Source organism: Lysobacter sp. P5_B9, assembly GCF_054049835.1.
Genome location: NZ_JBFULP010000002.1, coordinates 282,886 through 336,011, shown reverse-complemented (window position 1 = coordinate 336,011; position 53,126 = coordinate 282,886). Strand labels below are relative to the sequence as shown.

The window sequence follows — 53,126 nt, the reverse complement described above, 5'->3', positions numbered from 1 at the left end:
CGCTGGTCGACGCCGTACGCTGGATGCAGGCGAAGCGGATGATCGCGACGAATCCGGTCGTGGGCGCGGTCGCCGCGGTCTCGGTCGGTGTGTATCGGGGCGTGCCGGTCCTGGACCTCGACTATGCCGAGGACAGCGCCTGCGACACCGACATGAACGTGGTGATGAACGACGGCGGCGGCTTCATCGAGCTGCAGGGCACTGCCGAGGGCCACGCGTTCCGCCGCGACGAACTCGATGCCCTGCTCGGCCTGGCCGAGGCCGGGATCGCCGCCCTGATCGCGAAACAGCGCGAGGCGCTGGCCGCCTGACCCAAGCCACGGCGTTGACCCGGAAGGCACGAATCGCCGGGCCCGCGCCTCGAAGACTGCGATGTAACCCGCAGCGGAGGACGCCATGTCCTGCCGCCGTAGAAGGACTCCCCCAATGAAGCAACATCTCGCCAACATCGCGCTGCTCGTCGGCGACTACGACGAAGCCGTGGCCTGGTACACCCAGGTGCTCGGCTTCACCCTGCTGCAGGACAACGATCTGGGCGACGGCAAGCGCTGGGTCCGCATTGCGCCCCCGGGGGCCACCGACGGCACCGCCCTGCTGCTCGCGCAGGCCGTCACCGAGGCGCAGCGCACCCGCGTCGGCGACCAGGTCGGCGGACGCGTCGGCTTCTTCCTGCATACCGACGACTTCGCCCGCGACCATGCGGCCATGTGCGAACGCGGCGTGCGTTTCGCCGAGGAGCCGCGCCAAGAGCCCTACGGCACGGTCGCCGTGTTCGTCGACCTGTACGGCAACCGCTGGGACCTGGTCGAACTGCACGCATGAGCCCGGTGAAATTCGTCGTCGCCAGCAGCAACGCCGGCAAGCTCGCGGAATTCCGCGACCTGCTCGGCGCCGCCGGCTACGCATTCGTTACCCAGGGCGAACTCGGCGTGGAAGACGCCGAGGAAACCGGCCTGACGTTCGTCGAAAACGCATTGCTGAAGGCGCGCCACGCAGCGCGGGCCACCGGACTGCCGGCGCTGGCCGATGATTCCGGCCTGTGCGTGGATGCGCTCGGCGGCGCCCCCGGTTTGTATTCGGCGCGCTATGCCGGCGTGCACGGCAATGCGCAAGCCAACATCGCCAAGCTGCTGGCGGCGATGAAGGACGTGCCAGCGGCGCAGCGCACCGCGCATTTCCATGCCGTGATCGTGCTGCTGCGCCACGCCGACGATCCGCAACCGGTCATCGCGGAAGGCCGGTGGTCGGGACTGATCCTGGAAGCCCCGCGCGGCGACGGCGGCTTCGGTTACGACCCGGTGTTCCTCGACCCCGAGAACAACCTGTCCGCGGCCGAATTCGAGCCCGCGATCAAGAACCGCCTCAGCCACCGTGGCCGCGCGCTGGCGGCGTTGCGGCAGAAGCTGGCGGATACCTGGCTGTAACCATGTTYGCGGTGATCTGGGAATTCGAGGTGCGTGCCGGATGCGAAGCCGCGTTCGCCGCGTTGTACGGCAACGAAGGCGAATGGGTCGCGCTGTTCCGCGAATACTCGGGCTTTGTCGACACCGAACTGCTGCGCGACGTGCGTCCCGCCGATGCGGATTCCACGCGCTGGGTGACCATCGACCGATGGTCGTCGCAGGACGCCTACGACGCCTTCCTCACCGCCGCGCAATCCCGCTACGCGCACATTGATGCCCGCGGCGACGCACTCACCCTCGCCGAGCGCCGCATCGGCGCATACACCACACCATGAACGGACATTCCCCCGCTCCGATCTCCGGCGCACTGCCCTCGGGCGCTGACCAGCGGTCCTCGAGCGCGCCGCTTCACCCGCCGCCGCTCTCGCTCTACGTGCATTTGCCCTGGTGCGTGCGCAAATGCCCCTACTGCGACTTCAACTCGCACGAGGGGCGTGGCGCGCTGCCGTTCGCCGCCTACATCGATGCGTTGCTGGCCGACCTCGACCATGACCTGCCGCTGGTGTGGGGCCGCACCGTGCAGACGGTGTTCTTCGGTGGCGGCACGCCCAGCCTGTTTCCGCCGGAACACATCGAGCGCTTCCTGCAGGGCGCCAGCAGCCGCCTGCGTTTCGCGCCCGGCTGCGAGATCACCCTGGAGACCAATCCCGGCACCGCCGAGCACGGCCGCTTCGAGCTCTACCGCGCTGCCGGCGTCAACCGATTGAGCTTCGGCATCCAGAGCTTCGACGATGGCTGCCTGCAGCGCCTTGGCCGCATCCACGACAGCCACGAGGCGGATGCGGCGGTGAAGTTGGCGCAGGACGCCGGCTTCGACAACGTCAACCTCGACCTCATGTACGCGCTGCCGCAGCAGACGCTGGCGATGGCCGAATACGACCTGGAGCGCGCCTTCGCCCTGCAGCCGGCCCACATCAGCCACTACCAGCTGACGCTGGAGCCCAACACGATGTTCGCGGCGAAGCCGCCGCAAGGCATCCCCGACGACGATGCCAGCTGGGACATGCAGGAGCATTGCCAGGCCCTGCTCGCAGCGCGCGGCTACGCGCAGTACGAGGTCAGTGCATATGCCCGGCCGGGGCGCCAGAGCGCGCACAACCTGAACTACTGGCGCTACGGCGACTACCTCGGCATCGGCGCGGGGGCACACGGCAAGATCACCCAGGGGCACGATGCCAGCATCCTGCGCCGCTGGAAGGTCAAGCATCCGGCAACGTACCTGGCGGGCGCCGGCAAAGCCGACGCCATCGGCGGCGACGACCGTATCGACCCCGAGCGCCGGCCGTTCGAATTCATGCTCAATGCGCTGCGCCTGGTCGACGGCTTCGAGCTGGACCTGTTCAGCCTGCGCACCGGGCTGGCGCAGGACGCCATCGCCGCGCCGCTGCAGCGGGCCCTCGACTACGGCTGGCTGGAAATCGAAGGCGACCACGTCCGCCCCACCGAAGCCGGTCGCCGCTTCAACAACGACCTGGTCTCGTTGTTCCTCTGAGCGCCCGACAGGGGCCTCCGGACCCGGCGGCCCGGATTTTGCATCACTGCCTGCGATAGCCGCTGGCAGCGAGGCCTCCCACGTGATTAAGATCGGCGTCAGATCGCCTCACCCAATCGGGCGACTCGGGAAGGATGCATGTCGGTGACATTCGAACACTCAGCCCTGCACCCCACCCTGGCCTCCGCGCAGCTGCCGCGCCGGGTGCGCCGCGCCCTCGAACAGGTCTACGCGATCGCCGCCGACGAGATGGCACGCGCCCTGGAGCGGATGCTGGCCGAATTCGAGCAGCAGCAGTTCCGCCTGGCCGACCAGGCCGCCAATCCCGGCCTGCAGCAGGCTTACTTCGACACCCTGCGACTGGTGCGGCAGAACCGCGCCGACCTGATTCCCGAATTCCTCAGCGGCCTCGAAGCCGCGCTGGCCGGCATCCGCAACCCGGCACCCGCGCCGAGCAAGACCATCAGCCACGTGCACTTTGGTGACCTGCGCCTGGTCGAGGACCACGAGCTCGACGAAGTGAGCGTGTTGCGCGCCATCGCCTCGCGGCACGAATCGCGCACCAGCCTGCCATTGCACCTGCTGGGTCAGCGCTTTGGCGTGCTCGCCGGCGCCCCCGCCTTCGACGCCGATCGCCTGCCGGTCGGTCCCCGGCAACTGGGCAGCATTCTCGCCCAGGCCAGCCGCGTCCTCCAGATCGAGCTGCAGCCGCGCCTGGATCTGTTCCGCTGCTTCGAGCATTACGGGCTCCATGGTTACGTCCAGCTGGTGGAGACCATGAACGCCACGCTGGCGCGCGAAGGCATCCTGTCCAATCTCGCCTACGTGCCGCTCCGTGCGCGACCGGCAGTGCAGTCCGAACTCACCGGCGATGCCGTGCGGGAACGCCGCGAACAGGCCGCCCGGCAGCGCAACGCATCCGGTGGCGATCGTCCCTACACCGGCTGGTTCGGCGGCGACAACGACGAACAGGACGACCCCGAGAGCTTCACGCTGCTGCAGGAAATGCTGTCCTCGCGCCGCGACCTGCTCAACAAGCTCGTTCCCGGCAGCGCTTCCGCGCCGCCGTCGCGGACCCAGCTCAGCACCGAGGACGTCATGCAAGCGCTCGCGCGCATGCAGGGCAGCGTGCGCGAGCCGCCGTCCGGCGACGCCGCGCCGCGCCCTCCCCGCAGCGTCCAGGAAGTGCGCCAGGCGTTGCTCGCGCAGAGCCGGCAGACACGAGGGCAGGCGGCCGCGCTGTCGCGCGAGGACAACGACGCCTTCGAATTGCTCGCGATCCTCATGACGGAGATCCAGCGCGAGCTGCGCCAGGACGCGCCCGGCAACCGCCTGGTGCACAAGCTGGTGGTGCCGCTGCTGCGACTGGTGCTCAAGGACCGCGGCTTCTTCGTCCAGCAGAGCCATCCGGCGCGGCAACTGCTCAACGCCGTTGCCGAATCCGGCGCCAGCTGGGCCGCCGAGGACGAAGTCGACCCGCAACTGGGTGAACAGCTCAGCCACGCGGTCGACGACGTCGTCGCCCATTACGAAGGCGATGCCACCGTCTTCGACGCCGCCAACCAACGCATACAACAGCACCTGCAGACGATGGCGCGCCGCGCCGAAGTCGCCGAGCGCCGCCACGTCGACGCGGCGCGCGGCAAGGAGAAGCTGGAACTCGCCAAGCGCCGCGCCGCCGAGGTCATCGCCGACGCGTCGCGGGACCACACGCTGCCACGCTTCGTGCAGACCCTGCTCGCCAATTCCTGGACGGATGTGTTGACGCTGGTGCAACTGCGCAGCGGCGACGAGTCGGAGGAATGGCAGCAGCAGGTCGACGCCACGACGGCGATTGTCCGGGCCACCTCCCTCAACCATCCGGAGTCGCCGCCACCGGCCCTGGCCGCGCAGATCGAACATGCGCTCATGCTCGTCGGCTACCACAGCAGCGAGGCCGGCGACATCGCCCGCCGCCTCACCGCCCACGTCGTCGACGACGAAAACGATCCGGCCTCGCGCACCGAACTCGCGTTGCGGCTCAAGGCCCGCGGTCGCCTGGGCCAGGAAGCCGCGCCCGAAAAGCCCGTGGTGGTGCCGCGCAACCAACGCGAACAGGCCGCCTATGACGTGCTGCGTTCGCTTCCGTTCGGCACCTGGTTCGAATTCGTCACCAACCAGCAGGGCGACGTCATCCGCCGGCGCCTGTCCTGGTTCAGCCCCATGACCGACCACGCGCTGTTCGTAAACCAGCGCGGCCAGCGCGTCGGCGAACAGTCGCTCGACAGCCTCGCACGCGCGGTTGCCAGCGGGCAGGCGCGCATAGTCACGGTCGAGCACAGCAGCCTGGTCGATCGCGCCTGGCACAGCGCGCTGAGCGTGCTGCGTGGCTTTATGGGCGGCAAGGGTGTCGTGGCACAGCCAGGAGAACCGCAGGCATGAAGGAATTCCGCCGCAGCCGTCGACGCCAGGTGGGCGAAGCCACCCAGGTGACCGACAGCATGACCGAGTTGGTGATCGGCCACATCGGCAACGTCTCGGAAACCGGGATGCTGGTGATGTCGAATGCACCGCTGGTATCCGACGCGCTGTACCAGCTGCGCTTCGCCCTGCCCGATGGCGGTGGCAGGACCGCTTTCGAAGTCGGCGCGCACCTGCTCTGGCACGACCAGGCCAGCGCGCCAGGACAGGCGTGGGTCGGCTTCCGCTTCATCACCATGAGCGACCAGCAGATGCAACAGTTGCGCCGCTGGATCGACGCGCCGGGCAGCCAGTACGCCTGACGGCCGCCTGACGGCCCTGGCCCGCGTGCATGCGGCGTCCTCGGGACGCTGCGTAGAATGCCGGCAACCCCACATGGCCGATCGCGCATGAGTCCGAACCAGAGCACCATCGCTGCGCTCTACTCGCAGCATCTCGACACCCTGCAACAGCGCACCGCGGAAGCCCTGCAACGTGGCGGCTTCGACCATCTGGTCGTGCCCAGCGGCACGTCCCATTACCAGCTCTTCGACGACCGCGACTATCCCTACGCGACCAACCCCCAGTTCAAGCACTGGGTGCCGCTGACGCGCAATCCCGGCAGCTGGCTGGTGGCCACTCCGGGCCGCCGCCCCAAGCTCATCTACCTGCAGCCGTTCGACTACTGGCACGTCGTGCCGGAGGCGCCGCGCGGTTATTGGACCGAGCACTTCGACATCGTCGTGATCCGCACGCCGGACGAGGCCCTGCAGCACCTGCCGGGCAACGCCGCGCGCTGCGCGATTCTCGGCGAGGGCCAGAGCGCGGTCGGTGATTTCGTCCCGAACAATCCGCCGGCCGTGCTGGCCTACCTCGACTACCAGCGCGCGTACAAGACACCGTATGAAGTGGCGATGATGCGCGAAGCCTCGCGTGTCGGCGCCCGCGCGCATCGCGCCGCCGAGCGCGCATTCCGGGCCGGCGCCAGTGAATTCGGCATCCACCTCGTGTATTGCCAGTCCGCGATGCAGGACGCCAACGACCTGCCGTACAACAACATCGTCGCCCTTAACGAGCATGGCGCGGTCCTCCACTACACCGACCGCGACCGCCTGCCGCCGCGCCAGGCCCGCAGCTTCCTGATCGACGCCGGCGCCAGCCACCACGGTTATGCCTGCGACATCACCCGCACCTACGCGCACGACCGCAACGGCGAATTCCAGGCGCTGATCAACGCGGTCGACAATGCGCAGCAGACGATGTGCGCGCACGTCCGGGCCGGCTTCGACTACAAACAGTTGCACCTGGATGCGCACCTGTCCCTCGCCCGCATCCTGCGCGACTTCCGCCTGATCAACGTGGCGCCGGAAGTCGCGGTGGAGACCGGCGTCAGCAGTGCTTTCTTCCCGCATGGCATCGGCCATGGCATCGGCCTGCAGGTACACGATGTCGCCGGCTTCGCCGAAAGCGATCGCGGCGGCACGATTCCCAAGCCCCAGGGCCATCCCTACCTGCGCCTGACGCGCGTGCTCGAAGCGGGCATGGCCGTCACCATCGAACCCGGCCTGTACTTCATCGACATGCTGCTCGAGGAACTGAAGGACAAGGGGCTTGGCCCGAGCGTGAACTGGGACCGCGTTGCCGCGTTCAAGCCCTTCGGCGGCATCCGCATCGAGGACGATGTGGTGTGCACCGATGGCGACCCGCTCAACCTGACCCGCGAACAGTTCGCCGCGGCAGCCTGAAGCTCGCAAACCCGTCCCGACGTTCATCGCGTCGGGCCAAGCAATAAGGCCCCGGTCTGATCGCAGCCAGCTCAGTGGGTGGTGCGCTGGTCTGCGGCCGCATTCGACGCAGGCGCCGCGCGTTCGGCCCGTTCCTGTTCGAGCAGTTGCAGGTAGTCCTCCAGCGTATGCCCCAGCGCCGCGGCCTCGCGCGTCGCCGCGGTTGCCATCGCCGGCGAGTACGTCAGCTTCAATTCCTGCCCGGCCTGCTCCTTCAGCGCGACGACATGCCGCAGCATCGCCAGGGTCATCGCCGCGCTCGGCGTGCGGGCAGCCACCTTGCCACCCAGGACCGTCAGCCACTCGCCATCGCGCCAGCCGGCGCCGCCGATGGTATTGCCGTCGTCGGTCTCCAGCTGCGCATGCGGCTGCAACGCCGCACCGAGGCGGCGGATGGGCCGCTTGGGCTCCTTCTTGATGCGTGCATCGCGCTTGACTTTCGAATTCCGGGACATCTCGCTTCTCGTTGCCACCTGACGTGCGGGGGCGTGCATCCTAAGGCGTCGGCCGGCGCGCGGCGACCGGCACACGACGATCATGCCCCGGCGCCGATCGCCTGACTTGGTCATCGCGCCGGCGCCCGCCCTGGGCGATCATGCGCCCTTTGCACCCGGCGCGCCGTCATGAATCCGCTTTCGATCCTGTTGATCGGCCTGGCCATGTCCACCGACGCTTTCGCCGCCGCCGTCGGCAAGGGCGCGGCGATGACGCGGCCACGCCTGCCCCAGGCCCTGCGTGCAGGCCTGATCTTCGGCGTGGTCGAAGCGATCACGCCGGTGATCGGTTGGCTGCTGGGTACCGCGGCGTCGCGCTTCATCGCTGCCTGGGACCACTGGATCGCCTTCGGGCTGCTCTCCGCGCTGGGACTGCACATGATCTGGCAGGCACTGCATCCCGCGGCCGACGAGCCCGGCGACGAGGGCAATGCCAACGGCAGCGTGATCAGCCTCGCCATCGCCGGCCTGGCCACGAGCATCGATGCAATGGCGGTGGGTGTGGGCCTGGCCTTCGCCGACGTACAGATCGCCGTGGTGGCCGTCGTGATCGGCCTGTGCACCTTCACCATGGTCACCATCGGCATCATGCTCGGCCGTGCCCTGGGCGTGATCATCGGCCGCCGCGCCGAAATCGCGGGCGGCGTGATCCTGATCCTCGTCGGCGCGGCAATCCTGCACGAACACCTCAGCGGTGCGGCGTAACCGCGAATCGGACAGCACGCCCGACGGCGACGCGCGAAGCCCATTCCGGATGGCAGCTGAACAGGCGCCGGGCGCGGCGGAAATTCTCAGAAAGGATTAAGCCCGCGGGCCGCTAACTGCACGCAGCGACATCTGGGTCGCACCGCAGGTGGGAAGAATGAATACGAACGACACGCCGCTATTGAGCCGCGCGACGCTGCTCGCGCTGGCGATCACCCTGGCGGGCCCGGTGTTCGCGCGCGAACACGGCAGCCAGGACGAGAGCCAGCAGGAGCGCCAGCAGGAGCTGGAACAACAGGATGAAGCACGCGGGAAGGCCCGCAGGGCGCACGAGGATGCGCAACGCGCCGCCTCCGGGCGCCAGGATCAGACCTTCGCGCCATCACGTCCGGATCCGCGCGCGCTGCAGCAACGCGAACGCGAGGACGCGCAGGCACGCAACGCCGCGCGACAGGTCGAACAGACCCGCACGCAGGACGACTACCGCCAGCGCGAAGCCGCACGGGCCCGGGGCGAGGCGCAGCGACAGGAAGCAGTGCAGCGCGCCGAGCAGCGGATGCAGCAGGACCGTATCCGCCAGGTCCGCGAAGATCGCGTGCGGGATGACGCGCGCGAGCAGCAGGCGCGCATCGAGCGCAGTCGTACGGACGAACAACGGCAGGCAGAGCAGCGCCGCGCAGCCGCGCTGCAGGAAGCCGCGCGACGCGACGACGCACGCCGCGACCTCGAACGCGACCGCGACGACCGGGAACACGATCGCGTCAGCGCCATGGAGACGGCGCAGCGCCGCGCGCTGGAACAGCAGCAGGCCAATGCCCGTCGCGAGCAGGCACGCCGCCTCGATGAACGCCGCGATCAGGATCGTTTCGACCAGGATCGTTTCGACCAGGATCGTCGCGACCAGGGCCGTCGCAACGAGGAGCGCCGCAACCGCCTGAGCGAACAGGAACGCCAGCGCCAGATCGCCCTCCAGCAGCAACGCGTGGCGTTGTACCAGCGCGAGGCCGTCGCGCGCCGCGCCGCGGAGCGCGATCGCACCTTCGCCTTGCAGCAGCAGCGCCGGATGCAGCAATACCGCTACCAGCAGCAGTACTGGCAGCGCCAGCGTGAATTGCAGCAGCGCTGGTACTCGCGCGACTACAACTACTACAACGATCCCTACTACTACACGCCTGTCAGCTACCGCTACTTGCGCGGAGGCCGCTACTACGAAGTCAACCGTTACGCCGCCGACCTGCTGCAGCAGGCCATCCGCATGGGCTATGAGCAGGGCTACCGGGCCGGTCAAGCGGACCGCTACGACGCCTGGCGCTACGACTTCCGCAACAACTACGCCTACATGGACGCCAACTATGGCTATTACGGCTATTACCTGGACCAGGGCGAATACAACCACTACTTCCGCCAGGGCTTCCAGCGCGGTTACGAGGACGGGTACGGACGCAGCTACCGTTATGGCCGCTACGACGACGGCAACTACACGATCCTCGGCTCGGTACTGCAGTCCATCCTCAACCTGCGGCCCTACTGATTGCAGCCGATTGCATCGCGCATCGACGCCCGGCACTCGCCGGGCGTTTTTTTGTCCGTCCGCTGCACGGCCAGGTACCGATGGGAGATTCGCGGCCGCCGCGCGCGACGGCTATCCTTGCCATCCACGTGGCGCTAAGCGCCATCACCCGCCTTTCCACGCAGAGATTTCGCCCCATGAACTTGCGCCTGGCTTCCCTCCTCCTTGCCGTACTGACCATGGCCGCCTGCTCCGAGCAGAAGGCTACCGAAACCGCGACCCCCGCGACTGCCACGGCTCCCGCCGCCACCGCCCCGGCCGCGACCACGGCGCCTGCGCCGACCGCCGCTACGCCGGCACCGGCCGCCACACCGGTCGCCGCGGAACCCGAAGCGCCCAACACCAATCCGATCGTGCCCCCGCAGGGCCCTGAGCCGGTCGCGGGTACCGATTACGAGGAAATCGCCGGCGGCCAGCCGTACCTGCCGCTCGACGGCAAGATCGAAGTGGTCGAAGTCTTCGGCTACGTATGCCCGGCGTGCGCCAGCTTCCATCCCGTCGTGAGCGCGTGGGAGAAGAAGCTGCCCGCCGACGTACGGTTCACCTACGTGCCCGCGCCGTTCGGCCCGGAATGGATTCCCTACGCCAAGGGTTTCTACGTCGCCGAGTCGATGGGCCTGGTCAAGCGCTCGCATGACGCGCTGATCAACGCCATCCACGCGCAGCACACCATGCCCGGCGAGGGCGACAAGCCAGACGAACAGAAGATCGCCAACTTCTACGCCGGTTACGGCGCCAATGCCGCGCAGTTCCTGGCGGCGATGAACAGCTTCGCGGTTTCCTCCAAGGTGAACCGTGGCAAGCAGTTCATGCTCCGCGCCGGCGTCGAGGCCACGCCCACCCTCGTCATCGATGGCAAGTACCGCGTCACCGGCGGCCGCGGCTGGGAAGACAAGCTGCGCATCGCCGATCACCTGATCGCCAGGGAACGTGCCGCGGCGGCAGGCAACGGCGGCTGATCGCTTCATCCCGGCGCTCCGCAATGGAGCGCCGGTTAGGTCTTCACGAGCGGGTTGCGGTGCATTCGCCCGCCCGCTCGTGACCGCCGGCGGGGCATCCCTGCGTTGATCCAAGGTGCCCTGCCCGCGAACGGAACACCGTCATGACCGACCACGTCTACAAGTCGCTCGAGCTCACCGGCTCGTCGAAGACCAGCAGCGACGACGCCATCCGCACCGCCATCGAACGCGCCTCCAACTCGATGCGGAACATCCGCTGGTTCCAGGTCCTCGAGACCCGCGGCCACGTCGAGAACGGCAAGGTCGCCCACTGGCAGGTCACGCTCAAGGTCGGCTTCACGCTCGAAGAGTGAATGCCAGCACCACGGATTCCCCCATCCGCACCGGCCTGCAGACATCCCGCAGGCAGTGGCATAAGCTCCGCCCTTGCAACGACGCTCACTACCCGACAGGGACCGTCCGACCGCCGCCCGGGGGAATCCATGGATCCCATTGATGCGACCGACGATGCAACCGACGCAGTCGTGGAAGCGCGCATGCGCGAACTCGAACAGGACATGCCTGGCATGTACCTGCGGCACGGAACGGTGTTCGCGCTGGCAAGCGCTTGGGCCGAACGCTACGACGCGATCATGGCCCTGGTACCGCCGGACAAGCGCGCTGCCATCGAAGTACGGCTCGCCCGTATCGGCATCCGCTGGGGCGTGATGCCGGGAAGCCGCGTCACGGTGGAACTACGCGTCAGCGACATCGAGGCACTCGCCCGCGCGCGGCGTCGCCCGCGCCATTAGTTAGTGCGCGATCCCTTCCTGGAAGGACGCTCACGATTCGGATACAGCCGCTTTACCGGCTCAAAAACCACCCCTCGCGGGCAGGCAGGACTGCGAGGTTGCGCCTGCAGACGCACTGCCGCAGATCGAGGGCTCGCCATGCCATTCCTGGCCACCCTCACGGATCTGCTGGCGTTCGGCCACCGTGGCGCAGACGGTCTCGATGCGATGCGAACCCAGGCGCTGTTCGCGCCAGCACAGCTGGCGATCGGCGTCGTTCGCCGCCAACACTGCCTTGACCGTCTCCAGCGCATTGAACAGATCGACCTGTTGCGAAGGTCTGAGCTCGCTCAACTCGCTGACGCCGTCGAGCAGCGCGAATACGGTGTCCTGGGCCGTGCGCAGCCTGGCCAGTTCGCCCTTGTCGAAGCGGACATAGCGGCCGTCGGAGTCCTCGGTCTGCCGGCGGATCTCCTCCTGCTGCAGGCGGATCTCGGCGAGCCTGCCGGCTGCAGGCACGGATGCCGGAAAAACCAAGAGCAGGAAGGCAGCGGCCAGCGTGCTGGCTTTCATGACGCGCACCTCATCGGTTGCGGGGGAAAACGATGCGCCGGCCATTCGCTGCAGCGAATCGGCCACACGCAGGGTCGGGCGTCCGCCGCCAATATAGGCCCGTCAGGCGCCCCGCCGCCCTTCCCCGGGCGGGCGATTCCCGGTGTCGCCGCACGCGCTACCTGCGCGCCACGGCTGCCGTACCTCACGTTCACGCCACCCATGCAGCGCCGGCGCTAGCGTTCCGGGTCCGGAGTCCACCATCCGGAGTCCACCAAGGAATGCCCGCTTCGGCGCGGCAGTTGGAAGGGGGGGTCAGATGTCCATGAAACTCGTATTCCCGGGCGGGGAGCACCCACACGTGATGCTGGACCAGGGCGTGAGCCGCATCGGCTCCGACCCGCAGGCCAACATCGTCCTCGACCAGCCGGGCGTGCGGCCACAGCACTGCCAGCTGCACGTGAGCGAGGCCGGCGTGATGCTGGAGGTACCGCACGGCACGACGGTGGCGGTGAATGGCCGGCGCGTGGATGGATTGATCGCTTTGCGCGCGGGCGACAGCGTCACCTTCGACCATGTCCTGGCCCGGCTGGCGGTGATCGACACCATCACTCCGGCCGCCGCTGCCCACCAGCCCGGCCCGCATCGCGCCGCCAACGACGACCCGGGCGCGACCACCGTGCGCCGGGTGATGCCGATGTACGTGCTGCGTGGCCTCTCCGGCGGCGCGTTCGGGCGCAGCTATCCCCTGCACGGACCGATCACCGTGGGCCGCTCGCCCGAATGCGACGTGCACCTCGACGGCACCGGCCTGTCGCGGCTGCACGCCCGCCTGGTGCCATGCGACGACGGCGTCCTGATCGAGGATCTGAACTCGACCAATGGCAGCTTCGTCAACGACCACCGCGTGCACCGCCACAAGGCGCATGTCGGTGACGAGATCGACTTCGACAAGGTCCGCTTCCGCCTTGCGGGCAGCGCCGCCAGCCCGACCGACACTGCACGTGCCGCGCCGGCCCTCGCGCCGCGCCGACGAGGCGGCGGAGACTGGCTGGTCCCGACAACGGTCGTGGCCCTGCTCGTGGCGCTGGTATTGCTGGGAGCCGGCTACTTCCTGTGACCGGGCGGCAGCGCGCGGCGCAATCGCCAGGCAGAGTGGTCGTCGATCACACATCCGGAATTGCGGGGGTGATTTCACCCTGGCTTGAGCGCGCGCCTTCGTAAGATGGCGCCAGCTGACAGGGGCTGGACATGGCAAGACTTAGTTTCGAAGAGCGCGGCCTGCTGCGGATCCTGGACAAGATCCGGGACCAGGCAGGATCCATCGGACCGTCGGTGCGCTTTGCGCTCGTCGAGCGGGGCCTGATCGAAGCGGGAGATCCCGTGCGGCTTACCCCCATGGGCGAACAGATGCTGGAAGAGCTGCGTCTGCGCCCCGGCCGGGCGACGGAAGAATTTCCCGCACTGGGCGCCAACGCATCCGTTTCAGCGCGCTGAGCGCTGCGCTCATACCAAGCGTGCGGTTTCACCCAGACCTCGAGTTCAACCGACTACGGGTTCAAACGGTTCAGCCGCGCTTGTCTTCCTGTTCGTGGCGCTGCAGCGTGTGCTCGATGCGCCGGTCGGGCACCAGCCACAACAACGCGGCCGCCACGTAGATCAGCTGCGCCAGCCACGCCTGCCAGAACGTCGACACAATGGCGAGGAAGTAGAGCAGCGGCGACAGCTTGCCTTTCCAGTCGTTGCCGAGCGCCTCCTTGAGTACCGAGGACGCGCCCTCCGACGAGATGATCGTCTGCTGCAGCACCAAGTATGCGATGGCGGCCATCAGCAGCACGACGCCGTACACCGCGGTGGGCCCGGCTGCGAACTGGTTCTCGCCCATCCAGCCGGTGGCGAAGGGAAACAGCGACAGCCAGAAAAGCAGATGCAGGTTGGCCCATAGCACGGCCCCGGACACCTTCATCGATGCGTGCAGCATGTGGTGGTGGTTGTTCCAGTAGATGCCGACGTACACGAAGCTCAGCACATAGCTCAGGAACACCGGCAGCAGCGGCCGCAATGCTTCCAGCGAGTCGCCGTGCGGCACCTTCAACTCCAGCACCATGATGGTGATGATGATGGCGATGACGCCGTCGCTGAACGCCTCAAGCCTGCTCTTGCCCATACCCCCTCCGCGGCCACCTCCTCGTTGGCGACCTGGGACTAATGTGTCATGAAACAGCGGCGCTTCGTCTGCCCCGCACGGGTATCGCGGCCGCCTCAGGGGCGCTGCCGTCATCGCCGCGCCCTGCCGATTCCGGGGGACTGTTCCGGCGGGACGGCCACGTCGCGCCCTGCATGTGCATGCCGCACAATGTCGCGCCGATGACGCTGTTCAAAGCGAATGCCGGCGCGAAAGGCCTTCCCGCCGCCACCCTTACCAGGCGCTAGATCCGCTATCCGCCATGACCTCTCTCGACAACCACCCGACCTTCTCCACGGACGAGCTGTGCCGTTCGCCGGAGTGGTTCCCGGCCGATGTCGACGTCGCGGCGCGCCGGATCCAGTTCCTGCACCTCGACCCACAGCTCCTCGATCGTGCGCCCTTCCTGGACACACGCCTGGACGTCGACTGGCGCGCAGGCCACATGTGTTCCTACGAGGCCGTGGCCCTGCCGCCTGCGACGCGACCGGCCGCCTGGCTGTGGCATACCTCGTTCTGCGGCTCGACGCTGCTGGCACGCATGCTCCATGTCGCCCCGCATGCCGTGGCGCTGAAGGAGCCGCTGGTACTGCGGCGCCTCGGCGACGCCGCCCATGCAGGCAGCCGTATCGACGAACCGTTACGCATCCTGCTGCCGCTGCTGTCGCGGCCCTGGCACGCGGAAGGACGCGTGCTCATCAAACCCACGCACGCGGCGTTGAACATTGCCCGTGCGGTCATGGCATGCGACGACCGCAGCCGCGGCATCGTGCTGACGTCGTCGCTGGAGGACTTCCTCATCTCCAACGTGAAGAAGCCGCCCGCGACGCTGAGCAAGGTTCCGCAACTGGTGGAACGCGCCATGGGCGCTACTCGCCTGCTGAAGAAGCTGGGCCCTGCCGCCTTCGAGCCGCCCTCCACGCTCGCCGGCGTCGCCCTGCAGTGGGCCGCGCAACGTGAGTTGGCAAGCGAGTTGCTGGAAGCGATGGGACCCGAGCGCTTGCGCATCATCGACTGGGCCGACCTGCAGGACGACATCACCACGTCGACACTGGAATGCGCACGCTGGCTCGACCTGGGCATTCCCGAAGCGGCGTTGCGCGACAGCGTGGCGATCAACGCCTCGCGTCATTCCAAGGAAACCGAACACCATTTCGACGTGGCGACGCGCCGGAGCGAAGCGTCGCGGCTGGCGGAAACATTCGAGCCGCAGATCCGGGAGGCGATGGCATGGGCCGAACGCCATCTGCTGCCGGCGATGAGCGCCGGGGCCTTCACGGTATCCGGGCGCTGATCCACGAAGGGCCGCTCCGCTGCAGGCGCCTCCGCAACTGCAGCACATCCTTCGCAAGTACCGCTTCCGCACCGATGCGATGCGCAGTACCTCGCCCGTCGCCATCCTGGCGCCGCAATCCGCGGGGTCCGGTTACTTGTTCTTGTCGGCGGATAGCAGCAGCGGGACCAGGCTCACCAGCACGGCCATGGCGATGCCCAGCAGCGTCTCCAGCAGGCGATGGACCGCGTAGAACCACGGCTGCGTGTGGAAATCGAGCAGGACGATGCCGCAGACATACCCGCTGACCTTGGCCGCACCACGCAGGCGCAACACGTGGCACAGGAACATGGCGGCCATCACCCCGACCCCGATCGCCACGGGACCATGTGGGAAGAACGTACTCAACGTGGCCCCGATCGCGGCGCCCAATACGGTTCCGGCCACTCGCCACAATCCCAGCTTCCGCGTTTCCGCGGGCGACAGGTCGGTGACGATCACCGCACTCACCAGCGCGTAGAGCGGAAATTCGAGCTGCAATGCCTGCGCGGCGGCGACGGCCAGCGCCGCCGCCACGGCGGCGCGAACAGGCACCTGCACGTCAGCCGGAGGGATTGCAGACGTCATGAGCATGTCGCCCTGGTGTGCCCTGCGCGCTTTATGCCACAAACACGACCCGTGCAGGCCGGACCGCACGGCTGACTCGCAGTGCCTGGCGGCGGGCTCGCATAGGCCCTTGGTCGCATGTTCCCGGCCAGCGCTGCGCGCGAGCATTGCTTGAGCAACAGCGGAGGCGATGCCATGCCCGCCTCATCGACTCCGGGCTGCAATGCCCGCGTGGCGTGGTGGCATGCCGAATGCAGTCGCAGGCTAGACTCCCGCCGCGGCCCTGGCCGCCGGGATTGGACCAGACCTCACAACGGGAGATTGTCATGACGAAACGCATTGCCGCGGCCGCCGCCGCGTTCCTGTTCGTTGCCGGTATCGGCGTGGGTTACGGCGCGCAGAAGCTGCGGCCCACGCCCGCGACCTACCACGACAAGGCGCCGCAGGACGCCGCGAAGGCGCTGCTCGTGCTGGCGCTGGAGCAGGCGGGCAAGAAGGGCAGTTGGGAGCGCATCGGCGCAGGCCGCGTGTATTACCTCGGCGGCTTCAAGCCCGAGGGCCAGGCCATCTTCGATGAGATCCTCGCCGGCAAGCATGAAGGCAGCGACGAATACCGCATCGCGCGCGTGTACGCCGAGGCCGGGGAATGGGCCAAGGCGAAGCCGATGTTCGACAGTTTCCTTGCCGCCAACCCCAAGGATGGCAAGGGTTTCGCCGAAGTCGGCGCGCACTACATGCTGCAGGGCGACCGCGCCACCGCCGAACGCCTGTTCGACCAGGCACTCGCCATCGAGAATGACGACCCCTGGATGACCGAGCATATGGCCGGCGCGTACCTGGGCGTGAAGCCGCAGGAATGACGTGCGGCCGTGAAGGCGAAAGGCCGGCTTCGCGCCGGCCTTTTCTTTTTTCCTGCGCCGTCGCTTGCTGCCACGGCCTATGGTGATTGCCTGCTTCCCCTCTCGACGCCGCGGAACGCCGCAAGCAGGACCAGGTCGTAGCCGATCTTGAGCGCGCCGCAGAGCACCAGGGGCGCCGCCATCCAACCGGCGGCGAGCAGCGCACCACCGAGTGACGGGCTCAGCGAGGCGGCGAGGCTGCGTGGCACGGCGGTGTAGCTCGCCGCGGCCACCCGCTCCGATGGCGTCACCACCGACATGACGAACGCGGAGCGGGTCGGCACGTCCATCTGCGACAGTGCCGCGCGCACAAGCAGCAGACCCAATGCGACTTCCACGCGCGGGGCGAAAGCGGCGGCGATCAGCGCCACGCTCGACGGTATGTGCGTGAACACCATGGTGTTGAGCAGGCCGATGCGGCGCGCCACCCACGGCGCGGCCAGTTGCGAGGCCGCGGACAACAACCCGGTCCAGAAGAAGAAGGCGCCGGCCGCGGCAAGCGACATGTCGAAACGTTTGAACAACCACAGCGCCAGCAGCGACTGCACCATCAACCCGCCGGCGAAGGCATCGACCGAGAACAACGCCGCCAGCCGGGCGACGACACCACGGGACGCGCCCAGCGGCGCGGGCGGAACGGGCAACGGCTCGTCCGGACGCGGCAATCGCCGGTACAGCGACCAGATCGCCAGGCCCGCGAGTGCATAGACGACGAACATGCCGCGCAGCGCCGGAAGCGTGCCGACACCCAGCTTCGCCAGCTGATCCGGAACTGCGGCGGCGAGGGAACCGATCGCTGCGCACAACGCGCCTACCAGGCTGTAGCGCGCGAACACCGAGGTACGCGCGTGCCCGTCGCCGGAATGCGCCAGGCGTGCGTGTTCCAGTGGCAGGAACACGCTGACGTCGCCCGAACTGGGATTCAGGGTTCCGACGAACGCGACCACCAGCAAGGGCCACAGATCGGACAACGCGGCGAAGCCCAGTCCCGTGGCCGCCATCAGCACGCTCGCCGCGCGCAACAGGTGGCGATGATGGAAGCGATGACCCCACACGCCCACCGCCACCGTCATCAGCGACGAACCCAGCAGCGTCGCGGTGCTCAACAACCCGACTTCCCAGGTGCCCAGGCCCAGGGCCAACAGGTAGACCGGAAGCAGCACGGCGACATAGCCGTCCACGAATGCGCGCATGCCGCGCGCGAGCAGCAGATAACGTGTTTCAGGGACGGGAACGCTCGCCATCAACCAGCGGGCCTTTCGGGGCGGCACGCGCACAGTATCGCCACAGGGTCGGGTGCGCGGAGTCGGCAACCGATCATCGCCTGCGTCGCAAGCCCGGTCACTTCACAGGGACAGGCGCGAAACCAGGCACGCGGCGCGCCATGCCAGTGGCCGGAACAGGTAGGCCGCCACGATGGCGGCCGGGCACGCGACGCTCCATGCGAGCAGCCAGCGCATGGGAAAACCGCCATCGATCCCGGTATTGATTGCCGTCACCACCGCGGCGACAAATGCCGACATGCCGATGGCGAGGAACGCCGGCAGCCATAGCTGCGCGCGTTGCCGGATTGGATCGGTTGCCTGCATCGGTCGTCCCGCGCCGTCATGGCGCTCCAAAAAAATTCGATTTCGCATCGTAGCCCGACATGTGCGGACGACAAAAAAGAGCCAGGCGTGAACCTGGCTCCTTTTGGTCGCGCGGGAAACGCGTCAGGCGGGAATGCGGCGGCCGTATTCCGTCCGCAGCCGGCTCCAGCCGTCCCAGAACGGTGCCGGCTTCCCACCCGTGAGGCGCGCGACGAGGATGTCGAGGTGCATGTGCCAGCCCGCACCGACCATCAGCATGCCGTCGCGGTTGCGCAACTGGCGATGGATCAGGGTGAGCAGCACCGCGTCGCCCTTCGGTTCGAGTTCGATGGAGACATCGCCGCCCGAACTGCCATTCCAGGTGAAGGCGAGTTTGTGGGGCGGGTCGAACTCGGTGATCCGGCTCTGCATCCGATGCTCGGAATCGAAACCCGGCGGGCGCGCACCCGGCGGATCGGTGAGCTCGTCGTTGTGCCACACGAGTTCGAAGGACGTGCCCGCCTGCGGCTGCATGTCGCCCGACGCCAGCCACTGGCGGCGCAGGTCGCTGTCGGTGATGTGGGCCCAGACGCGCTCGATCGGGCCTGGCAGCAGGCGTTCGATGCGCACGGTGTCGGATGCGATGAGGACGGCGTAATCGGCTTCTGCAATTGCGGTGTTCATGGCTTTCTCCGTGGGGGGCGGGACTTGCGGGCGGGCTTTGCCGCGGGTTTGGCAGCGGGCTTGGCAGCGACATCGGCCCGGAGCAGGGCTTCGAGGGCGTCGAGTTTCTGGTTCCAGAAGCGTTCGTAGTGGCGGATCCATTCCGCGCCGGCATGCAGCGGTCGCGCGTCGAGCCGGCAGGTGTGCACGCGGCCCTGCACTTCGCGCTGGATCAGTCCGGCACGTTCGAGCACCTGGATGTGCTTGGAGGCGCCCGCCAGCGAGATGTCGAAGGGCGCGGCGAGTTCGCCGACGGTGCGCGGCTGCCTGGCGAGGTCGCGCAGCATCGCGCGCCGGGTCGGGTCCGCGAGGGCGTGGAAGACGTCGTCGAGGGGTATGGGGGATTTATCAACCATGCGGTTGAATATACGCCGGCCCGGGCAATTGTCAACCACTTGGTGGAATATCTCCCACCTCTCCTGCGCCCGGCGACGTTGCGGGGTCGCTGCAGGCGTCACGGACGCGTGGAACCGAGTCGGGGACGTCGCCGGAGACGTTGCGAATGCTCAAAGGGATCGCGGACGTCCCGGGAGACGTCGGGAACGTCCGCGATCCGGCCCGGACGCCTCGGCAGGCATCGCACCGATCACAGGGTGTGCGCGATGACGACTGCCGCGATGCCCAGGAAGCAGACCAGCTGCACGAAGAAGAAGGTAAATCGCACGGAAACAATCCGGTCCGTCTGGACGGTGGAAACATGCACGACGGATTGGACCATTCGTGCCGCGAGCACCATACCCGCCATCGTGTCGGTGGCGTGGGTCGAGATGCCACTCGCATGGAGGGCGAACACGACGACGGCGAATACCGGCAGGTTCTCGACGCAGTTCGCATGGGCCCGCATCGCCCGCAGGTACCACGCCGCGCCCTCGGGTGCATCGGCGGGGAAAGCAGCCATGCCAGCGCGCCCGGTAAAGACACGGCTCAAGCGATAGACACCAATGGTGCAGATCAACACGGCCACGGTCCAGATGGCGAACCCCAGCAGCATCCAGAGTGGAAATGACATGGCACGTCTCCCTGTTTCGAGTGCGTCGCCTGGAATCCAGGCGTGGCGCGTGCCGGCAATAACGTCCCTCCGCACGCACCTGACTATTGCTTGACGATGACGACTTCCATGTACTCCGCCGGCACCACCAGCGAGTGGCGACCGCCGACATTGCATTGCTCGAGCAAGTCGGTGATGGCCTCCACGAGTGTGCGTTGCCCGGCCGCGTCGAGTGCGGCGAATGCCTTGTGCGTCGGGCCATAGAACTCGCGGAACACCTGCAGCCAGTGCGCGGCCGATTCGTAGCGGAAATTGAACAGCTTCCGCTCGCAGCGGATGTCGGCGGAGTTGCGGCCGAACAGGCGCACGATGTGCGGCTCCGTGCCCCACAGCGCGGGTGATTCCAGGCCAGCCGGCGGCGGCAGTTGTCGGCCGATGATCTTGAACAGCTGACCGACGAAGCCTTCCGGTGTCCAGTTGGCCAGGCCGATCCGGCCGCCGTGGCGCACGACCCGCAGCATTTCGTCGGCGGGGCGCCGGTGGTCGGGGGTGAACATCGCGCCGAACGTGGACAGGGCAACATCGAAGCTGCCGTCGCGGTAGGGCAATGCTTCGGCGTCGGCCACTTCGAATTCGACCCGGAGCCCCTCGGCACTGGCGCGCGCTGCACCTTTTTCCAGCAGCGACGACACGTAGTCGGTGGACGTGACATGGGCAAACCGGCGCGCCGCCGCGAGGGTGGCGTTGCCGTTGCCGGCGGCGACATCGAGCACGCGTTCGCCGGCGCGGATATCGACGGCCTCCGCCAGGGTTTCACCGACGATCTGCAGGGTCGTGCCGATCACCGCGAAATCTCCGCTCGCCCACGTCGCCTGTTGCGTGGTCTTGATGGCGCCGAGGTCGGGCATGGCCACGGCGACGCGTTTGGGAAGGTCTCGTGCCAATGACATGGAAGTTCTCCGGAGTGTGGGCGCGCGATCATTGTCTGCAGCGCCACCACCCGCCGCTTGATCGAAACTCCCCGCGATTCGTCCCGGCATCCGGCAATTGCCCGGGCATGCGCCGGTTGATCGCGCGTCTGCCAGAATCGGCTTGCGTGATCGATGCTGGCAGGCACCCCATGAGCCACGACACCCTCTCCGATGTACTGCGCACGGTGCGACTGCGCAGCGCGCTCTTCTACGATCTTTCCTGCGCGGGAAAATGGCTGGCCGAGGCACCGGCTTCCGGTGACATCGCCGGCGCGGTGATGTCCGACGTCGACCAGGTGATCCCGTACCACGTGGTCACCGCGGGTGAATGCTGGGTCGCCCTGCAGGGAGAACAGCCGCTGCGACTGCGGCGCGGCGACATCGTCATCCTGCCGCAGGGCGACCCGCACGTGGTGTCGAGTGCGCCGGGAATGCGACCGGAGCCGAACGTGGACTGGTACGAGGAGATGAAACTGCACAAGCGGCCATTCCGGCTCGCCCAGGATGGCATCGCGGCAGCAACACCGGATCGCGAGGCATGCAGGCCGGCGCCGGACGCCGACCATGAGACGGATACGTCCCTGGTCTGCGGTTTCATCGGCTGCGACAAGCGCCCTTTCAATCCCCTGCTCGCGACCTTGCCCCGCTTGCTGCACTTGCCTGCCACCGCGGGCAGCGCCTGGGGCACGCAATTCGCGCAACTGGCGGCCACTGTCTCCGGCAGCCAACGCCCAGGCAGTGAGGTGCTGCTGGAGCGCATGAGCGAAATGATGTTCGTCGACGCCGTGAGCCGTCACATCGACAGCATGCCCGAGCAGTCCACCGGCTGGCTGGCGGGATTGCGCGACCGTTTCGTCGGCCGCGCCCTCGCGCTGATGCACGAGAATCCCGCCGCCGCGTGGAGCATCGACGAACTCAGCAACCAGGTGGGCCTGTCGCGTTCGGCCCTGCACGAACGTTTTGTCGAACTGATCGCCCAACCACCGATGCAATACCTGACGCAGTGGCGAATGCAGCTGGCATCGCGAATGCTGCTCGACAGCCAGTCGAGCGTGCTGTCGATCGCCCTCAAGACCGGCTACGAATCCGAGGCCGCTTTCGGCCGCGCCTTCAAGCGCCTGGTCGGCATGCCACCCGCAGCGTGGCGGCGCAGGCAAGGGCAGTTGGCCGCGCCCTGATCCTGATCGGCGTGCCTGAATCGGCGTGCCTGAATCGGCGCGCCATGACCGCGCCGCGCTACCAATGCGCAAAAGAGCGGGTTCCACCGACACATCGTTGGCGCATGCGGATCAATGCCGGATTTTCGGGCAAGCGGAGAGGACGACGGGTGGAGCGCGGGCCGCGGGGACCACCGAACAATGGCCACCCTCCCCGCCCCGCACAGGAATGACAACGTGAACGCCGTTTCCATTGATTTCCCTGACTACAGCGCTGACTACATCGCCGACCCCAGCCGCTACGCCAAATGCATCGAAGTATCCAAGCGAGTCCGCTGGGAGATCGATCGCGACGTCATCCGCGACCGCCAATTCGATTTCGACAACAAGTTCCTGCCCGACGGCTTGACCCTGCTCGACCGTTCGATCCTGGAGAACAACGATGAGCGTCGCCTGATGAGCCAGATCCAGGGCCGCAGTTACGCCAACATCTTTGGGCTGGTGGAGCGCTTCATCAATGCCAAGGTGCTGGAGTTGAGCCGGGACCACTGGCTGGGCGACCAGGTCGCGCTGGAAGCGCTGATTCGTTTCAGCGACGAGGAGCTCAAGCACCAGGAGCTGTTCCGCCGGATCGAAACGATGATCGCCGCCGCCATGCCCGCCGGTTACAGGAGCGCGGCCGATCCGAACGCCGTTGCCCAGGTCGTGCTGGGCAAGAGCACGTGGGCGGTGCTGGGCCTGACCTGCCACATCGAGCTGTTCACTCAGGCGCACTACCGCCAAAGCATCGAGCCGGACGCATCACTGTCGGCGCTGTACAAGGACGTGTTCCTGTTCCATTGGCGCGAGGAATCGCAGCACGCCATCCTCGACGAGCTGGAATGGCGCCGCATCGATGCACAGCTCTCGCCGGCCGAACGCGACGCGGCGGTGGACGACCTGATTGCCCTGGTCGGCGCCGTCGACGGCATCCTGCAGGCACAGGCGCGCGCCGACGCCGACTATTTTTCCCTGATCGTCCGGCGCTCCAGTACGGTCGCCGAACGTGATCTGCTCGCGGCCGAGACGCTGGCCGCGTATCGCTGGCAGTACATCGTGTCCGGCGTGCAGGAACCACGCTTCCAGAAAATACTGGGCGATCTGGTTACCCCGGCGCAGATGCAGCGCATCGGCACCGCGCTCGCCCCGCTGATGGCGGTGGCGTAGTTCCAACGCGCGCCTTCGCAGCGGCGGGCGTCGCTGCCCCGAGCCATGCACCGGAGTTCCGTCATGCACACCTCCATCCTCGACACCATCGGCAACACACCCATCGTGCGATTGCAGCGGCTGGCGCCGCCAGGCATCGAGCTGTACGTCAAACTCGAGTCGCGCAACCCGGGTGGCTCGGTCAAGGACCGCATGGCCGTGGCTGCGATCGAGGATGCCGAACAACGCGGCGTCCTGCGCCCCGGCCAGACCGTGGTCGAGGCCACCAGCGGCAATACCGGTATCGCATTGGCGATGGTCTGTGCAGCCAAGGGCTATCCGCTGGTCGTGGTCATGGCGGAAAACTTCAGCATCGAACGGCGACGACTGATGCGCCTGCTCGGTGCACGGGTCGTGCTCACGCCGGCCGCGCTGAAGGGATCGGGCATGCTGGCCAAGGCGCGGGAACTGGCCGCGCACCTGGATGGCTTCCTGGTCGAACAGTTCGACAATCCCGCGAACGCGCGCGCCCACGAACTGGGTACCGCGCGCGAAATCCTCGCCAGCTTCGCCGACAGGCCGCTGGATTGCTTCGTCACCGGCGCGGGTACCGGCGGCACGTTGCGCGGCGTCGGCGCGGTGTTGCGCAAGGAAAGTCCCCACACCCGCATCGTCGTGGGCGAGCCGGACAATGCACCGGTGCTGGCCAGTGGTCGCGCGCAGCCGCAAGACGGTTCCAGCCATCCGGCGTTCCGCCCGCATCTGATGCAGGGCTGGACACCGGACTTCATACCCGGGCTCACCGCGGCGGCGGTCGCGGCCGGCGTGATCGATCATGTGCAGGCGGTCGACGGCGACGAAGCCATCCGCGTCACGCGTGCGCTGGCTCGCGAAGAAGGGATTCTGTCGGGCATTTCCGGCGGTGCGGCCGTGGCCGGTGCGCTACGTGTCTGCACCACGCTCGCGCCGGGGAGCCGCGTGCTGGTGATGCTGCCCGACGCCGCCGATCGCTACCTGAGCACGGCACTGTTCGAAGAGATCGACGACGCCATGAACGACGCGGAGCTGGCGCTGTCCCATGCCACCCCGTTCGCACAATTCGGCGCGGCACCGGCGATTCACCCATCGCCGGCAACCGGCGCACAACCGCAACCCGGCGATGCGGCAGCGGACGCGGAACTCGACGCCCTGCTCACGGATCGGGAGCAACCGGTGCTGCTGTTTGGTTTCGCCTGGTGCGAATACGCCCGGGCAGTACGCGGCTGTTCGCGCATCTCGGTGTTCCCTACCAGGCAGTGATCCTGGACGCGCCCGACATGCAGGCCGGCGATCGTGGTGGGCGCCTGCGGCGCGCGCTCGCTCGACACCTCGGGGAGGCGACGATTCCGCAGGTCTTCGTCGGCAACCAGCACATCGGTGGCTGCAACGAGACCTTCGCCGCGATGGCCGATCGCAGCCTTCTGCGCAGGCTCGCCGGCGCCGGCGTGGTGGTGCCGGAGCCATCGGACGACTTCGACCCCGCTTCGTTCTTGCCAAATTGGCAGCAGCCTGCGGGCATGGTTCAGCCAGTGAATCCGGCCAGGGCGGACACGCCGCGGACGGCCGAGGCTTGACGCGAATCCCCTTCGGACGCGCTCTACGCCATAAGCCCAAGGGCCAATATCGCGGCAGCGCGGGGCGGTGTTTGATCAACGGCAGGACCACGCTCCACGGCGCACGACCTGCATCGAGCGTGGAACCGTCGTGACGCAGACGCGACGCGACGCGGCCCACAATAGCCTCGCTCGCCTGCAGAGAACCAGCATGTCCAACCAGACCGACGACGCGGGCACCATCCAGGCGCTACTGGACCGGCTGGTGAATTTCCGCCTGCCGCGGGCCTTGGCGATCAAGAAGCGGATCGACGCCGGCGAGCGCCTGACCGACGCCGACATCGCATTCCTGAAGAACGCGCTCGAGGACGCCCACCACGCGCTGCGGTACGTGTCGCGCAATCCGGAGTTCCAGGTATTGGGCTCGCAGATCATCCACCTCTACGACGACATCGTCCGCAAGGCCACCGAGAACGAGAAAGGGGCATGACGCAAGGTGGCCTGCCAGCGGACCGTGCGAATCGGGAGAGCGGCGACAGCGGCGTAGTCACTCGCCCAACGCTGATCGCCAGCATCGCGGCGGCGATCGTGCAACCGCGGGCCTGTGCAGACGACCACCACGCACGAACGGAGCAGGCGGCATGAAACGTGACGACCAAACCGACGCGCCTGGCGCGGAAACCGAGCCGATGAAGCGCAAGGAGTACGAGGCGGAGCTGGAAAAGCTCCACGCCGAGCTCGTCAAACTGCAGCAGTGGGTGGTCGCGGAAGGACTCAAGGTCTGCATCGTGTTCGAGGGGCGCGATACGGCGGGCAAGGGCGGGACGATCAAGGCGATCATGGAGCGTGTGAGCCCGCGCGTGTTCCGGGTGGTGGCGCTGCCGGCACCGACGGAACGCGAGAAGAGCCAGATGTACATGCAGCGCTACATGCGGCACCTGCCGGCGGGGGGCCAGGTCGTGATCTTCGACCGCAGTTGGTACAACCGGGCGGGTGTGGAGCGGGTAATGGGATTCGCGTCGGAGGACAAGGTCCGCAAGTTCCTCGACACCACGCCGCTGGTGGAGCGGGCGATGGTCGGCTCTGGAATCATCCTGCTGAAATACTGGCTGGAGGTCAGCGAGGAGGAACAGATCCGGCGCCTTAAAGATCGGGCGGACGACGAACGCAAGATCTGGAAGCTGACGCCGATGGACCTGGAGTCGTACAGCCGCTGGTACGACTATTCGCGGGCGCGCGATGACATGTTCGCCGCCACGGACACATCGCATGCACCGTGGTACGTGGCGCGGACCGACGACAAGCGGCGAGGACGCCTCAACATCATCCGGCACATCCTCGACCACATCCCCTACGAGGAACTTCCGCGCAAGAAGATCAAGTTTCCCAAGCGGCAGAAACGCGGCGACTACGCCGAACCGGAGCATCCTTTCCGGTACGTCGATGAGCACTACTGAGCATCCCCGACCGGCAGGCCCCGGGTGACGACGATTCGCATGAACGGCTGGAAGCGCTGGCTACCCGGACTGCAGATCCTCAGCCGGTACGAAGCCGCCTGGCTGCCGCGCGACCTGATGGCCGGCCTGGTGCTGACCACGATGCTGGTGCCGGTAGGAATCGCCTACGCCGTGGCTTCGGGCGTCCCGGGGATCTACGGCCTCTACGCCACCATCGTTCCGTTGCTCGCCTACGCCCTGTTCGGTCCGAGCCGCATCCTGGTGCTGGGGCCGGATTCCGCACTGGCGCCAGTGATCCTCGCGGTGGTGCTGCCGCTGTCTGCCGGCGACCCGGCGCGCGCCGTGATCGTGGCGAGCCTGATGGCGGTGGTGTCGGGGCTGGTGTGCATCCTGATCGGCCTCATGCGCCTGGGGTTCGTCACCGAATTGCTGTCCAAGCCGATCCGCTACGGCTACATGAACGGCATCGCGCTCACGGTGCTGGTCAGCCAGCTACCCAAGCTGTTCGGCTTTTCGATCGACAGCACCGGCCCGCTGCGCGCCCTCGTGCGCATCGCGCGGGCGATCCTGGACGGTCAGGCCAACTGGACGGCGTCCGCCGTCGGTGCCGGCACGCTGGCGCTGATCCTGCTGCTCAAGCCCTACAAGCGCATCCCCGGCCTGCTGATTGCGGTGGTGGCCGCCACGGTCGTGGTCGGTGCGTTCGGCCTGGACGACAGCGCCGGGGTCAAGGTGCTCGGTCCGCTGCCGCAGGGCCTGCCGTCCTTCGCCCTGCCCTGGATCGAACCGGCCCAGCTTGCACAGGTGGTGATCGGCGGCTGTGCGGTCGCCATGGTGGCGTTCGCCGATACCAGCGTGCTGTCGCGCACGTACGCGGCCAAGACCGGCGTACCGGTCGATCCGAACCAGGAGATGATCGGCCTGGGCGCCGCGAACCTGGCAGCCGGGCTGTTCCAGGGCTTTCCGATCAGCAGCAGTTCCTCGCGCACGCCCGTCGCCGAAGCCGCGGGCTCGAAGACCCAGCTCACCGGCGTGGCCGGCGCGGTGGCGGTGGCCCTGCTGCTGCTCTTTGCGCCGAACCTGCTGAAGCACCTGCCCAGCAGTGCGCTGGCGGCGGTGGTGATCGCTGCAGCCATCGGACTGTTCGAGTTCGCCGATCTCGGCCGCATCTTCCGTATCCAGCAATGGGAGTTCTGGCTCTCGATCGCCTGCTTCGTCGGTGTCGCCGTCTGGGGCGTGATTCCCGGCATCGGCATCGCCATCGCCATCGCGGTCATCGAATTCCTCTGGGACGCCTGGCGGCCGCACCACGCCGTGATGGGCCGGGTCGACGGCATCCGCGGCTACCACGACATCCAGCGCTATCCCGAGGCGCGGCTGGTTCCGGGCCTGGTCCTGTTCCGCTGGGACGCACCCCTGTTCTTCGCCAATGCCGAACTGTTCCACCAGCGCGTGCGCGAGGCCGTGGCGCAATCGCCGTCGCCGGTGCGGCGCATCGTCATTGCCGCCGAGCCGGTCACCAGCATCGACGTGACCTCGGCGGACATGCTGGCCGAGCTTGAGCAGTCCCTGCGCGGATCCGGCATCGAGCTGCGGTTCGCAGAGATGAAGGATCCGGTCAAGGACACACTGAAACGCTTCGAGATGCTGGACCGTTTCGGCGAGTTCCAGCCCACCATCGGCGCCGCCGTCGACGCCTACCTCGCCGAGCACGCGGTGGATTGGAAGCCCTGAAACACAAGGGCGTCAGCAGCCACGCGTATCAGGTGAAGATCAATCGCGCTGTCGTTGTCACCGGGCGAAGGCATTCCCTACATGAGCAGAACCTACGACGCAGTGGTGGTTGGCGCTGGCGTGTTCGGGGCATGGACCGCCTGGCATCTGCTGCGCGCCGGCCAGCGGGTACTGCTGGTCGACAAATATGGACCAGCCAGCGCGCGCGCCAGTTCCGGCGGAGAAACCCGGGTGATCCGCATGGCCTATGGGCCGGACGAGATCTATACCCGCATGTCGCGGCAGTCGTTGCCCATATGGAAGGAATTCTTCGCACGGATCGAGAACCCCGGGTTGTTCCGCGAAACCGGTGTGCTGTGGCTGGCAGCCGCCGAAGACACGTCGGCCGCGCAGTCGGTCGCAGTGCTGGCACGGAACGGCATCCGACACCAGGTGCTCGATCACGACGCCCTCGCGCAGCGCTATCCGCAGATCGTGATTGCGTCCGGCGGCTGGGCCATCTTCGAGCCGGATAGCGGCGGCCTGTTCGCGCGTCGCGCCGTGCAGGCCGTCGTCGAAGACAACCTGCGTGCCGGGGCTGAACTTTGCCTCGCTGCGGTCATTCCCCCCGTCGGCGACACGCACCTTGCGGAAATCAGGACCGATGCGGGCGAAGCGATCCGCGCTGACCGCTTCGTGTTTGCATGCGGTCCATGGCTGGGCAGGGTCCTGCCCGACGTGCTCGGCGGGCGCATCTTTCCCACCCGCCAGGAAGCGTTCTATTTCGATACTGCAGGCGACCGCCGTTTCTCCTCGCCCACGCTGCCGATCTGGCTCGATTTCGGGCGCGACTACTACGGATTCCCCGACATCGATGGTCGTGGCTTCAAGCTCGCCCACGATGCGCACGGCGAAGCATTCGATCCCGACACGCTCGAGCGTCGGCCCACTCCGGCGCGCATCGCGCACGCGCGCGACTTCCTGGCCCGGCGCTTTCCCGCGTTGGCCGCGGCACCGCTGCTCAAGGCCGAAGTCTGCCAATACGAGAACACCTGGAACGGCGACTTCGTCATCGACCGCCATCCGGTCTTCGACAATGTATGGATCGCTGGCGGGGGCTCCGGCCACGGCTTCAAGCACGGCCCGGCGGTAGGCGCGTACCTGGTCGAACGCATGCTCAATGACGCGCCGGCCGAACCACGATTCAGCCTGGCCACGAAGCAGGCCGTGCAGAAACGCGAGGTTCACTGATGTGCGAATCGGCGTCATGCCCTACGCGATGAGTCGTTAATGACGCGTGGTGATCCGAACACCTGCCATCCGATCACACCGGAAAGAGTACGCTGGCAGGGTGCCTCTTCCTGTTGCTGCCGCGATGTCGCACAAGCCTCCATCGCAACGCGTTGGGCAGGGCCTCAATTCTGCGGCGGTCTGGATGCTGCTGCTCGTGAGCACGGCCGCAGTCGCGGCTCCGGACACGCAAGATTGCGCGCAAGGCTTCCTGCAGGAACTGGGCTGGCGCTTCATTCCTGCCGATGAGGCGGCGGTCGAGATCCAGCCCGGCACGCCCTGCGATCGCGCCGATCTGCTCGAAGCACAGGCCGCAGGCGACCTTGTTGTCCGCATTCCCCACCGCCTCGACGCCGCGGCGCGCGCTCAACTGACGGAAACATTGCTCCATCATCCGGCGACCCTGTGTGCGTACGGGTTCGAGCTGGGTGCGGCGACGCGGCGAGCGGTCGACCGACTGGTCGAAAACCGCGGCTTCCGCTTCTCCGCCATGCAGATCGGATGGATCGGCTTCGGCCCTACGGGTTCGGCGCACGATGGCTGGGAGCCAATCGCATGGTTCGGGCGCGGCTACCAACCGCGCGGCGCCAATTCGCGCGCGATTGAAGCGTTCTACACCGGGCAGGTGCGCGGTGAGTGCGGCTTGGGGCGGCAGATCGCCCAGTACGCGACGCAGGCGGAGTTGTATGGCAGCAAGGGGTTCGACACGGCGTTCGATGCCGACGAAATCGTCATCGGCACGTTCAATCGTCTACACCCCAGTCGCAGCATCCTGCTCGGAACATCCGCGGGTCGTTTCACCAGGGATGGCCGCGCCATCGCGGCGGCGGCGACCGGTCGCCAGGCTTTCATGGGCCTGCCTGGCTTCATCTTCCACGTGTTCGACCGCAGCACGCTGGATGACCTCAACAACCAGGCCGAGAACTTCGTTGTCTACGACGTCGGCGCCGAGGCCGCCGCGGCGCTGCGAAGCCATGGCGGCTTCGAGTTCTACAACACACGCAACCAGACGATCTGGTCACTCGCCCGGTCGGTACCGGGGCGGAAACCACCGCGATACTTCCAGCGCCTGCTGATCGAGCGCGATCCCGCCCTGCGTGCGGGTTTGTCCGCAGAGGCCAGAGCGACGATCGCCCAGCTCGATGCCGAGTTCGCCGACCCGTTCTACCGCGATTTTCAGATCTACGTGCATAAGCAGGGCGTCAAGCCAGTCGGCTTTCATATCGCCCGCCTGCTCGACCGGAATCCGCGCACTCCGTTCCGCATCGAACTCGCGCTGCACAACCTGCACACCACGTTGTACGACCGCTACGTGGCGTACCGCCTGGGCGCATGCCATCAAGAGGCCACGCGTCTTATTGAGCGAAGTCAGTACTGGCAGTCCGCTCCGGGTCCGAAAGCGGACGTTCTCCAGCCTTGATCAATCGGGAGGCGGCTCCCGAAGGAAGCCGCCGCAGGTTCACCTGACGACGACGTTCGTGCCCTGCGGCACGAGGTAGCACGCTGCTGCCTTCTTGCACGCTTCGGCCTGGATCTCGGCCAACTGGCGCGCAAGATACTGCTCGGGCGACAGGCCCATCTTGTTGCGGTAGGCGTTGTCCGCTTCGGCCGTGGCTTCCTGCTCCAGCTTGCGCTGCTGCTCGGCGATCGTGGCGGCCACCAGCGTCAGGTTGCGCTGCTGTTCGGCCGCCGTGTTGTTCATCTGCGCCAGCACGTTGTCGTTCGGCTTGGCCTTGCCGAGGTTGACCGCCATCACTTCCACGCGAATGCCGGACGCCTTGACCAGCGCACGCAACGCGTCGGTCACTTCCTGGTCGACCTTCTCTGCCGCCACGGGGTCGGACATCATCTGCGCCATCTTCTCGGACTTGACCGCTTTGCGCACGATCGAGTTGTAAGGCGACACCACATTGTTCTCCCACCAGTGCGGACCGAAGCGCTTCAGGGTGTCCGCCGCATCGACGACGCGCAGCTGCACGCTGGTGTCGAAGTCGAGCAGGATGTTGTCCATCGACGAGAGGTCCTGGAACGGCACGTGCAGGGTCTGTGGTGCGGTGGTGGCGTAGATGATCGTGGTGGACGGCCAGGTCACGTCGCGACCTTCGGTCAGGACCTCGGGCCGGATGCCTTCATGGCCGACGAAGTACGGGCGATCCTGGTAGACGGCGACGTCACCCGGTTCGGGCTGGGCGACGGTGCAGCCGATGCTGGAGAGGGTCATGCACAGCAGGATGGCGAGCATCATGAAACGACGGACGGAAAACTTCACTTGGTTTGCCTTTGGATTGTGGGTTGGTCCAGAGCGCTACCGGATCAGCGCCCATGAACCATCATGCGAGTCCTTACTGCCTTGGCGAAACCGCAATCACCTTGACCAGGGAAACAATCACGAGTACGGATGACGCGGAAAAGACCATGTTGATGTAACTCCTTTCATTGTATGCATGTTTGAAAACAATGAGCGCTAAAACGAGCGCATACAGGATGGCTGATAAGAGTGCGGGCTTTATTGCCTTCATGATTGTCGTTCCCTCCAGTTTCAGTGCCCCTCCTGCGACAGAGAGAGCACGGTTTCCTTACGCTCGTTCCAAAGGCCTTCAAGCACGGCAACTACGCCGTGAGACTTCCATGCCACTGCGCGTGAGCGATGGGAACCGGCTGAGTGCGCCGCGAATCATGCTGGAACGCGACGGAAGCCCCTGCTTGCCGTCGTATTCAGATGTACCCGCTCTTGGCAGTGCTGCCCAGATCCGAGCCGAGAACATTCGGTTCGCGTTTTGGGAACATGTCTGCCGCTTTCGGCCAAAAGCGGTTGCCGGTCGTAAGCTTGCGCAGTCGATCCGCGCGGGACCGCAATGAGCGCCATCACCTCGATGCTCGGTGCCGAACTGCCGCTCGTGCAGGCGCCCATGGCGGGCGTCCAGGACGAGGCACTCGCGCTCGCGGTGTCCGGGGCGGGCGGGCTCGGTTCCATGCCATGCGCGCTGCTGGGCCCGGCCCAGCTCCAGGTGGCGCTGCAGAAGTTCGCCGCGCATCCGCGGCCGATCAATCTCAACTTCTTCTGTCATGCCATGGCAGCGCCCGATCCCGTCGAAGCACAGCGCTGGCAGCGCACGCTCGCGCCGTATTACCGGGAGTTCGGCATCGAGCCACCTGCGCCGTCACAGGCCGGTGCCCGCCGACCGATCGATGCGGCGACCGTGGATCTGCTCACGCCGTTCCGCCCCCAGGTGGTCAGTTTCCATTTCGGCCTGCCGGAGGCGCCGCTGCTCGCGCGGATCAAGGCCTGGGGCGCGGTGGTATTGGCTTCGGCCACGACATTGGCCGAGGGTCTTTGGCTGCAGCGCCACGGTGTCGATGCCGTCATCGCCCAGGGCATCGAAGCCGGCGGCCACCGCGGCCACTTCCTCTCCGACGACCTGATCGGGCAACCATCGACGATCGATCTCGTTACCGCGCTGTGCCGCAACCTCACGGTGCCGGTGATCGCCGCCGGCGGCGTGGGAAGCCGTTCCGACGTGCTCGCCCTGCGCGCGGCGGGCGCAGCCGCCGTCCAGGCCGGCTCGGCTTACCTGTTGTGTCCCGAAGCGACCACCACGGCGGTGCATCGGGCGGCGCTGCAGCAGTCCGGACGCGACACCGCGATCACCAATCTGTTCAGCGGTCGCCCTGCACGCGGCCTGGTCAACCGCCTCATGCGCGACCTGGGCGCGGTATCGGCCCTGCCCCCGGCATTTCCGTGGGCGGCCCAGGCGCTGGCGCCGCTGCGCGCCGCGGCGGAGGCACGCGGACTGGATGATTTCAGCCCGCTATGGTCGGGCACCAAGCCCGGCGGCTTTCCCGCGATGGCCGCGGCCGACGTGACGCGCCAACTGGCGGGGCTGGGCTAACGCGCCGATGACGCTGCTCCCGTAAGGCACCTCTACAAGCGCGCCTGTATAACCGCGCTACACAACCCGCCTACTCAACACGCGGGCTTCCGCCACCTCATCCATTGGAGATCGTCGTGAGCAAAGAGCTGCAAATCACGAACTCGCTGCTGTGGGCCTCCGCGATCATTGCCTCCGCCGCGCTTGAGGCTCCGCACGCCTTGACCTTCCTGGTGCTTCCGTCCCTCGCTGTGGTGTCGTGGTTGTTCGCTGCCACCCGCAACCGCTCGAAGCCTTGAGCTCCCGGCCATCGTGGACGGACTGACAAGTATTCAAGCCGAGGCCACTTCGCGGCCCGGCGATATCCGGGGCATCAACGGCGCGCCGTAACGCCTACGCCGCCGCCGCAACTTCCCGCAGTTGCGCCCGACGATCGTAGTCATCCGCCAACGCGCGCAACGCCGTGCTGCCGTCGCCTGAAAACGCGGGGCCGTGCATCAGCCCCAGCGTGCGCGGGGACAGTCCTGCGAGCGACCGGATCGTCGTGCCCATGTTCGGATTGAGCGAGGAATAGCGGAACAGGTCTTCCGCGGCGACGGCTGGGCCGACGATATCGCCGGATACCAGCGCTGGGCCGTCGCCCACCTGCGTGAACAGGTCGCCGCACAGCAGGGTGCCGGTGGACTCCTCGTACACCACGGCCGCCTCCCACGCGTGGGGCGTATGGGGCGTGTCGAGGTAGCGCACCCGCCTGCCGCCGCCCAGATCGATGACTTCGCCGTCCCGAAGCATGCGCGGCGTGCGGTCCGCCAGATCGTTCAACGACACCGAGACGGCGGTTTCGCCGTGCGCCACCAGCGCGTGCGGCGCGATCGCGAGCCACTCGTTCATGGCTCCGCACTCGTCGGCCTCCACATGCCCGAACGAGAGCCAGCGCAGTTGCTCCGGCGGCATGAGCCGGCCCACGGCTTCGCGCACCAGGGGAAACATCCGGCGCGGCCCGGTGTGGAACAGCAGCGGCTCGTCGCCGAGGATCAGGAACTGGTTGAAGGGGAAGCCGGCGGGCGCCGCCACTTCGGGCACGAAGGTCGACAGCCGGAAGATGCCATCAGCGATTTCATCGACACGGGTATTCATGGGAGACCTGCCTTGGGGGGAAGGGAGGGCGCCCGGCCGGACTCGCCCGGACGCGCCCGAATATTGGGCGAACAGAACTGTGCTCCCAATATTACGGCCTGTCAATATAGGTGCGCATGCATGTATAGTGAATACATGGCCCGTACCTACACCCTCAAACGGCGCGCGGAGCAGCAGGCGGAAACCCGGCAACGGATCGTCGAGGCGGCCGTGGCCCTGCATGGCGAGATCGGCCCCGCGTTCACCACGTTCAGCCTGATCGCCGAGCGCGCCGGCGTGCAGCGCAACACCTTCTATTCGCATTTTCCGGATGAGCGCAGCCTGCTGCTGGCATGCTCCGCGCGTTCCCTGGAGCGCGACCCGCTGCCCGACGCCGCCACATGGCGCGACATCGGCGATCGCGCCGAGCGTCTCACGGCCGGCCTCTCCGCGCTGTACGCCTGGTATGGCCGCAACGCCGACCTGGCCGGCTGCGTGCTGCGCGATGCCGAATCGCATCCGCTGGTGCGCGAGATCGTCGAACTGAGGTGGGGACCGTTCCTGGCGGCGTACGACGAGGTGCTCGGCGGCGGCCTGGCTCCCGCGCCGCGTGCGCTGTTGCGGCTCGCCCTCAGCTTCTTCGGTTGGCGCAGCCTCGTGCACGACAGCGCCCTCGCGCCCGGCGAGGCAGTCCGGACGATGGTCGCGACGATCACGGCCGCGCCCCACGGGTGATCGGTCCGGCTCTTATTCGTCGATCGCCTATTCGTCCATCGCCGCGATGAAGTGCGAGACCAGCTGAAGCATCTGCTCGGGCTGTTCGCGGTGGGGAACATGGCCGCAAGCCTCGAGCACCACCCGCTGCGCCGGGCCCTGCACGCCGCGCGCGATGCGCTCGGGAAACGCCACCGAACCGAATTCGTCGCGATCGCCATGGATCGCCAGCACCGGGCAGCGCACCTGCGGCAAGCAACGGTCCAGACTCCACACGGCGAATGCCGGATCGAGCCACACCTGCGTCCACGCATCCAGAACCCACGCCGCCTTGTCGCCGTGCCATCGGGCGAGCCGCGCGAACTGTTCGTCGTGCTCGAACTGCGCCTGGGCAGCGACGATGCCGTCCAGCGTGCGCTGTTCGACGAATGCCTGCGCCGATTCCGTCACCACGAACCGGCAGCGGCCGCCCTGCGCCGCCGCGATCGCCAGCGCAATCGCACCGCCCACGCTATGGCCGAACAGCCCATAGGCCTCCAGGCCGAGCGCACGGCACAGCGCGGGAAAGTGGACCTCGGCCTCTTCCGCGATGAAATGGATCGATGGCCGTTCGCCGCGCGCGGAGGATCGGCCGAAACCGAGCCTGTCGTACGCGATCACCGACCGGTCCAGGCGATGCGCCAGCAGGGCCGGAAAGTCACGCCATTGCTCCACGCTGCCGAGCGAGTCGTGCAGCAGAACGACCGGGAGCGACGATGCGTGCTCGCGTCCCCATCGGCGCACGAACACCTGCCCACCCGGGACTTCGACGAACATATCTTCCACGTTGGCTTCGCTCGGACTACGCGCCCGCCAGGGCAGCCTTCTTCGCCCGCTTGGTTGCGTACATGGCCTGGTCCGCCCGGTCGAGCAGGCCCGCCAGGTCTTCTGCATCGTCTGGATAGAGCGCCTGGCCGATGCTGGCGTCGAGCGGCAACGGCGTGTTCTCGAACGCGAAACCCTCGCGCCTGATGGCATCGGCGTAGCGCTGGACGCAGGTGGCCGCGACGTCGCGGCTGTCCACCTGCGACAGGATGACGGCGAACTCGTCGCCGCCCACCCGTGCCACGGTGTCGACGGCACGTGCGCATTGGCGCAGGCGTGTGGCAAATGCCTGCAACGCCGCATCGCCCGCGCGGTGGCCGAGGTTGTCGTTGATCTGCTTGAGGCCGTCCATGTCGAGGTTGAGCACGCCGAAACGACGATTCTCGCGCCGGGCCTGTGCGAGACACAGCTGCAACCGCTCGAAGAACAGCGCGCGATTGGGCAGGCCCGTGAGCGCATCGTGGGTGGCCTGGATGAACAACTCGCTCGCGCCCAGCCGGGTGGCATGGAACATCGCGGCGGCGATCAGTCCGGACATCGGCCCAAGCAGATTCAGGTCGTCGTCATCGAACTTGTTGGGCCGGGAGGAGAGCACCTTGAGCACGCCGACCACGGTGTTGTGGTGGTGCAGCGGCACCACGATCATCGAGCGCAGGCCGATCTTGCGGCACGCTTCGACATTCACCCGGGGATCGGTTTCGGAATCCACGCAGTTCAGCGGCGCGCCGGCGGCGATGCACAAGCCGGACAGGCTGTTGTCCCGCGCAAGGCGCATCCCGAGGTGCGCAGTCGCCGAGCCGGTCGCCGCGCGATAGTCCATGTCGGCCTCCTCGGCGAGCTCCACCACCGCGCCGTCCGCGCCGGTCAGGTGCTGGGTCCGTTCTGCCACCAGATCCATCACGCTGCCCAGGTCGTGGCCGAGCCTGGCGATCTCGGTCTGGGTCCGGATCACTTCGAGCAAGCGTGGATTCGCGTCTACGGGCGGCATGTGTGTTCTGTTCGGGTCCTGTGCCGGCTGAATCCTTTCCGGGGACCCAACAAGCGGGATCACCACCTCGGCCAATCGGAAAATACACCCGGCGCCAGTCAGGGGGAACGCCGGCGACCGGCAATGCCAGGTGGATGGCCGGAATCATCCCGGCGCGCGCGTCAACGGCGCCTTCGCCCGAGCCCGCTCATTCTTCGCCTGAGCCCTCACTCCCTCCCCTCGCAACGCCCGCGCATCGCAGAGAGATCCTTATGCGTTCCATCCTCACGTGGCCCGGACGAACCCACCCGATGCCAGTACGCCTTGCCTTGCTGCTCCTGTTCGCCAGCGTGGCCGCCGGCTGCGACACGGTCGGCAAGCACGCGCGTGCACCGGAGGCCGTGGCGCCGCCGGTCGAGATCGTCCTGCCGCCGCCGACCACCACGCGCGGCGAATTCACCATCGAGGCGGACAAGCTCGACACCTGGAACGCGGTCGGCCAGATCGCGGTGCGCACGCCGGGCGTGGAGTACCAGGGCCGCGCGCAGATGCTCGACCTCTATGCCCTGCGCTACCGCGGAGAGGAGTTCCTGATCCTCACAAAAGCATTGCCGGCGTCCTCGACGATCACGCGCTTGACGACGAAGGTCACCGCCACCTCATCGCGCGGCGCGCCGATCGACAGCGACGCGGTGGCGGAGTTCCTCGTCCTGTTGCAACGGGAGCTGCCGACAGAGATCGAGAGCGTGCGTGCGCGGCAGGCCGCGGAGAAAAGGGCCGCAGCGAAAAAGGCCGCAGCAAAAAAAACGAAGCACGCCAGTAAGAAAAAGAAGTCCTGATCTGGAGCGACCTGTTGAACTCGACCGGAGCCCGGGTGCCTTTTCGCGCAATGTCGCGTTGCGCCCCATGGCGGGCTCAGTTAGTGGCCGGCAAATTGATGATCGTAGCCTGCATCACCGCAATGATTTCCTGGCGCGAACCCTGTTCGCCGATCACCTCGCCCTGGCAGACCGTCAGGGTCTTGCCGGCCTTCGTGACCTTGCCGACGGCCACGAACCGGTCGGCCACGGCGGGCCGGACGAAGTTGATCTTGAACTCGACGGTGAGGACATCACAGCCTGCCGGCGCAACGGTCAAAGCGGCGTAGCCGCAGGCACTGTCCAGCACGCTGGTGATGGCGCCGGCATGGATGTAGCCGTGTTGCTGCGACAGCTCCGGGCGGGGCAGCAGCGCGATCCGCACCTCGCCCGGGGCGACGTGAACCAGTTGCGCGCCCAAGGTCGTCATCAGCCCCTGGGCGGAGAAGCTGGTGGAGACGCGTTCGTGCAGATCGGTCACAGCGATTCTCCACGGCGATATCCGGCATCGTAGCGCGCTGCGACAAGAACAAGGCACCGAAATTCCGAGCCGCGCCGCCGCGCGCGGGACATATGAACCTTGGGCGGTTCGCTCTGCCTGCAGCATGACGAAAAGCACCTGGGTGCGCTGCGCTTACCCGGGCTTACGCGGACTCCCATGTTTCACCGAACACGCGGGTTCCACGCATTGCTGCTGATAATGAGCGAGCGCTCTGCGATCGGGAGACTTCCGATGTTTTCCCAATCTCTGTACCAGTATTGGGGAGGCGACATCCTCGCCGCCAATGCCTTCATTGGATTGAACATGGTTGGCGCCCTGCTGCTTGGGATGCTGGTCGGGTATGAGCGTTCCTATCAAGGCAGGGCGGCTGGGATGCGCACCTACGGATTGGTGTGCATGGCTTCGACGGCGTTGACCATCTTTGTTGGCTTCGCGCCGCTGTGGTACGGCGGCATGGAGGTGCGTGTCACGGCCGACCCGACTCGCATCGTCCAAGGTATCGTCACCGGCATCGGTTTTCTGTGCGCCGGCGTCATCGTGAAGGATGGCCTGAGCATCAGGGGCCTTACGACCGCGGCATCCATCTGGGCGGTTTCTGCTGTTGGCATCCTTCTCGGCACGGGTTTTTACCCTGCGGCCCTGTTGCTGGCCCTGCTATGCGCCGCGTCCATGTCGTTCCTCCAACGGATAGAAGCCCGGCTTCCAGGTCGAGCGTCACTGGACATCACGGTCAAGTTCCGCGAGGGGCATCCACCCGACCTGGAAGAGGTCGTCCAAAGAGGCAAAGTCCGGGGCTACCGCGTGATCAAGGAGAGCCTGACCATTAGTGTCAGCGACAAGCAATCGGTATGGAGATTTGGAGTCGTAGCGCTTGAGCGGTCCCGCGCTTTGTCTCCGGCCCATATGGCAGAAGAACTATCGAAAGACGAGAACATCGTGAGCTTCAGCATCACTCCTGTTCGCCATTAGCGAATGCAAGATCGCTGGGGGCCCTGCTGGCCTTGGTGCTTCAACCCTGTCAAGGAGACTCATATGAAAGCGGCTCGAATCATTGCGGCAATGACGCTGGTCGTCGCGAGCGGTTTGACGGTGAACACGGCGTCAGCCCAGCAGCAGGGAGTCAAACGTACCGAGCTGCAAAGGCACGACCTGAGCGCCCCCGGGCGCGAGATGATCCAGGTGCGCGTCGATCTTGACCCGGGAGTGACGTTCCCACTGCACTCGCATCCCGGCGAGGAGATCATCTATGTGCTCGAAGGCGAATGGGAGTATCAGGTCGAGGGCAAGGGAGCCATGAGGCTCAAGGCCGGCGAGGTCTTGTTCATCCCGGCTGGAGTGAAACACGGGGCGAAGAACGTCGGCAGTGGCAAAGGCTCAGAACTCGCGACGTATATCGTCGAAAAAGGGAAACCACTGGTAGTCCTGGCCAAGTGAGTGCTGTGGAGCGGGCCGGGCGCGGTCAACTGACGAATGGGGAAATCGACACCCATCGCGCCCACGCGATGGGGCCAGCCAACCCTCAGTCACTGGGATGGCTGTCCCTCGCGCCTCACGGCAAAGAGGCGCAGTCGCCGAACATCAACCGCTGTGCGTGCCGCGTCGCGGAGGCGAGCTCACCGGCGGCGTCGTAGTCCAGGCGCAGCAGCCAGTCGAACACGTCCTCCGGCCAGTCGTCGGGCAGCAATGACTTCGGTGCGCCCAGCGCCTTGGCCAGCTTGGGCAGGTGCTTGTGGGACCAGCACACCAGCGTGGTGGCGCCGTCGTAGCGCGCCTCCTCGCGCAGGCGTTGGGCGAGCTCCCTGGTCTGCTCTTCGCGCAGCTCGCTGTCGATCGGCAAGCCCAGCGCGGCCGCCAGCGGCTCCAACGTAAGTACCGCGCGCCGGCTCTCCGCCTCATCGGCCTTGGCGATCAACCACGACGGCGCCGCGATCCGCTCCTTGTCGAGGGTGAGCGTCTGGAAGTAGGCGACGTAGGCATGCGCCCGCGCCTGCCCCGCGGGCGTCAGGCCAGTGTCATTGGGATCGCCTGGCTTCTCGGCGTGGCGGATGACCAGCAGCGTGGCGGATTTCGGCATCGGGATCGATCCGTGTGGACGACTCATTCTTGCCGCGGGCGCGTGCGGATGGCGTCATGGCGAATGCGCGGGGAGAACGCCGCGGCGTCGCGGGCGTCGCCCCGGTGCGCTGCGCTTTCCGGGCTACGCTGGCTGGCTGAACACAGACCACAGCAACGACAGGCCGAACAGCGTCCAGCCCACGAACTCTCCGGCCGCGGCAAACGCGCGGTAGTGCCTTTCGTTATTGCGGCGGTCGTAGTGGTCGAGCACGACGGAAAGCATGACCAGGCAAGCGCAGATCATCGCCCCATACATGACCCAGGCCGGCGTGTCGTGCAGATGCACGCCGCGGCCATGCTTGCCCGGAACATAGAGATCGTTGACCCGTACGCCGTAGCTGCCGTAGGCGAACAACGCCAGCGACAACAGCACATGGCTGGCGCGCTCGTCAGAGGGGATCTGATTGGGCATGTAGCGACCGTTCGCGTCGAACTTCGGTTGCGGCTCAAGTGCTTCTTCGAGCACCTCGGCAGGCGGCTCTGGTTCCGGGATCGGTGAAGGCCGGGAGGTCAGCCGCTCGTAGGCGCTACGCAAGTTCGCATAGTTGCCGGGGTACCGGTTCCGGTTGATCCCCGCGAGCGCTTCTTCAAGCTCAAGCAGGGAGTACCTGGAATAGTCGATGTCACCGTCCTGCATGGGACCGGGTGTAGTCCATCGTGCTGAATCCGTAGCACCAGGGTGGGCTTCGCATACGCAGCTCTAAGCAGCGTCGGCCGGTTGTGCGGCTGGACCGATGCCCTGCTCCGCCGGCTTGAACGAAATCCCGAACGGACCGAGCCACGAATAGACCCACAGCCCGAACGCCGTGGTGGTGCCGAGGAACATCGTGAACACGGCCACGAGGAACACGCCGATGAAGGGCGAGGCCACCAGCGCCACCCACCCGTGCAGTGGCTCGTTGTTCCAGGACAGCGTATTCAACCCAAGGGCGGCCGTGCACCCCATCAGGATCGCAAAAGGCATCAGCGAGAACAGCAGGCCCACGCCTACGAGCTTGAACACCGTGCCGACGGAGATGCGTCGGATCATCACTTCCTGCATGGTTCCTCCCCAGAAAACCTTTGTTGGAGTGGTAGCCCGGGCAGGTCTTCTGCCCGGAAACGGAATGCCCAGCGCCGGCGCCGCTTCGATCAGGGCTTCCTGCCCACGAACGGATGACGCTCGCGGTATTCGCTCGAGCCGCACACGAAGTCCAGCACCATCCCCTCGATCGCCCCTTGCAGCGCATGGTCGCCCAGCACGCGCTCCATCACGAGCTTCTCGTCGTCCGGAACGTCGTCGCTGAAACCGTGGAAGTCGATGCTCTCCCCGATCTTGTCTCCATCCTCGCCGAACTGGACCGACTTGATCTCGCGGCTGCGCCGCCCGCTGCAGTCGAACTCCATCGTGTGCAGGATGGACATCTCCATATCCATGAAGTGCTTGCGTTCGAACACGTTGATCCGCACGTAGCCCTTGGGCCGGCTTTCCGAATCGACGTCGACGTAGTAGCCGTCGCGGTCGTGGTCGCCCCTGGAGGCGATCTGGTAATACGAGGCGGCAACAGCACCCTGCGGGCACGCAGCGACCAGCACCGCTGCCAGCGCGGCCAACGAAAAACGCTTCATGATTTCCCCTGTAACGATTGATACGGGCGCGCAACGGCCCGCGCGCCGAAATTGCGGCATGGCACAGGGGCTGTCAACGCCCTCGGCGGGGGGGCCGGCTCCCTCCCGGGCTCGCTTATGCGGGCATCGGGGGCGGGCTCAAGCGCCGGTTGCCGGGTTGGTGCGCGCCTACCTCGTCGCCTTGGCGCTGTCGCGGTCGACGGCTTCGACGAAATCGCCCAGCACTTCCACCCACAGTTCGATCTGGCTGCGGATGTACGCCTTCTGGTCGGTGTTCACGACCTCGAAGTCGTATTCGATGAACGGGTCCATCGCATCGTCGAGATAGGCGCTGGCGTAGCGGTACTCCGAGTTGAACTCGTTGATGGCCTGGTAGGTCGAGCCGTGTTCCAGGTCGAGGGCCGTGGTGAACCGGAGCGAGCCGCAGCGATCAGCCTCGCAATCGTAGAAGTCGATGACGACGTCCACGCCGGCCATGCTCGAGTCGATGCGAGGGCCGCCGTCGCCGGCCTTGCCGACCTTCGCGCTGTAGCCGGCGTCCTGGAGGATCCTGGCCACTTCCGCCGGGGTGACGCCGCGGGCCGGTTGCGCGGCCGGCGCCGCCCAGGTTGTCGCGACAAGGGCTGCGAGGACGGCGGTTCGGATCTGCGCCTTCATGGCGGGCCTGCGCGGCAGCGGGCTGATTGCCTGCGCCCTTATGGGAGTTATGTCGTAAAGGTCGCGTGAGCAGCGGAGTCGCCTTCGAGCACACAGTGCTTCACGCCATGGCAGTAACAGGCAGCGAATCCTCCGACAGGTTGATGGAGCCAACCCAGCCTACGGTCCTTTCTTGTCCTTGCCCGCCAGCTGCCGCAGCTTTGCCGCGCGGTTGGCATCCAACGGGCCGAGCACGCCGCGCCGTTCCCTGGGTATGTGTTCGGCGGGATCGGCGTCGTTGAACACATAGTGCTCCAGCATCGCTTTCCAGGCATCGCGTTCGGACTTCGGCAATGCCTTGTAGGCCAGGATCGCGTGCATCAGCGCTTCCAGTCCGGGTTCGGGCACGTGGCCCGCGTAGGCGCCTGGCCGCCACCAGTAGTTGACCAGCGCGTTGAGCCGTTCCAGGGACTGGACGTGGTGCCACCACACCGGTGGCATGTAGATCGCGTCGCCGGGTTCCAGCTCCGCGACCAGCGCGTGGCGCAGCGCTTCCTCCAGTCGCGGATAACGCGGATCGCCTGCCTCGTCGAGGCGGGGCAGGCTCATCGCGGCAACGGTGGGTGCGAAGTCGATGGGACCGACATACAGATTGGCCACCTGCTCCGGCGGAAACAGCGTGAAGCGGCGGCGGCCGCAGGCGACGACGGCGATGTTGTGCGAACTGTCGAAATGCGCGGGCGTGGTGACGGTGTTGCCGATCCACAGGCGCGGCTGCACGGACGGGTCGAGCAGCGGCATCGGATGGGCTTCGGCGAAGCCGGGGAGGCAGCCCTGGATCAATGCGCTCTGCATCGCCAGGCCGGGCACGCTGTCGTGGCGGCTGTAGGCCGCCAGGCGCTGCAGCACGTCGGTCACCGACACCTTGAAGTGCCGGTAGTTGAATGCGTCCATCGTGGCGTTGTAGCCCACCACGCCGCGCACCTCGGGCGGCATGTGCAGCACATCGACCGGGCTGCCGTTGTCGTAGGCGACCAGCGCCTGGGCGAAGGCGGTTTCGGATTCCCGTGCCTTCTGCACGATGGGCCAGTACCGGCACACGCCGCGCAGGACCTTGGGGCGCCCGCCTGCGGTCAGCGCATCGAGGCTGATGGGTTGCCGGGTGAAGTCCAGTTCGTCGATCGCAGTGGGCATGGGCAGCGGAGCAACGGAGATGCGCGAACGATATCGCGAATGCGCGTGCGGCTGGCAAAGGAGTCAGAGTGCACTTTCCTAAGTCGACTCTGCCCCCTGTTTTCACCCGGGATGGAGTAAGAAAAAGGAGCCGGCGGATTGCGTCGGTTCCCGGCACACCGCGAACGCGATTGGAGGGGCTGACCATGAGCCATCATCACGGCGCATTGATTCGCACCATCTTCCACGACCCGGTCAGCGGCAATATCCATTGGCGTGAAGTGGAATCGTTGCTGCACCACCTGGGTGCGGAAGTCGAAACCTTGAGTGGCAATCGCATCCGCTTCCGCATCAAGCAGGTCGAGGCGGTCCTGCATCGCCCGCATCGAGGCAACGTCCTCGACCGCAATGCCGTACGCAGCCTACGCGGCTACCTGGCCAGTGCCGGCGTGACACCGTCTCTGTACGAGCAGCGCGGCGAAGAGTCCGACCAGAAAAGGGATGGGGGCAATTAGCCTCTCTTAATTACCTCCGGCCCCTTAATCCGTCGCTGCCGATCGAACACCAGGACCCGCGAGGACGCCTGCCATTTTCTGTTCGCACCCTCGTCGGTGGTCAGACTTTCCATCTGGCGAGACGGTAGGCACGGCAACGCCTACGAATGGCAAAGCGGTCAGAGTGCACTTCCTAAAGTCGACTCTGACCCCTGTTTTTGCTGGTTCCTACAGGCTGCAGGGCGCGACGGGCTTCCGTGCGGTATGGATCGCGACGATCCCAAGCGAAAGCCGTTCGAACGTCACGCCCTCGAAGCCATGGGCTTCGATCTCTCCGGCAAACGCCTCGGCCGAGGGGAAATCGCGTATCCCATGCAGTAGGTACTTGTAGGCTGACCCGTCACCAGCGGTCGCCAACCATCCGAGCACGGGCATGCAGGCATGCATATAGGCGAGATAGGCGCGATGCAGCGGTCGCCACGGGATATTCGATGCCTCCAGGATCACGAGCCGTCCGCCGGGACTCAACACGCGGAACGCTTCCTTGAGTGCGCGGTGCCTGTCGCAGATCTTCATGACGAGCGACATGGAGTAGGCATCGACACTGGAATCGGGCACTGCCGGCATCGCCTCGGCATCCAGCTGCCGCAGCTGCACCTTTCCCGCCCAGGGAGCGAGGCGGCGTTGCGCAATGGCCAACATCTTTTCACTGATGTCGGCGGCAATGATTGTCCTTCCGCTGGCGCGCCCGTCCCCGAGCATCCGCAGGATGATGTCGCCGGTTCCGGTTGCGCCGTCCAATAGCACCGACCAGGACTCGCCAGCCATGCGCCTGGCCACCCGACGCTTCCACAGCCGATGAATGCCGAAGCTGAACACATCGCACAGCAGGTCGTACCGCGATGCGATGCGGCCGAAGATATCGTCGCTTTTCCAAGCGAACTCCGCCGCGTTCGGATTTGACCGAGGCTCCACGTTCATCGTCATCGACCCTGAGCCCTCTTTTGCATGGGTGCGCTGCGCTTACCGGGCTACGTTGGCTCTGAGGCAAACGTCGGGTTGATGGAGCCTACCCAGCCTACGGTCCTTAACGCCTTATCTGCGTCCCTACGACTTCAATGAAATCAGTGCAGCCGGTGTCGCCCACTACGTTCGGGCGCGACTCATCCAGAGCGCATTCGAACTTAGGTTTGGCGCTGTTCCCACGCGGGAATGACGCGTTCCGGAAGATGATGGGAACAACGACCGAGATATCGCCGACCTGCGGCCCGAAATGCCAAGGCTTGCTCGCGCTGAGGACCGACTGCGTGAAGGACGGATGGCTGCTCGACACGACTGTGGTATCGCGCACGTGACCCCGTGCATCGATGTGCACCAGGAGCTCGACCGTTCCCGATGCACCGGCCCGCACCCGATCGGGCGCATAGATCGGTACCGACGCGCTACGAAAAGCAGGTCTGGTCGTAAGGCCTCGCAGTGAAATCTCGTACTCGTCCGCGTTGACAGGCACCAGCACTGCGCGTCCGTGGACCAGGGCATCAGCCACCACGGGGGCGCCGTCCTGCTTGGCCGGCGCGAACCTGGTTTCGGCGAGCCTTGCTTCGATCGCCTGCGCGAGCGCGCCCGTCGGCCCCGTCAATTCGCCGATAGTCGCGCGACCATCGGCGGCCACCGATATGTGCGCGGAAAAGGCCACGTACCGTTCTTGCTCGTCACCCGCAGCGACCGTGGCCGATGCAAGCAGTGCCGCCACCACACCAAACGCCTTCCACATGCCTGCCTCTCCTTCGATCACGCCTGTTGCGAGCCCGAGCGACCTTACGGCGCGACCCCGTAACCGGCATAACGCTCGCGCACGCCTGGCTCCAGCGACAAGGCCTTGCCGATGTCCGCATCTACGTCCGACTCGCCCAGCGCGCGCTTGGACAGCCCACGGACGTAGTAGGACGATGCCCCCGCCGGATTTAGCCGCAGGGAGGCGTCGTAACTGGCGATGGCCTCGCGATATTCGCCGCGTCGGTAGTGCACGAAGCCTCGGGAGTTCAAGGTATTGGCGACCTCGTCGCCGCCCGCCTCGACACCGGCATTGCAGTCGGCCAGCGCGGCGTCCAGGTCGATATTGAGCACGGACCGGGACCAGCAGCGGCCATTGAGGGCAAACGCATTGTTCGGCTGCAGCGCCAACGCGCGGTCGAAGTCGGGGATCGCACGCGCGAACTCGCCCTTGTCCTGAAAGGCCTTGCCGCGATTGGTGATGGAGTCGACGAGGGTCGGTTCGCCCTCGATGGAAACCGAGAAATCGGCGATGGCCGCGTCCAGGTCGCCTTTCCGGGCATGCACGACGCCGCGCATTCCGTAGGCCCGCGCATCGCCGGGCAGCAATCGCAGGGCCTCATCGAGATCGACCAGCGCCTTGTCCTGGACGCCAGTCTGCGAATAGGCGACGGCGCGATTGAAGCGTGCGACCCCCAGCTCCCGGCCCGTGACCTCGCCCGACCGGATCAGCTCGGAGCAGGCGGCAATCGCCTTCTGCGGCGCGCTCGCGTCGCCGCAGGCTTCGACTTTCGCGGTGGTCGCGCCACTGGGTCGGGCGCAAGCGGCGAGTGACAGAACGATCAAGGCAAGGGTTTTACGACGGGGCATGCAGCAGCTCCAAAAAAGATCGATGGAAATTGACTCCCTGGTGCGCGGGAGCGCGCAACGGCGCCACGACCAGCCCCGGGTGCGCCTTCGCTTACCCAGGCTACGTTGGATGATAGCGAGCGCGATGAGCCGCGCGTTCAACCTCCCGGCCACCAGGCGACCCGGACGATATCGTCCAGGTCATCGGCCAGCCGCTGGAAGCAATCGGTCAGCGCCAGTGGCGACAGCCGCAGGTCCTGGTCGTCGGCGAAGTTGCGCGGTTCGGTCAGGCCGGCGAGCAGACGCAGGTGGTCGCGGGCTCGCTGCAAGGCGTGGTATTCCTCTTCGGGTAATTGATACGCCATTGCGGCGGGCGGCTTTCGGCGCATCACGACTCCTTTCAAGCGGGCAGGATCGCGCCGCAGAGGACACCGCCGAGAGTGTGGACGTTCGCCACGGGAGTGCACGGCCTATAGGCACGTAGCTGGGTAGCCCGCGTAAGGCCGCAAGCACCCGGTTGGAATCTCACGGGTGACGAAAGGCACCCGGGTGCGCCAGCGCTTACCCGGGCTACGCTGGCTCGCTGACTTAGGCCAGAAGTTCATCGGGCTTTGTCCCGAAGACCTCGTGCAACGCCTTCTCGTCATCGACGAGCGCCGCGCGCATGCGCTCCGCGGACAGCGGACGCACCACCCAGCTCACCTTCACCCGACCGAGCCCCGCTTCGACAAGCGGAATGGCGAGGTAGTACGAGGGACCGGGCCCAACGCAGTACCAGAACGAATCGGAAATGTGTCGCGCCCCGACCTGGATGTTGAAGACATCGTCGTAGACGAAGGGAACGCCCTGCTTGTAGACCTTGACCACGTGCATCGCTTCGCCGCCAACCACGCCGCTGGGCGTAGTGAAGCGCAGCGCCAGGAAGGTGCTGCGCAATGCACGCTTGACGCGCTTGCGCCCCTCGAGCGTCTGGTAGATGGAGAGGGCCAGAAACACCGGCAGCAGAAGGATTGGTAACAGTTCCAAAACACATGCCTCATTGCTGCGTTACGGAAGCTTCTAGGCGGGCACGGTGGTTGAAGAAGCCCCCCTGCCACGAAGAGCACCCGGGTGCGCTGCGCTTACCCGGGCTACGCTGGCTAGCCCCCTTCAGGGATAGCCAGCGCCCACAGGTCGAGTATCCCGTGTGCGATCACGGCGGGCCAGAGCCGGCCGGTACGCGCAAACCACCAACCAAGCATCAGCCCAAAAGGAATGATCGTCATCGCCCCGGCCGGCCCCTGGTAGAGGTGATAGGCGACACGGATGGCGACGCTGACGTTTACCGCGAACGCGGTGCTGTGTGTCCGTTCCAGAGCGCGGATGATGTACGCGCAGACGAACACTTCCTCGAAGATTGGATTGACGATCGACACTGCGACCGCGGCCGAGAGCGTGATGCCGCCGGCGACAAGCCCGTCCAATGAACGACTGAAACCGGGCAACACGACATCGCAGACGTACATCATTGCGAATAACGTGATGTGGAAGGCTGCGACAAGTCCAACGGCAGCGGGAAGGTCACGCGCGGTGAATCCCAGCCCAAGCTCAGCACGCCGCCAGCCTCGAGCCTTCAGCAGCGCCCCAAGTAGGGCCAGCAGCATTAGTTCCTCGACGATGAGCCAGCGAAGTCCTGCATCCGTGATAGGCGGCAGCGCACTCGGGACGAGCAACTGAGTCACGCTCGCATACAAGGAGTAACCGAATGCGACGGTCACGACGAGTAGGAATTCGCTACGTGCAGAAAGCAATTGCATGTCGGCCTCCCCGCCGGCATTGCTGAGTACGCCGCCAGATGCGGCAGGCGGACTATTCGATGAGTGCAGGCGGGCAGGCCATGCGCGGGCTACGCTCGCTAAGCCCTTCGACCATCCACTTCAATCAACCAGCGAATAAAGGCCGAACCAGAAGTCAGGAACTGAACTGCCAGCTCGATGGGGACACTTACTTCGGTCTCCGCCCCTTGGCCATGACGATACTGATGAGTGGCGTTTATCCAATCAGCTAGAGACTTGAGGATTTGATGGCTGGCATCTGCTGCGACCCCATCGCCCGTATAAGCATTCTGGATTAGTGGCCACACGTACTTCTCTAGTTCAGGCGGACCAATTCGAGCAACACCGTTTCCTATCATTACTTTTACACAGGCCTCGGCAGAGGCAGCTATCGCCCTCACAGCACCATTTGTATCTGGCCGATCGCCATCCATCGCACTGAAGGCGCGCTCGAACTCTGATCTAGATGCGTCCCACTTGGCATCCTGAAGCCCATTCAACGTCGCCTTTCTATTGAGCGCATAAGCCTCGTCAACTGCGTAACGGACATTGCAATCGGCATCAATCTCGTAAGTCGTATGTTCCTCTGCGAGCACACGAGCAACAAATCGCTTCCACTCATTCGCCGCAAGACGCAAAGCATGGGACCCACTTACGTACCCTGAGCCTTCGTTAGCCTTGTCCGTTAGCGCTCGAAATACGTGAGTAATCCCGTCTAGTACGTCACGAACATCAGCCTTTTGAAAGAACACATCAAGACTTTGACGCCCCGCGTGCCATGGCACTCGAACCCCCGTTTCCATCTCAATTCGCTCAACAATCAAATGCGAGTTGTCTAGTTCAGAGGCGTACCGGCCAATGCGACGCCTTAGTCGCTCACTATCTCGCTGTGTTGCATTAGGCGTGCAATAGACACGAGAGAACGGCTGCGACATTCGAAAATCACCCACCATTGAAAAGGGCCAGGTTCGTGACCTGACCCTTCGTCGATTGGTTCATGGACCTGCTCGCGCAGGAACTCACCCGCACTTGCTATACCCACAATTCAAGCAAGTCGCGCACCCGTCCATGATCACCACGGCCTTGGTGCTGCACTTGTGGCACATGGTCGCGGACGGCGGGAAGGAGGCGCCTTCGCCGGTGACTTCGATGACTTCTTCGGGGCGCTCGCCCCCATCCCAGCCTTCCCCCGCGGTGACGGGGGAAGGAGCGACTACGTCAGAGTTTTTTTTTGAGCGCTCTTCGAACGCCTTGCGCTTCTCGGCGATGAGGGCGCGGGTGGCGTCGCTCATCTCGGGGTCGTGCATCAGGCCGATCGACTTGAGGTGCTCCTCGACCACGGCGCCGATCTCGGCGACCAGGGAGGGCATGTACACGCCGCCGGCCTTGAAGTAGCCGCCCTTGGGGTCGAACACGGCCTTCATCTCGTCGACCAGGAAGGTGACGTCGCCGCCCTTGCGGAACACGGCGGACATGATGCGGGTCAGGGCCACGATCCACTGGAAGTGGTCCATGTTCTTGGAGTTGATGAACACCTCGAACGGGCGGCGCAGCTCGTGCTCCGTGCCGGGGTTCAGCACGATGTCGTTGATCGTCACGTACATGGCGTGCTCGACCAGCGGCGTCTTGATCTTGTAGGTGGAACCGATCAGCACTTCCGGGCGCTCGACGCGCTCGTGCATCTGGATGACGTCGGCCATCGGCTTGGCTTCGATCTCGGCGACGGCGCGCGAGACGGACTCGGCGCGGATCGCTTCCTTCGCCTTGTCGTCGGCGCTGACGACGCTGTAGCCCTTGATTTTCTTCGAGATCTTGACGGTCATCGCCTGGGTTCCTGGTGGTGCGTGGAGCGTGTTGTTTGATTTGCAGCCGGGTTCAGTGCGGTCACCGCGCCCGCGCGGGGCGCGGTGACCAATCGGGGCTTGCTGTTTTGGGTGGTGCTGGTTTGTTGCATCGCCCCAGGCAAGTGCCCGGGGACGATTGGCCCTTCAGCCTTTCAAGTGTTGCTACTTGCGTGCGGCCTTCTTCACGGCCTTCTTTACGGCAGCCTTGCGGACTGCCTTCTTTACCGCAGCCTTGCGGACTGCCTTCTTCACGGCCCTCTTCGCGGCGGCCTTTTTCACTGCGGTCTTGCGAACGGCCTTCTTCACCGCGCGCTTCGCGGCGACCTTCTTGGCGGCCTTCTTCACGGCGGTCTTCCGGGTCGCCTTCTTCGCGGCCTTCTTGGTCGCCTTCTTGGTGGCCTTCTTCGCCGCCTTCTTGCCTGCGACCTTCGCCTTCAGTGCGGTGGCTTCCTTCTTCGCCGCGGCCGATGCGGAGGCGAGCTTCTTCTTGGCCTTGGTGACGGCCTTGCTCGCCGCCTTGCTGGCCTTGCCTGCGCTCTTCTTCACGGCCTTCGTCGCCGAGCTCGCGCGCTTCTTCACGGCCTTCACGGCGCCTTCGGCGGTGCTGGCGATCGCGGTGCCGACGTTGGATGCGGTTTCCTTCACAGTTTCAGCGGCCTGCGACAAGGTCGCGGTCACTCCATTCCCGTTGCTCATGTGCCCTCCTCGCGGGCGTGTGTGCCTGGTTGGTTCTAATCGGGACAAATCAATCGGAATTGCGGTGTTGCAGCGAGATCCTATACCTGCGTGGAATCGAAAGCATGGTGAAGCCAAGCGGTGGAGACTGAATCGATTTTCAGGTTGGTGCTCCTCGCGCCTGCGGCGCGCCCTCACCCCGGCCCTCTCCCGCTTTGCGGGAGCGGGAGAAGAGCGATCAGAACTTGCCGTAATAGCCTTCCTTGAGCGCGTCGAACAGGTTGGCGGCGGTGTGCATCTCGCCGTCGTATTCGATCTGCTCGTTGCCCTTGACCTCGACCACGCTGCCGTCTTCCAGCTCGAAGCGGTAGGTGGTGTTCTCGAGGTCGGCTTCCTTCACCAGCACGCCCTGGAACGCGGCGGGGTTGAAGCGGAAGGTGGTGCAACCCTTCAGGCCCTGCTCGTGGGCGTAGCGGTAGATGTCCTTGAAGTCTTCGTACGGGTAGTCCGTGGGGACGTTCGCGGTCTTGGAGATCGAGGAGTCGACCCACTTCTGCGCGGCGGCCTGGACGTCGACGTGCTCCTTCGGGGTGATGTCGTCGGCGGAGATGAAGTAGTCGGGCAGCCTGGCCTCGGCTTCCTCGCTGAACGGCATCGCCTTGGCGTTGACCAGCTCGCGGTAGGCGAGCAGTTCGAACGAATAGACGTCGACCTTTTCCTTGGACTTCTTACCTTCGCGGATCACGTTGCGGCTGTAGTGGTGCGCGAAGCTGGGCTCGATGCCGTTGGAGGCGTTGTTGGCCAGCGACAGCGAGATCGTGCCGGTCGGGGCGATCGAGCTGTGGTGGGTGAAGCGCGCGCCGACTTCGGCGAGCTCGTCCACCAGTTCCGGTGCGACCGAGGCGACGCGCTGCATGTAGCGGCTGTAGCGCGCGTGCAGGGTCTTGCCTTCGATTTCCTGGCCGATCTTCCAGCCGTCCTTCACCATTTCCGGGCGCTTGCGCAGCATCTCGGCGGTGACGTCGAAGCGCTCTTCCATGATCGGGGCGGCGCCCTTCTCCTTGGCGAGGGCCAGGCCCATTTCCCAGCCGGCCACGGCCATCTCGCGGGCGATGCGCTCGGTGAATTCGCACGACTCCTTCGAGCCRTACTTCATCTGCAGCATGGTCACGGTCGAACCCAGGCCGAGGAAGCCCATGCCGTGGCGGCGCTTGCGCATGATCTCGGCGCGCTGCTGTTCCAGCGGCAGGCCGTTCACTTCGACCACGTTGTCGAGCATGCGGGTGAACACGCGCACGACTTCCTTGTATTCCTCCCAGTCGAACGACGCTTCCGCGGTGAACGGCTGGCGCACGAACTTGGTCAGGTTGACCGAGCCCAGCAGGCAGGCGCCGTACGGCGGCAGCGGCTGCTCGCCGCAG

63 protein-coding genes and 1 pseudogene (2 of these 64 only partly in view) are annotated in these 53,126 nt (G+C 66.1%); 33 read left to right on the top strand and 31 right to left on the bottom strand.

Annotated elements, in window-relative coordinates:
• From rph to pepQ, 8 genes are all read left to right on the top strand, one after another.
• Window positions 1–311 carry the end of a ribonuclease PH gene (rph, locus tag ACXJJ9_RS06710; RefSeq protein ID WP_457096432.1) on the top strand. The gene continues 421 nt to the left of window position 1, outside the view, so the window shows 311 of its 732 coding nt (coding positions 422–732); its start codon lies beyond the left edge, outside the window; its stop codon occupies window positions 309–311.
• A 115-nt stretch (window positions 312–426) separates the two neighbouring features.
• Window positions 427–822 carry a VOC family protein gene (locus tag ACXJJ9_RS06705; protein WP_457096431.1) on the top strand — a complete coding sequence of 132 codons (396 nt, stop codon included), beginning with the start codon at window positions 427–429 and terminating at the stop codon, window positions 820–822.
• Window positions 819–1,424, top strand: a complete 606-nt coding sequence (gene rdgB / locus ACXJJ9_RS06700) for an RdgB/HAM1 family non-canonical purine NTP pyrophosphatase (RefSeq protein WP_457096430.1) — start codon at window positions 819–821, stop codon at window positions 1,422–1,424. Before ACXJJ9_RS06705 ends, rdgB begins: the two co-directional genes overlap by 4 nt.
• A 2-nt stretch (window positions 1,425–1,426) precedes the next feature.
• Window positions 1,427–1,738, top strand: a complete 312-nt coding sequence (locus tag ACXJJ9_RS06695) for an antibiotic biosynthesis monooxygenase family protein (protein ID WP_457096429.1) — start codon at window positions 1,427–1,429, stop codon at window positions 1,736–1,738.
• Window positions 1,735–2,955 (top strand): radical SAM family heme chaperone HemW, encoded by a 1,221-nt coding sequence (hemW, locus tag ACXJJ9_RS06690; protein WP_457096428.1) that lies wholly within the window; start codon window positions 1,735–1,737, stop codon window positions 2,953–2,955. Before ACXJJ9_RS06695 ends, hemW begins: the two co-directional genes overlap by 4 nt.
• Before the next feature lie 138 nt (window positions 2,956–3,093).
• A complete protein-coding gene (locus ACXJJ9_RS06685; RefSeq protein WP_457096427.1) occupies window positions 3,094–5,376 on the top strand; it encodes a DUF1631 family protein in 2,283 nt (760 codons plus the stop codon).
• Entirely contained in the window at window positions 5,373–5,717 is a 345-nt protein-coding gene (locus tag ACXJJ9_RS06680) for a PilZ domain-containing protein (protein ID WP_310054164.1), read from the top strand. The genes ACXJJ9_RS06685 and ACXJJ9_RS06680 overlap by 4 nt, the downstream gene beginning before the upstream one ends.
• Window positions 5,718–5,774: 57 nt before the next feature.
• Window positions 5,775–7,139, top strand: a complete 1,365-nt coding sequence (pepQ, locus tag ACXJJ9_RS06675) for a Xaa-Pro dipeptidase (protein WP_457096426.1) — start codon at window positions 5,775–5,777, stop codon at window positions 7,137–7,139.
• Between the two features lie 71 nt (window positions 7,140–7,210).
• Here pepQ and ACXJJ9_RS06670 read toward each other — a convergent pair whose 3' ends face one another.
• Window positions 7,211–7,633, bottom strand: a complete 423-nt coding sequence (locus tag ACXJJ9_RS06670) for a hypothetical protein (protein ID WP_457096425.1) — start codon at window positions 7,631–7,633, stop codon at window positions 7,211–7,213.
• A gap of 168 nt (window positions 7,634–7,801) precedes the next feature.
• On the opposite strand from ACXJJ9_RS06670, the gene ACXJJ9_RS06665 reads away from it, so the two are divergent.
• The 5 genes from ACXJJ9_RS06665 (at window position 7,802) to ACXJJ9_RS06645 (ending at window position 11,697) form a co-directional block, all read left to right on the top strand.
• Window positions 7,802–8,377 (top strand): manganese efflux pump MntP, encoded by a 576-nt coding sequence (locus tag ACXJJ9_RS06665; RefSeq protein WP_310054171.1) that lies wholly within the window; start codon window positions 7,802–7,804, stop codon window positions 8,375–8,377.
• A gap of 157 nt (window positions 8,378–8,534) precedes the next feature.
• Window positions 8,535–9,908, top strand: a complete 1,374-nt coding sequence (locus ACXJJ9_RS06660) for a hypothetical protein (protein ID WP_457096424.1) — start codon at window positions 8,535–8,537, stop codon at window positions 9,906–9,908.
• Window positions 9,909–10,084: 176 nt separating this feature from the next.
• Window positions 10,085–10,906, top strand: a complete 822-nt coding sequence (locus ACXJJ9_RS06655) for a thiol:disulfide interchange protein DsbA/DsbL (protein WP_457096423.1) — start codon at window positions 10,085–10,087, stop codon at window positions 10,904–10,906.
• A 143-nt stretch (window positions 10,907–11,049) separates the two neighbouring features.
• Window positions 11,050–11,259 carry a dodecin gene (locus tag ACXJJ9_RS06650; protein WP_457096422.1) on the top strand — a complete coding sequence of 70 codons (210 nt, stop codon included), beginning with the start codon at window positions 11,050–11,052 and terminating at the stop codon, window positions 11,257–11,259.
• Window positions 11,260–11,388: 129 nt separating this feature from the next.
• Window positions 11,389–11,697, top strand: coding sequence for a hypothetical protein (locus ACXJJ9_RS06645; protein WP_457096421.1), 309 nt, complete (start codon window positions 11,389–11,391; stop codon window positions 11,695–11,697).
• Window positions 11,698–11,757: 60 nt separating this feature from the next.
• On the opposite strand, the gene ACXJJ9_RS06640 is transcribed toward ACXJJ9_RS06645, so the two are convergent.
• Complete coding sequence (locus ACXJJ9_RS06640; protein ID WP_457096420.1) at window positions 11,758–12,249, bottom strand: hypothetical protein; 492 nt, start codon at window positions 12,247–12,249, stop codon at window positions 11,758–11,760.
• Between the two features lie 298 nt (window positions 12,250–12,547).
• Here ACXJJ9_RS06640 and ACXJJ9_RS06635 point away from each other — a divergent pair, with 298 nt between their 5' ends.
• A complete protein-coding gene (locus tag ACXJJ9_RS06635) occupies window positions 12,548–13,348 on the top strand; it encodes an FHA domain-containing protein (protein ID WP_457096419.1) in 801 nt (266 codons plus the stop codon).
• Between the two features lie 131 nt (window positions 13,349–13,479).
• Window positions 13,480–13,725, top strand: a complete 246-nt coding sequence (locus tag ACXJJ9_RS06630; protein WP_457096418.1) for a hypothetical protein — start codon at window positions 13,480–13,482, stop codon at window positions 13,723–13,725.
• Between the two features lie 70 nt (window positions 13,726–13,795).
• On the opposite strand, the gene ACXJJ9_RS06625 is transcribed toward ACXJJ9_RS06630, so the two are convergent.
• Window positions 13,796–14,395, bottom strand: a complete 600-nt coding sequence (locus ACXJJ9_RS06625; RefSeq protein ID WP_457096417.1) for a TMEM175 family protein — start codon at window positions 14,393–14,395, stop codon at window positions 13,796–13,798.
• Between the two features lie 280 nt (window positions 14,396–14,675).
• Here ACXJJ9_RS06625 and ACXJJ9_RS06620 point away from each other — a divergent pair, with 280 nt between their 5' ends.
• Window positions 14,676–15,707, top strand: coding sequence for a hypothetical protein (locus ACXJJ9_RS06620; RefSeq protein WP_457096416.1), 1,032 nt, complete (start codon window positions 14,676–14,678; stop codon window positions 15,705–15,707).
• Between the two features lie 132 nt (window positions 15,708–15,839).
• On the opposite strand, the gene ACXJJ9_RS06615 is transcribed toward ACXJJ9_RS06620, so the two are convergent.
• Window positions 15,840–16,313, bottom strand: coding sequence for an FUSC family protein (locus tag ACXJJ9_RS06615; RefSeq protein WP_457096415.1), 474 nt, complete (start codon window positions 16,311–16,313; stop codon window positions 15,840–15,842).
• Window positions 16,314–16,618: 305 nt separating this feature from the next.
• Between ACXJJ9_RS06615 and ACXJJ9_RS06610 the strand changes: the two genes are divergently transcribed.
• Window positions 16,619–17,152, top strand: coding sequence for a tetratricopeptide repeat protein (locus ACXJJ9_RS06610; RefSeq protein WP_457096414.1), 534 nt, complete (start codon window positions 16,619–16,621; stop codon window positions 17,150–17,152).
• A 77-nt stretch (window positions 17,153–17,229) separates the two neighbouring features.
• Here ACXJJ9_RS06610 and ACXJJ9_RS06605 read toward each other — a convergent pair whose 3' ends face one another.
• The 6 genes from ACXJJ9_RS06605 to ACXJJ9_RS06580 all read right to left on the bottom strand — a co-directional run bounded on the left by ACXJJ9_RS06605 (window position 17,230) and on the right by ACXJJ9_RS06580 (window position 21,420).
• The gene (locus ACXJJ9_RS06605) at window positions 17,230–18,462 is read right to left on the bottom strand and encodes an MFS transporter (protein ID WP_457096413.1); all 1,233 of its coding nucleotides are present in this window, start codon (window positions 18,460–18,462) and stop codon (window positions 17,230–17,232) included.
• Between the two features lie 75 nt (window positions 18,463–18,537).
• On the bottom strand, window positions 18,538–18,780 hold the full coding sequence (locus tag ACXJJ9_RS06600) for a DUF2798 domain-containing protein (protein ID WP_457096412.1): 243 nt from the start codon (window positions 18,778–18,780) through the stop codon (window positions 18,538–18,540).
• Between the two features lie 123 nt (window positions 18,781–18,903).
• Window positions 18,904–19,443, bottom strand: coding sequence for an SRPBCC family protein (locus tag ACXJJ9_RS06595; protein ID WP_457096411.1), 540 nt, complete (start codon window positions 19,441–19,443; stop codon window positions 18,904–18,906).
• On the bottom strand, window positions 19,440–19,838 hold the full coding sequence (locus ACXJJ9_RS06590; protein ID WP_457096410.1) for an ArsR/SmtB family transcription factor: 399 nt from the start codon (window positions 19,836–19,838) through the stop codon (window positions 19,440–19,442). The genes ACXJJ9_RS06595 and ACXJJ9_RS06590 overlap by 4 nt, the downstream gene beginning before the upstream one ends.
• A gap of 230 nt (window positions 19,839–20,068) precedes the next feature.
• Window positions 20,069–20,491, bottom strand: a complete 423-nt coding sequence (locus ACXJJ9_RS06585; protein WP_457096409.1) for an MAPEG family protein — start codon at window positions 20,489–20,491, stop codon at window positions 20,069–20,071.
• Between the two features lie 83 nt (window positions 20,492–20,574).
• The gene (locus tag ACXJJ9_RS06580; RefSeq protein ID WP_457096408.1) at window positions 20,575–21,420 is read right to left on the bottom strand and encodes a class I SAM-dependent methyltransferase; all 846 of its coding nucleotides are present in this window, start codon (window positions 21,418–21,420) and stop codon (window positions 20,575–20,577) included.
• A gap of 170 nt (window positions 21,421–21,590) precedes the next feature.
• On the opposite strand from ACXJJ9_RS06580, the gene ACXJJ9_RS06575 reads away from it, so the two are divergent.
• The 9 genes and pseudogenes from ACXJJ9_RS06575 to ACXJJ9_RS06535 all read left to right on the top strand — a co-directional run bounded on the left by ACXJJ9_RS06575 (window position 21,591) and on the right by ACXJJ9_RS06535 (window position 31,255).
• Complete coding sequence (locus tag ACXJJ9_RS06575; RefSeq protein WP_457096407.1) at window positions 21,591–22,619, top strand: AraC family transcriptional regulator; 1,029 nt, start codon at window positions 21,591–21,593, stop codon at window positions 22,617–22,619.
• A 216-nt stretch (window positions 22,620–22,835) separates the two neighbouring features.
• Window positions 22,836–23,804, top strand: a complete 969-nt coding sequence (locus tag ACXJJ9_RS06570) for a hypothetical protein (RefSeq protein ID WP_457096406.1) — start codon at window positions 22,836–22,838, stop codon at window positions 23,802–23,804.
• A gap of 45 nt (window positions 23,805–23,849) precedes the next feature.
• Window positions 23,850–24,854, top strand: a pseudogene (cysK, locus tag ACXJJ9_RS06565) (cysteine synthase A); the annotation flags it as partial.
• Window positions 24,855–25,078: 224 nt separating this feature from the next.
• The gene (locus ACXJJ9_RS06560; RefSeq protein ID WP_457096405.1) at window positions 25,079–25,396 is read left to right on the top strand and encodes a glutaredoxin; all 318 of its coding nucleotides are present in this window, start codon (window positions 25,079–25,081) and stop codon (window positions 25,394–25,396) included.
• 190 nt (window positions 25,397–25,586) lie between these two features.
• Window positions 25,587–25,865, top strand: coding sequence for a hypothetical protein (locus ACXJJ9_RS06555; protein WP_457096404.1), 279 nt, complete (start codon window positions 25,587–25,589; stop codon window positions 25,863–25,865).
• A 151-nt stretch (window positions 25,866–26,016) separates the two neighbouring features.
• On the top strand, window positions 26,017–26,832 hold the full coding sequence (ppk2, locus tag ACXJJ9_RS06550) for a polyphosphate kinase 2 (protein WP_457096403.1): 816 nt from the start codon (window positions 26,017–26,019) through the stop codon (window positions 26,830–26,832).
• Window positions 26,833–26,871: 39 nt separating this feature from the next.
• Window positions 26,872–28,566: a SulP family inorganic anion transporter gene (locus ACXJJ9_RS06545; protein ID WP_457096402.1), complete on the top strand. Its 1,695-nt coding sequence runs from the start codon at window positions 26,872–26,874 to the stop codon at window positions 28,564–28,566.
• 81 nt (window positions 28,567–28,647) lie between these two features.
• On the top strand, window positions 28,648–29,796 hold the full coding sequence (gene solA, locus ACXJJ9_RS06540; protein ID WP_457096401.1) for an N-methyl-L-tryptophan oxidase: 1,149 nt from the start codon (window positions 28,648–28,650) through the stop codon (window positions 29,794–29,796).
• Window positions 29,797–29,980: 184 nt separating this feature from the next.
• Entirely contained in the window at window positions 29,981–31,255 is a 1,275-nt protein-coding gene (locus ACXJJ9_RS06535) for a hypothetical protein (RefSeq protein WP_457096598.1), read from the top strand.
• 39 nt (window positions 31,256–31,294) lie between these two features.
• Here ACXJJ9_RS06535 and ACXJJ9_RS06530 read toward each other — a convergent pair whose 3' ends face one another.
• On the bottom strand, window positions 31,295–32,077 hold the full coding sequence (locus ACXJJ9_RS06530; protein WP_457096597.1) for an SPFH domain-containing protein: 783 nt from the start codon (window positions 32,075–32,077) through the stop codon (window positions 31,295–31,297).
• Between the two features lie 613 nt (window positions 32,078–32,690).
• On the opposite strand from ACXJJ9_RS06530, the gene ACXJJ9_RS06525 reads away from it, so the two are divergent.
• Together ACXJJ9_RS06525 and ACXJJ9_RS06520 are read left to right on the top strand one after the other, a co-directional pair.
• Entirely contained in the window at window positions 32,691–33,725 is a 1,035-nt protein-coding gene (locus ACXJJ9_RS06525; protein WP_457096400.1) for an NAD(P)H-dependent flavin oxidoreductase, read from the top strand.
• Window positions 33,726–33,841: 116 nt separating this feature from the next.
• Entirely contained in the window at window positions 33,842–34,003 is a 162-nt protein-coding gene (locus tag ACXJJ9_RS06520) for a hypothetical protein (protein ID WP_457096399.1), read from the top strand.
• Between the two features lie 94 nt (window positions 34,004–34,097).
• Here ACXJJ9_RS06520 and ACXJJ9_RS06515 read toward each other — a convergent pair whose 3' ends face one another.
• Window positions 34,098–34,841: an oxygen-binding di-iron domain-containing protein gene (locus ACXJJ9_RS06515; RefSeq protein ID WP_457096398.1), complete on the bottom strand. Its 744-nt coding sequence runs from the start codon at window positions 34,839–34,841 to the stop codon at window positions 34,098–34,100.
• Between the two features lie 135 nt (window positions 34,842–34,976).
• Between ACXJJ9_RS06515 and ACXJJ9_RS06510 the strand changes: the two genes are divergently transcribed.
• Window positions 34,977–35,555 (top strand): TetR/AcrR family transcriptional regulator, encoded by a 579-nt coding sequence (locus ACXJJ9_RS06510; protein ID WP_457096397.1) that lies wholly within the window; start codon window positions 34,977–34,979, stop codon window positions 35,553–35,555.
• A gap of 27 nt (window positions 35,556–35,582) precedes the next feature.
• Here the strand turns inward: ACXJJ9_RS06510 and ACXJJ9_RS06505 are convergent, their stop codons facing one another.
• A complete protein-coding gene (locus tag ACXJJ9_RS06505; protein ID WP_457096596.1) occupies window positions 35,583–36,350 on the bottom strand; it encodes an alpha/beta fold hydrolase in 768 nt (255 codons plus the stop codon).
• 25 nt (window positions 36,351–36,375) lie between these two features.
• Window positions 36,376–37,386 (bottom strand): diguanylate cyclase domain-containing protein, encoded by a 1,011-nt coding sequence (locus ACXJJ9_RS06500; protein ID WP_457096396.1) that lies wholly within the window; start codon window positions 37,384–37,386, stop codon window positions 36,376–36,378.
• Window positions 37,387–37,676: 290 nt separating this feature from the next.
• Here ACXJJ9_RS06500 and ACXJJ9_RS06495 point away from each other — a divergent pair, with 290 nt between their 5' ends.
• Window positions 37,677–38,204, top strand: coding sequence for a hypothetical protein (locus tag ACXJJ9_RS06495; RefSeq protein WP_457096395.1), 528 nt, complete (start codon window positions 37,677–37,679; stop codon window positions 38,202–38,204).
• 76 nt (window positions 38,205–38,280) lie between these two features.
• On the opposite strand, the gene ACXJJ9_RS06490 is transcribed toward ACXJJ9_RS06495, so the two are convergent.
• Window positions 38,281–38,703: a PaaI family thioesterase gene (locus ACXJJ9_RS06490; RefSeq protein WP_457096394.1), complete on the bottom strand. Its 423-nt coding sequence runs from the start codon at window positions 38,701–38,703 to the stop codon at window positions 38,281–38,283.
• Window positions 38,704–38,955: 252 nt separating this feature from the next.
• Between ACXJJ9_RS06490 and ACXJJ9_RS06485 the strand changes: the two genes are divergently transcribed.
• Both ACXJJ9_RS06485 and ACXJJ9_RS06480 read left to right on the top strand, forming a co-directional pair.
• Complete coding sequence (locus ACXJJ9_RS06485; RefSeq protein ID WP_457096393.1) at window positions 38,956–39,693, top strand: MgtC/SapB family protein; 738 nt, start codon at window positions 38,956–38,958, stop codon at window positions 39,691–39,693.
• Window positions 39,694–39,783: 90 nt separating this feature from the next.
• Complete coding sequence (locus ACXJJ9_RS06480) at window positions 39,784–40,158, top strand: cupin domain-containing protein (RefSeq protein ID WP_457096392.1); 375 nt, start codon at window positions 39,784–39,786, stop codon at window positions 40,156–40,158.
• Window positions 40,159–40,273: 115 nt separating this feature from the next.
• Here ACXJJ9_RS06480 and ACXJJ9_RS06475 read toward each other — a convergent pair whose 3' ends face one another.
• The 6 genes from ACXJJ9_RS06475 to ACXJJ9_RS06450 all read right to left on the bottom strand — a co-directional run bounded on the left by ACXJJ9_RS06475 (window position 40,274) and on the right by ACXJJ9_RS06450 (window position 44,277).
• Window positions 40,274–40,798: a flagellar basal body-associated protein FliL gene (locus ACXJJ9_RS06475; RefSeq protein ID WP_457096391.1), complete on the bottom strand. Its 525-nt coding sequence runs from the start codon at window positions 40,796–40,798 to the stop codon at window positions 40,274–40,276.
• 123 nt (window positions 40,799–40,921) lie between these two features.
• A complete protein-coding gene (locus ACXJJ9_RS06470; protein WP_457096390.1) occupies window positions 40,922–41,476 on the bottom strand; it encodes a hypothetical protein in 555 nt (184 codons plus the stop codon).
• A gap of 63 nt (window positions 41,477–41,539) precedes the next feature.
• Complete coding sequence (locus ACXJJ9_RS06465; protein ID WP_457096389.1) at window positions 41,540–41,881, bottom strand: hypothetical protein; 342 nt, start codon at window positions 41,879–41,881, stop codon at window positions 41,540–41,542.
• A gap of 89 nt (window positions 41,882–41,970) precedes the next feature.
• Window positions 41,971–42,447, bottom strand: coding sequence for a hypothetical protein (locus ACXJJ9_RS06460; protein WP_457096388.1), 477 nt, complete (start codon window positions 42,445–42,447; stop codon window positions 41,971–41,973).
• 168 nt (window positions 42,448–42,615) lie between these two features.
• Window positions 42,616–43,104, bottom strand: coding sequence for a YbjN domain-containing protein (locus ACXJJ9_RS06455; protein WP_457096387.1), 489 nt, complete (start codon window positions 43,102–43,104; stop codon window positions 42,616–42,618).
• Window positions 43,105–43,263: 159 nt separating this feature from the next.
• The gene (locus ACXJJ9_RS06450) at window positions 43,264–44,277 is read right to left on the bottom strand and encodes a cupin-like domain-containing protein (RefSeq protein WP_457096386.1); all 1,014 of its coding nucleotides are present in this window, start codon (window positions 44,275–44,277) and stop codon (window positions 43,264–43,266) included.
• Window positions 44,278–44,462: 185 nt separating this feature from the next.
• On the opposite strand from ACXJJ9_RS06450, the gene ACXJJ9_RS06445 reads away from it, so the two are divergent.
• Window positions 44,463–44,771: a type II toxin-antitoxin system HicA family toxin gene (locus tag ACXJJ9_RS06445; protein ID WP_310054255.1), complete on the top strand. Its 309-nt coding sequence runs from the start codon at window positions 44,463–44,465 to the stop codon at window positions 44,769–44,771.
• A 207-nt stretch (window positions 44,772–44,978) separates the two neighbouring features.
• On the opposite strand, the gene ACXJJ9_RS06440 is transcribed toward ACXJJ9_RS06445, so the two are convergent.
• The 10 genes from ACXJJ9_RS06440 to ACXJJ9_RS06395 form a co-directional block, all read right to left on the bottom strand.
• Window positions 44,979–45,737 carry a ubiquinone/menaquinone biosynthesis methyltransferase gene (locus tag ACXJJ9_RS06440; protein WP_457096385.1) on the bottom strand — a complete coding sequence of 253 codons (759 nt, stop codon included), beginning with the start codon at window positions 45,735–45,737 and terminating at the stop codon, window positions 44,979–44,981.
• Window positions 45,738–45,837: 100 nt separating this feature from the next.
• The gene (locus ACXJJ9_RS06435; protein ID WP_457096384.1) at window positions 45,838–46,524 is read right to left on the bottom strand and encodes a TonB family protein; all 687 of its coding nucleotides are present in this window, start codon (window positions 46,522–46,524) and stop codon (window positions 45,838–45,840) included.
• Window positions 46,525–46,568: 44 nt separating this feature from the next.
• Complete coding sequence (locus ACXJJ9_RS06430) at window positions 46,569–47,393, bottom strand: tetratricopeptide repeat protein (RefSeq protein ID WP_457096383.1); 825 nt, start codon at window positions 47,391–47,393, stop codon at window positions 46,569–46,571.
• A gap of 137 nt (window positions 47,394–47,530) precedes the next feature.
• Window positions 47,531–47,761 carry an XAC0095 family protein gene (locus ACXJJ9_RS06425; RefSeq protein WP_457096382.1) on the bottom strand — a complete coding sequence of 77 codons (231 nt, stop codon included), beginning with the start codon at window positions 47,759–47,761 and terminating at the stop codon, window positions 47,531–47,533.
• 199 nt (window positions 47,762–47,960) lie between these two features.
• The gene (locus ACXJJ9_RS06420; RefSeq protein WP_457096381.1) at window positions 47,961–48,368 is read right to left on the bottom strand and encodes a hypothetical protein; all 408 of its coding nucleotides are present in this window, start codon (window positions 48,366–48,368) and stop codon (window positions 47,961–47,963) included.
• A gap of 143 nt (window positions 48,369–48,511) precedes the next feature.
• Window positions 48,512–49,168 carry a CPBP family intramembrane glutamic endopeptidase gene (locus ACXJJ9_RS06415; RefSeq protein ID WP_457096380.1) on the bottom strand — a complete coding sequence of 219 codons (657 nt, stop codon included), beginning with the start codon at window positions 49,166–49,168 and terminating at the stop codon, window positions 48,512–48,514.
• Between the two features lie 98 nt (window positions 49,169–49,266).
• Window positions 49,267–50,121 (bottom strand): hypothetical protein, encoded by an 855-nt coding sequence (locus ACXJJ9_RS06410; RefSeq protein WP_457096379.1) that lies wholly within the window; start codon window positions 50,119–50,121, stop codon window positions 49,267–49,269.
• An 84-nt stretch (window positions 50,122–50,205) separates the two neighbouring features.
• Window positions 50,206–51,009, bottom strand: a complete 804-nt coding sequence (locus ACXJJ9_RS06405) for a TSCPD domain-containing protein (protein ID WP_457096378.1) — start codon at window positions 51,007–51,009, stop codon at window positions 50,206–50,208.
• A gap of 183 nt (window positions 51,010–51,192) precedes the next feature.
• Complete coding sequence (locus tag ACXJJ9_RS06400; RefSeq protein ID WP_457096377.1) at window positions 51,193–51,726, bottom strand: hypothetical protein; 534 nt, start codon at window positions 51,724–51,726, stop codon at window positions 51,193–51,195.
• A gap of 217 nt (window positions 51,727–51,943) precedes the next feature.
• On the bottom strand, window positions 51,944–53,126 hold the 3' portion of the coding sequence (locus tag ACXJJ9_RS06395; protein ID WP_457096376.1) for an adenosylcobalamin-dependent ribonucleoside-diphosphate reductase. It continues 971 nt past the right edge of the window; the window shows 1,183 of its 2,154 coding nt (coding positions 972–2,154); its start codon lies off the right edge, out of view; it ends in the stop codon at window positions 51,944–51,946.

What these genes read in the sequence shown, in the direction of transcription:
- ACXJJ9_RS06705 (WP_457096431.1), top strand. Translation starts at nt 427, where the DNA reads ATGAAGCAACATCTCGCCAACATCGCGCTGCTCGTCGGCGACTACGAC.
- rdgB (WP_457096430.1), top strand. Translation starts at nt 819, where the DNA reads ATGAGCCCGGTGAAATTCGTCGTCGCCAGCAGCAACGCCGGCAAGCTC.
- hemW (WP_457096428.1), top strand. Translation starts at nt 1,735, where the DNA reads ATGAACGGACATTCCCCCGCTCCGATCTCCGGCGCACTGCCCTCGGGC.
- ACXJJ9_RS06685 (WP_457096427.1), top strand. Translation starts at nt 3,094, where the DNA reads ATGTCGGTGACATTCGAACACTCAGCCCTGCACCCCACCCTGGCCTCC.
- ACXJJ9_RS06680 (WP_310054164.1), top strand. Translation starts at nt 5,373, where the DNA reads ATGAAGGAATTCCGCCGCAGCCGTCGACGCCAGGTGGGCGAAGCCACC.
- pepQ (WP_457096426.1), top strand. Translation starts at nt 5,775, where the DNA reads ATGCCGGCAACCCCACATGGCCGATCGCGCATGAGTCCGAACCAGAGC.
- ACXJJ9_RS06670 (WP_457096425.1), bottom strand. Translation starts at nt 7,633, where the DNA reads ATGTCCCGGAATTCGAAAGTCAAGCGCGATGCACGCATCAAGAAGGAG.
- ACXJJ9_RS06665 (WP_310054171.1), top strand. Translation starts at nt 7,802, where the DNA reads ATGAATCCGCTTTCGATCCTGTTGATCGGCCTGGCCATGTCCACCGAC.
- ACXJJ9_RS06660 (WP_457096424.1), top strand. Translation starts at nt 8,535, where the DNA reads ATGAATACGAACGACACGCCGCTATTGAGCCGCGCGACGCTGCTCGCG.
- ACXJJ9_RS06655 (WP_457096423.1), top strand. Translation starts at nt 10,085, where the DNA reads ATGAACTTGCGCCTGGCTTCCCTCCTCCTTGCCGTACTGACCATGGCC.
- ACXJJ9_RS06650 (WP_457096422.1), top strand. Translation starts at nt 11,050, where the DNA reads ATGACCGACCACGTCTACAAGTCGCTCGAGCTCACCGGCTCGTCGAAG.
- ACXJJ9_RS06645 (WP_457096421.1), top strand. Translation starts at nt 11,389, where the DNA reads ATGGATCCCATTGATGCGACCGACGATGCAACCGACGCAGTCGTGGAA.
- ACXJJ9_RS06640 (WP_457096420.1), bottom strand. Translation starts at nt 12,249, where the DNA reads ATGAAAGCCAGCACGCTGGCCGCTGCCTTCCTGCTCTTGGTTTTTCCG.
- ACXJJ9_RS06635 (WP_457096419.1), top strand. Translation starts at nt 12,548, where the DNA reads ATGTCCATGAAACTCGTATTCCCGGGCGGGGAGCACCCACACGTGATG.
- ACXJJ9_RS06630 (WP_457096418.1), top strand. Translation starts at nt 13,480, where the DNA reads ATGGCAAGACTTAGTTTCGAAGAGCGCGGCCTGCTGCGGATCCTGGAC.
- ACXJJ9_RS06625 (WP_457096417.1), bottom strand. Translation starts at nt 14,395, where the DNA reads ATGGGCAAGAGCAGGCTTGAGGCGTTCAGCGACGGCGTCATCGCCATC.
- ACXJJ9_RS06620 (WP_457096416.1), top strand. Translation starts at nt 14,676, where the DNA reads ATGACCTCTCTCGACAACCACCCGACCTTCTCCACGGACGAGCTGTGC.
- ACXJJ9_RS06615 (WP_457096415.1), bottom strand. Translation starts at nt 16,313, where the DNA reads ATGACGTCTGCAATCCCTCCGGCTGACGTGCAGGTGCCTGTTCGCGCC.
- ACXJJ9_RS06610 (WP_457096414.1), top strand. Translation starts at nt 16,619, where the DNA reads ATGACGAAACGCATTGCCGCGGCCGCCGCCGCGTTCCTGTTCGTTGCC.
- ACXJJ9_RS06600 (WP_457096412.1), bottom strand. Translation starts at nt 18,780, where the DNA reads ATGCAGGCAACCGATCCAATCCGGCAACGCGCGCAGCTATGGCTGCCG.
- ACXJJ9_RS06595 (WP_457096411.1), bottom strand. Translation starts at nt 19,443, where the DNA reads ATGAACACCGCAATTGCAGAAGCCGATTACGCCGTCCTCATCGCATCC.
- ACXJJ9_RS06590 (WP_457096410.1), bottom strand. Translation starts at nt 19,838, where the DNA reads ATGGTTGATAAATCCCCCATACCCCTCGACGACGTCTTCCACGCCCTC.
- ACXJJ9_RS06585 (WP_457096409.1), bottom strand. Translation starts at nt 20,491, where the DNA reads ATGTCATTTCCACTCTGGATGCTGCTGGGGTTCGCCATCTGGACCGTG.
- ACXJJ9_RS06580 (WP_457096408.1), bottom strand. Translation starts at nt 21,420, where the DNA reads ATGTCATTGGCACGAGACCTTCCCAAACGCGTCGCCGTGGCCATGCCC.
- ACXJJ9_RS06575 (WP_457096407.1), top strand. Translation starts at nt 21,591, where the DNA reads ATGAGCCACGACACCCTCTCCGATGTACTGCGCACGGTGCGACTGCGC.
- ACXJJ9_RS06555 (WP_457096404.1), top strand. Translation starts at nt 25,587, where the DNA reads ATGTCCAACCAGACCGACGACGCGGGCACCATCCAGGCGCTACTGGAC.
- ppk2 (WP_457096403.1), top strand. Translation starts at nt 26,017, where the DNA reads ATGAAACGTGACGACCAAACCGACGCGCCTGGCGCGGAAACCGAGCCG.
- ACXJJ9_RS06545 (WP_457096402.1), top strand. Translation starts at nt 26,872, where the DNA reads ATGAACGGCTGGAAGCGCTGGCTACCCGGACTGCAGATCCTCAGCCGG.
- solA (WP_457096401.1), top strand. Translation starts at nt 28,648, where the DNA reads ATGAGCAGAACCTACGACGCAGTGGTGGTTGGCGCTGGCGTGTTCGGG.
- ACXJJ9_RS06535 (WP_457096598.1), top strand. Translation starts at nt 29,981, where the DNA reads ATGCTGCTGCTCGTGAGCACGGCCGCAGTCGCGGCTCCGGACACGCAA.
- ACXJJ9_RS06530 (WP_457096597.1), bottom strand. Translation starts at nt 32,077, where the DNA reads ATGCTCGCCATCCTGCTGTGCATGACCCTCTCCAGCATCGGCTGCACC.
- ACXJJ9_RS06525 (WP_457096400.1), top strand. Translation starts at nt 32,691, where the DNA reads ATGAGCGCCATCACCTCGATGCTCGGTGCCGAACTGCCGCTCGTGCAG.
- ACXJJ9_RS06515 (WP_457096398.1), bottom strand. Translation starts at nt 34,841, where the DNA reads ATGAATACCCGTGTCGATGAAATCGCTGATGGCATCTTCCGGCTGTCG.
- ACXJJ9_RS06510 (WP_457096397.1), top strand. Translation starts at nt 34,977, where the DNA reads ATGGCCCGTACCTACACCCTCAAACGGCGCGCGGAGCAGCAGGCGGAA.
- ACXJJ9_RS06505 (WP_457096596.1), bottom strand. Translation starts at nt 36,350, where the DNA reads ATGTTCGTCGAAGTCCCGGGTGGGCAGGTGTTCGTGCGCCGATGGGGA.
- ACXJJ9_RS06500 (WP_457096396.1), bottom strand. Translation starts at nt 37,386, where the DNA reads ATGCCGCCCGTAGACGCGAATCCACGCTTGCTCGAAGTGATCCGGACC.
- ACXJJ9_RS06495 (WP_457096395.1), top strand. Translation starts at nt 37,677, where the DNA reads ATGCCAGTACGCCTTGCCTTGCTGCTCCTGTTCGCCAGCGTGGCCGCC.
- ACXJJ9_RS06485 (WP_457096393.1), top strand. Translation starts at nt 38,956, where the DNA reads ATGTTTTCCCAATCTCTGTACCAGTATTGGGGAGGCGACATCCTCGCC.
- ACXJJ9_RS06480 (WP_457096392.1), top strand. Translation starts at nt 39,784, where the DNA reads ATGACGCTGGTCGTCGCGAGCGGTTTGACGGTGAACACGGCGTCAGCC.
- ACXJJ9_RS06475 (WP_457096391.1), bottom strand. Translation starts at nt 40,798, where the DNA reads ATGCCGAAATCCGCCACGCTGCTGGTCATCCGCCACGCCGAGAAGCCA.
- ACXJJ9_RS06470 (WP_457096390.1), bottom strand. Translation starts at nt 41,476, where the DNA reads ATGCAGGACGGTGACATCGACTATTCCAGGTACTCCCTGCTTGAGCTT.
- ACXJJ9_RS06465 (WP_457096389.1), bottom strand. Translation starts at nt 41,881, where the DNA reads ATGCAGGAAGTGATGATCCGACGCATCTCCGTCGGCACGGTGTTCAAG.
- ACXJJ9_RS06460 (WP_457096388.1), bottom strand. Translation starts at nt 42,447, where the DNA reads ATGAAGCGTTTTTCGTTGGCCGCGCTGGCAGCGGTGCTGGTCGCTGCG.
- ACXJJ9_RS06455 (WP_457096387.1), bottom strand. Translation starts at nt 43,104, where the DNA reads ATGAAGGCGCAGATCCGAACCGCCGTCCTCGCAGCCCTTGTCGCGACA.
- ACXJJ9_RS06450 (WP_457096386.1), bottom strand. Translation starts at nt 44,277, where the DNA reads ATGCCCACTGCGATCGACGAACTGGACTTCACCCGGCAACCCATCAGC.
- ACXJJ9_RS06445 (WP_310054255.1), top strand. Translation starts at nt 44,463, where the DNA reads ATGAGCCATCATCACGGCGCATTGATTCGCACCATCTTCCACGACCCG.
- ACXJJ9_RS06440 (WP_457096385.1), bottom strand. Translation starts at nt 45,737, where the DNA reads ATGACGATGAACGTGGAGCCTCGGTCAAATCCGAACGCGGCGGAGTTC.
- ACXJJ9_RS06435 (WP_457096384.1), bottom strand. Translation starts at nt 46,524, where the DNA reads ATGTGGAAGGCGTTTGGTGTGGTGGCGGCACTGCTTGCATCGGCCACG.
- ACXJJ9_RS06430 (WP_457096383.1), bottom strand. Translation starts at nt 47,393, where the DNA reads ATGCCCCGTCGTAAAACCCTTGCCTTGATCGTTCTGTCACTCGCCGCT.
- ACXJJ9_RS06425 (WP_457096382.1), bottom strand. Translation starts at nt 47,761, where the DNA reads ATGCGCCGAAAGCCGCCCGCCGCAATGGCGTATCAATTACCCGAAGAG.
- ACXJJ9_RS06415 (WP_457096380.1), bottom strand. Translation starts at nt 49,168, where the DNA reads ATGCAATTGCTTTCTGCACGTAGCGAATTCCTACTCGTCGTGACCGTC.
- ACXJJ9_RS06410 (WP_457096379.1), bottom strand. Translation starts at nt 50,121, where the DNA reads ATGTCGCAGCCGTTCTCTCGTGTCTATTGCACGCCTAATGCAACACAG.
- ACXJJ9_RS06405 (WP_457096378.1), bottom strand. Translation starts at nt 51,009, where the DNA reads ATGACCGTCAAGATCTCGAAGAAAATCAAGGGCTACAGCGTCGTCAGC.
- ACXJJ9_RS06400 (WP_457096377.1), bottom strand. Translation starts at nt 51,726, where the DNA reads ATGAGCAACGGGAATGGAGTGACCGCGACCTTGTCGCAGGCCGCTGAA.